The organism is Campylobacter concisus (assembly GCF_902460545.1).
Taxonomy (GTDB): Bacteria; Campylobacterota; Campylobacteria; order Campylobacterales; family Campylobacteraceae; genus Campylobacter_A; species Campylobacter_A concisus_AE.
In genome coordinates, this window is the sequence record NZ_CABPUE010000001.1 from 180,798 (window position 1) to 227,397 (window position 46,600).

At 38.1% G+C, this 46,600-nt stretch carries 46 protein-coding genes and 1 pseudogene; 18 read left to right on the plus strand and 29 right to left on the minus strand.

Annotated elements, in window-relative coordinates:
• Positions 1–9: 9 nt before the first annotated feature.
• From FZ949_RS00865 to FZ949_RS00895, 7 genes are all read left to right on the plus strand, one after another.
• Complete coding sequence (locus tag FZ949_RS00865) at positions 10–915, plus strand: AEC family transporter (RefSeq protein WP_021090876.1); 906 nt, start codon at positions 10–12, stop codon at positions 913–915.
• Between the two features lie 62 nt (positions 916–977).
• Positions 978–1,232: a hypothetical protein gene (locus FZ949_RS00870; protein ID WP_021090687.1), complete on the plus strand. Its 255-nt coding sequence runs from the start codon at positions 978–980 to the stop codon at positions 1,230–1,232.
• 9 nt (positions 1,233–1,241) lie between these two features.
• Positions 1,242–1,904 (plus strand): response regulator transcription factor, encoded by a 663-nt coding sequence (locus FZ949_RS00875; RefSeq protein ID WP_148790007.1) that lies wholly within the window; start codon positions 1,242–1,244, stop codon positions 1,902–1,904.
• Complete coding sequence (locus tag FZ949_RS00880) at positions 1,897–3,066, plus strand: sensor histidine kinase (protein ID WP_148790008.1); 1,170 nt, start codon at positions 1,897–1,899, stop codon at positions 3,064–3,066. The genes FZ949_RS00875 and FZ949_RS00880 overlap by 8 nt, the downstream gene beginning before the upstream one ends.
• 125 nt (positions 3,067–3,191) lie before the next feature.
• The gene (locus tag FZ949_RS00885; RefSeq protein WP_148790009.1) at positions 3,192–4,667 is read left to right on the plus strand and encodes an aldehyde dehydrogenase family protein; all 1,476 of its coding nucleotides are present in this window, start codon (positions 3,192–3,194) and stop codon (positions 4,665–4,667) included.
• 178 nt (positions 4,668–4,845) lie between these two features.
• Positions 4,846–5,547 carry a metallophosphoesterase gene (locus tag FZ949_RS00890; RefSeq protein WP_103579622.1) on the plus strand — a complete coding sequence of 234 codons (702 nt, stop codon included), beginning with the start codon at positions 4,846–4,848 and terminating at the stop codon, positions 5,545–5,547.
• 3 nt (positions 5,548–5,550) lie between these two features.
• Entirely contained in the window at positions 5,551–6,576 is a 1,026-nt protein-coding gene (locus FZ949_RS00895) for a hypothetical protein (protein ID WP_148790010.1), read from the plus strand.
• A 61-nt stretch (positions 6,577–6,637) separates the two neighbouring features.
• On the opposite strand, the gene FZ949_RS00900 is transcribed toward FZ949_RS00895, so the two are convergent.
• Both FZ949_RS00900 and FZ949_RS00905 read right to left on the minus strand, forming a co-directional pair.
• Positions 6,638–7,459, minus strand: a complete 822-nt coding sequence (locus tag FZ949_RS00900) for a YihY family inner membrane protein (protein ID WP_148790011.1) — start codon at positions 7,457–7,459, stop codon at positions 6,638–6,640.
• Positions 7,460–7,462: 3 nt separating this feature from the next.
• A complete protein-coding gene (locus tag FZ949_RS00905) occupies positions 7,463–8,185 on the minus strand; it encodes a plasminogen-binding N-terminal domain-containing protein (RefSeq protein ID WP_054196506.1) in 723 nt (240 codons plus the stop codon).
• A 113-nt stretch (positions 8,186–8,298) separates the two neighbouring features.
• Here FZ949_RS00905 and FZ949_RS00910 point away from each other — a divergent pair, with 113 nt between their 5' ends.
• The 4 genes and pseudogenes from FZ949_RS00910 to FZ949_RS00925 form a co-directional block, all read left to right on the plus strand.
• The gene (locus FZ949_RS00910; RefSeq protein ID WP_103579618.1) at positions 8,299–9,468 is read left to right on the plus strand and encodes a peptidoglycan DD-metalloendopeptidase family protein; all 1,170 of its coding nucleotides are present in this window, start codon (positions 8,299–8,301) and stop codon (positions 9,466–9,468) included.
• Between the two features lie 9 nt (positions 9,469–9,477).
• Positions 9,478–10,845: a magnesium transporter gene (gene mgtE / locus FZ949_RS00915; protein ID WP_148790012.1), complete on the plus strand. Its 1,368-nt coding sequence runs from the start codon at positions 9,478–9,480 to the stop codon at positions 10,843–10,845.
• On the plus strand, positions 10,830–11,414 hold the full coding sequence (locus FZ949_RS00920) for an NUDIX domain-containing protein (RefSeq protein ID WP_148790013.1): 585 nt from the start codon (positions 10,830–10,832) through the stop codon (positions 11,412–11,414). Before mgtE ends, FZ949_RS00920 begins: the two co-directional genes overlap by 16 nt.
• A 178-nt stretch (positions 11,415–11,592) precedes the next feature.
• Positions 11,593–13,698: pseudogene (locus FZ949_RS00925) on the plus strand (RNA degradosome polyphosphate kinase); the annotation flags it as partial.
• A gap of 145 nt (positions 13,699–13,843) precedes the next feature.
• Here FZ949_RS00925 and FZ949_RS00930 read toward each other — a convergent pair.
• The 11 genes from FZ949_RS00930 to FZ949_RS00980 all read right to left on the minus strand — a co-directional run bounded on the left by FZ949_RS00930 (position 13,844) and on the right by FZ949_RS00980 (position 23,270).
• A complete protein-coding gene (locus FZ949_RS00930; RefSeq protein WP_148790014.1) occupies positions 13,844–15,652 on the minus strand; it encodes a menaquinone biosynthesis decarboxylase in 1,809 nt (602 codons plus the stop codon).
• A gap of 326 nt (positions 15,653–15,978) precedes the next feature.
• Positions 15,979–16,344 carry an Imm10 family immunity protein gene (locus tag FZ949_RS00935; protein WP_107952499.1) on the minus strand — a complete coding sequence of 122 codons (366 nt, stop codon included), beginning with the start codon at positions 16,342–16,344 and terminating at the stop codon, positions 15,979–15,981.
• Positions 16,345–16,347: 3 nt separating this feature from the next.
• Positions 16,348–17,277, minus strand: a complete 930-nt coding sequence (gene hemC / locus FZ949_RS00940) for a hydroxymethylbilane synthase (protein WP_107952501.1) — start codon at positions 17,275–17,277, stop codon at positions 16,348–16,350.
• 8 nt (positions 17,278–17,285) lie between these two features.
• Positions 17,286–17,717 (minus strand): FxsA family protein, encoded by a 432-nt coding sequence (locus tag FZ949_RS00945; protein ID WP_107952503.1) that lies wholly within the window; start codon positions 17,715–17,717, stop codon positions 17,286–17,288.
• A complete protein-coding gene (locus tag FZ949_RS00950) occupies positions 17,714–19,414 on the minus strand; it encodes a proline--tRNA ligase (protein WP_107952505.1) in 1,701 nt (566 codons plus the stop codon). The genes FZ949_RS00945 and FZ949_RS00950 overlap by 4 nt, the downstream gene beginning before the upstream one ends.
• A complete protein-coding gene (gene hemA / locus FZ949_RS00955; RefSeq protein WP_103579611.1) occupies positions 19,404–20,687 on the minus strand; it encodes a glutamyl-tRNA reductase in 1,284 nt (427 codons plus the stop codon). The genes FZ949_RS00950 and hemA overlap by 11 nt, the downstream gene beginning before the upstream one ends.
• Positions 20,687–21,580, minus strand: coding sequence for a polyprenyl synthetase family protein (locus FZ949_RS00960; RefSeq protein WP_103579610.1), 894 nt, complete (start codon positions 21,578–21,580; stop codon positions 20,687–20,689). Before FZ949_RS00960 ends, hemA begins: the two co-directional genes overlap by 1 nt.
• A gap of 10 nt (positions 21,581–21,590) precedes the next feature.
• Positions 21,591–22,022: a hypothetical protein gene (locus FZ949_RS00965; protein ID WP_084041454.1), complete on the minus strand. Its 432-nt coding sequence runs from the start codon at positions 22,020–22,022 to the stop codon at positions 21,591–21,593.
• Positions 22,015–22,269, minus strand: coding sequence for a DUF2018 family protein (locus FZ949_RS00970; protein ID WP_103559057.1), 255 nt, complete (start codon positions 22,267–22,269; stop codon positions 22,015–22,017). The genes FZ949_RS00965 and FZ949_RS00970 overlap by 8 nt, the downstream gene beginning before the upstream one ends.
• A 48-nt stretch (positions 22,270–22,317) precedes the next feature.
• Positions 22,318–22,941: an HAD family hydrolase gene (locus FZ949_RS00975; RefSeq protein ID WP_103579609.1), complete on the minus strand. Its 624-nt coding sequence runs from the start codon at positions 22,939–22,941 to the stop codon at positions 22,318–22,320.
• Positions 22,938–23,270 (minus strand): hypothetical protein, encoded by a 333-nt coding sequence (locus FZ949_RS00980; protein ID WP_009293722.1) that lies wholly within the window; start codon positions 23,268–23,270, stop codon positions 22,938–22,940. The genes FZ949_RS00975 and FZ949_RS00980 overlap by 4 nt, the downstream gene beginning before the upstream one ends.
• Positions 23,271–23,376: 106 nt before the next feature.
• Between FZ949_RS00980 and FZ949_RS00985 the strand changes: the two genes are divergently transcribed.
• Positions 23,377–24,648 carry an O-acetylhomoserine aminocarboxypropyltransferase/cysteine synthase family protein gene (locus FZ949_RS00985; protein WP_148790015.1) on the plus strand — a complete coding sequence of 424 codons (1,272 nt, stop codon included), beginning with the start codon at positions 23,377–23,379 and terminating at the stop codon, positions 24,646–24,648.
• Between the two features lie 39 nt (positions 24,649–24,687).
• Here the strand turns inward: FZ949_RS00985 and FZ949_RS00990 are convergent, their stop codons facing one another.
• From FZ949_RS00990 to FZ949_RS01015, 6 genes are all read right to left on the minus strand, one after another.
• Positions 24,688–24,867, minus strand: coding sequence for a transformation system protein (locus FZ949_RS00990; protein ID WP_103579606.1), 180 nt, complete (start codon positions 24,865–24,867; stop codon positions 24,688–24,690).
• Between the two features lie 589 nt (positions 24,868–25,456).
• On the minus strand, positions 25,457–26,899 hold the full coding sequence (locus FZ949_RS00995; protein ID WP_148790016.1) for a potassium/proton antiporter: 1,443 nt from the start codon (positions 26,897–26,899) through the stop codon (positions 25,457–25,459).
• A gap of 20 nt (positions 26,900–26,919) precedes the next feature.
• Positions 26,920–27,357: a pyridoxal-5'-phosphate-dependent protein gene (locus FZ949_RS01000; RefSeq protein WP_103579604.1), complete on the minus strand. Its 438-nt coding sequence runs from the start codon at positions 27,355–27,357 to the stop codon at positions 26,920–26,922.
• Positions 27,358–27,388: 31 nt separating this feature from the next.
• Positions 27,389–28,630: an ArsS family sensor histidine kinase gene (locus tag FZ949_RS01005; protein WP_103579603.1), complete on the minus strand. Its 1,242-nt coding sequence runs from the start codon at positions 28,628–28,630 to the stop codon at positions 27,389–27,391.
• Positions 28,630–29,307 (minus strand): response regulator transcription factor, encoded by a 678-nt coding sequence (locus FZ949_RS01010; protein WP_103579602.1) that lies wholly within the window; start codon positions 29,305–29,307, stop codon positions 28,630–28,632. Before FZ949_RS01010 ends, FZ949_RS01005 begins: the two co-directional genes overlap by 1 nt.
• A 97-nt stretch (positions 29,308–29,404) precedes the next feature.
• A complete protein-coding gene (locus tag FZ949_RS01015) occupies positions 29,405–30,808 on the minus strand; it encodes a Do family serine endopeptidase (protein WP_103579601.1) in 1,404 nt (467 codons plus the stop codon).
• A 155-nt stretch (positions 30,809–30,963) separates the two neighbouring features.
• Between FZ949_RS01015 and FZ949_RS01020 the strand changes: the two genes are divergently transcribed.
• The 3 genes from FZ949_RS01020 to FZ949_RS01030 are packed head-to-tail and all read left to right on the plus strand — an operon-like array spanning position 30,964 to position 33,867.
• The gene (locus FZ949_RS01020) at positions 30,964–31,860 is read left to right on the plus strand and encodes a DnaJ C-terminal domain-containing protein (RefSeq protein WP_103579669.1); all 897 of its coding nucleotides are present in this window, start codon (positions 30,964–30,966) and stop codon (positions 31,858–31,860) included.
• A gap of 3 nt (positions 31,861–31,863) precedes the next feature.
• A complete protein-coding gene (locus FZ949_RS01025) occupies positions 31,864–32,238 on the plus strand; it encodes a heat shock protein transcriptional repressor HspR (protein ID WP_072594938.1) in 375 nt (124 codons plus the stop codon).
• A 3-nt stretch (positions 32,239–32,241) separates the two neighbouring features.
• Positions 32,242–33,867 carry a cation:proton antiporter gene (locus tag FZ949_RS01030; protein WP_103579670.1) on the plus strand — a complete coding sequence of 542 codons (1,626 nt, stop codon included), beginning with the start codon at positions 32,242–32,244 and terminating at the stop codon, positions 33,865–33,867.
• 104 nt (positions 33,868–33,971) lie between these two features.
• On the opposite strand, the gene FZ949_RS01035 is transcribed toward FZ949_RS01030, so the two are convergent.
• Together FZ949_RS01035 and secA are read right to left on the minus strand one after the other, a co-directional pair.
• Positions 33,972–35,171: an ABC transporter permease gene (locus FZ949_RS01035; RefSeq protein WP_103579671.1), complete on the minus strand. Its 1,200-nt coding sequence runs from the start codon at positions 35,169–35,171 to the stop codon at positions 33,972–33,974.
• 51 nt (positions 35,172–35,222) lie between these two features.
• Positions 35,223–37,829 (minus strand): preprotein translocase subunit SecA, encoded by a 2,607-nt coding sequence (gene secA, locus FZ949_RS01040; protein WP_103579672.1) that lies wholly within the window; start codon positions 37,827–37,829, stop codon positions 35,223–35,225.
• A 97-nt stretch (positions 37,830–37,926) separates the two neighbouring features.
• Here secA and lolA point away from each other — a divergent pair, with 97 nt between their 5' ends.
• Positions 37,927–38,439: a LolA-like outer membrane lipoprotein chaperone gene (gene lolA / locus FZ949_RS01045; RefSeq protein WP_103579673.1), complete on the plus strand. Its 513-nt coding sequence runs from the start codon at positions 37,927–37,929 to the stop codon at positions 38,437–38,439.
• 26 nt (positions 38,440–38,465) lie between these two features.
• On the opposite strand, the gene FZ949_RS01050 is transcribed toward lolA, so the two are convergent.
• The 6 genes from FZ949_RS01050 to FZ949_RS01075 are packed head-to-tail and all read right to left on the minus strand — an operon-like array spanning position 38,466 to position 44,124.
• Positions 38,466–39,005, minus strand: coding sequence for a hypothetical protein (locus FZ949_RS01050; RefSeq protein WP_103579674.1), 540 nt, complete (start codon positions 39,003–39,005; stop codon positions 38,466–38,468).
• Positions 39,002–40,321, minus strand: coding sequence for an ATP-dependent DNA helicase (locus FZ949_RS01055; RefSeq protein ID WP_103579675.1), 1,320 nt, complete (start codon positions 40,319–40,321; stop codon positions 39,002–39,004). The genes FZ949_RS01050 and FZ949_RS01055 overlap by 4 nt, the downstream gene beginning before the upstream one ends.
• Positions 40,322–42,331, minus strand: a complete 2,010-nt coding sequence (locus FZ949_RS01060) for a bifunctional C40 family peptidase/M15 family metallopeptidase (protein ID WP_148790017.1) — start codon at positions 42,329–42,331, stop codon at positions 40,322–40,324.
• Positions 42,328–42,822, minus strand: coding sequence for a chemotaxis protein (locus FZ949_RS01065; RefSeq protein WP_148790018.1), 495 nt, complete (start codon positions 42,820–42,822; stop codon positions 42,328–42,330). Before FZ949_RS01065 ends, FZ949_RS01060 begins: the two co-directional genes overlap by 4 nt.
• A complete protein-coding gene (locus FZ949_RS01070; protein WP_148790019.1) occupies positions 42,815–43,261 on the minus strand; it encodes a 2-thiouracil desulfurase family protein in 447 nt (148 codons plus the stop codon). The genes FZ949_RS01065 and FZ949_RS01070 overlap by 8 nt, the downstream gene beginning before the upstream one ends.
• Positions 43,258–44,124, minus strand: coding sequence for a D-amino acid aminotransferase (locus tag FZ949_RS01075; protein WP_148790020.1), 867 nt, complete (start codon positions 44,122–44,124; stop codon positions 43,258–43,260). The genes FZ949_RS01070 and FZ949_RS01075 overlap by 4 nt, the downstream gene beginning before the upstream one ends.
• Positions 44,125–44,227: 103 nt before the next feature.
• On the opposite strand from FZ949_RS01075, the gene FZ949_RS01080 reads away from it, so the two are divergent.
• Positions 44,228–44,731, plus strand: a complete 504-nt coding sequence (locus tag FZ949_RS01080; RefSeq protein ID WP_148790021.1) for a hypothetical protein — start codon at positions 44,228–44,230, stop codon at positions 44,729–44,731.
• Between the two features lie 125 nt (positions 44,732–44,856).
• Here FZ949_RS01080 and FZ949_RS01085 read toward each other — a convergent pair whose 3' ends face one another.
• Together FZ949_RS01085 and rsmH are read right to left on the minus strand one after the other, a co-directional pair.
• The gene (locus FZ949_RS01085; RefSeq protein ID WP_021090986.1) at positions 44,857–45,150 is read right to left on the minus strand and encodes a hypothetical protein; all 294 of its coding nucleotides are present in this window, start codon (positions 45,148–45,150) and stop codon (positions 44,857–44,859) included.
• Between the two features lie 2 nt (positions 45,151–45,152).
• A complete protein-coding gene (rsmH, locus tag FZ949_RS01090) occupies positions 45,153–46,076 on the minus strand; it encodes a 16S rRNA (cytosine(1402)-N(4))-methyltransferase RsmH (protein WP_148790022.1) in 924 nt (307 codons plus the stop codon).
• A gap of 127 nt (positions 46,077–46,203) precedes the next feature.
• Here rsmH and FZ949_RS01095 point away from each other — a divergent pair.
• Positions 46,204–46,600 (plus strand): class II aldolase/adducin family protein (locus FZ949_RS01095; protein ID WP_148790048.1); only part of this gene is annotated, 397 nt, incomplete at its 3' end.

A 46,600-nucleotide genomic window follows, 5' to 3' on the forward strand; every position in this document is an offset into this window, starting at 1 on the left:
GAGAATGCTATGAACTTTACTCCACTTTTTGCAATATTTTTTATAATCGCAACTGGTTTTTTTGCTAAAAAAGTCGGCATTGTTGAGCAAAAACATTCTATCCCATTTGTGGATTTTGTCCTTTGTTTTGCAATGCCTGCGCTAATCTTTGACAAAATTTACCACGTAAATGTCGATGCCTCGCTTATAAACACGATCCTTATCGGCTTTGCTTCAACCGCCATTAGCGCCGCTTTGGCATTTGTCATAGGCAGGGTTTTTAAATTTACCAAAATAACAACCGTCAGTATGGTCATGCTAAGCCTTTTTGGTAACACCCTATTTGTCGGTATGCCTGTCATTCAGGGCTTCTTTGGCGATGCGATGGTAAATGAAGTCATCTTTTACGATCAAATAGCCACTGGTATCCCACTTTCGATCCTTGGGCCACTTATCCTCTCTTTTGCTGCACCAGAGAAGGTTTCACTATTTCAAAATACGATGAAAATTTTAAAATTTCCACCATTTATAGCGCTTATCATGGGTCTTATCTTAAAAGAAGTCCCGCTTCCAGATTTTATCTTTGCGCCACTTAGGATGTTTGAAGGCAGCGTCACTCCAGTAGCACTTTTTGCGATCGGTGTTGGCCTTAACTTTAGTAGCATCACAAGCTCATATAAAGGCGTTAGCGTCGTGCTTTTGTGCAAGATGATCTTACCAGCTATCGTATTTTTCATCATATTGAAAGTCTCAGGTATCCAGATGAGCAAAACTTGGGTCGTTGGTCTCTTTCAATGTGCGATGCCGACATCAGCCCTTGCAAGTGCGATGGTCATAAAAGCTGGACTTGATAGCTCGCTAGCCATCTCATCAGTGGCCATAGGCGTGCTATTTTCATTTATCACGCTTCCAGTTATATATTTTGTATTTGCGTAAATTCACGCTCACTTAACACTAAAGAGATAGTATTTCATCATATTTCATTTAAAGGAGACGTTATGAAGAAATTACTACTAGTTGCACTTGGTGCTATGTTTATGCTTGGTGGTCTTGCAAATGCTACTGAAATGATGAAAAAAGATGACATGGGCAAAGACGAGATGATGAAGAAAGAGCAGATGATGAAAGATGACATGGGCAAAAAACCCATGGTAAAAAAAGATGAGATGAAAAAAGACGACATGGGCATGAAAGACGAAATGAAAAAAGACGACATGGGTATGAAAAAAGACGAAATGAAAAAAGGCATGTAAAGGTGCTTAATGGTTAGAATTTTGCTCGTTGAAGATGATGAAATTTTACTTGATCTCATCAGTGAGTATCTAGTTGAAAATGGCTATGAGGTCACTACTTCAGATAACGCCAAAGAAGCGCTTGATCTCGCCTACGAGCAAAATTTCGACCTGCTTATACTTGACGTCAAACTCCCACAAGGAGATGGCTTTTCACTTCTTTCTTCCTTAAGAGAGCTAGGTGTTAGCGCACCTAGCATCTTTACCACGTCACTAAATACCATTGATGATCTTGAAAAAGGCTACAAAAGTGGTTGCGACGACTATCTAAAAAAGCCATTTGAGCTAAAAGAGCTACTTATCCGCATACAAGCGCTTCTAAAGAGAAATTTCTCACATCACAGTGGCGATGTGATCAAAATTTCAGATGAGCTTAGCTTTCATACGCAGAGCAAGACACTAAGCAAAGATGGTAAAAATGTAAATATCTCGAGTAAAGAGAGCGACCTACTCGCCCTATTTTTACAAAACAAAGGCAAAATTTTAACCAAAGATGAAATTTTTAATAAAATTTGGAAATTTGACGAGGAGCCAAGCGAACTTAGCCTTCGTGTCTATATCAAAAATTTACGCCAAATTTTAGGCAAAGATGCCATTTTAAATAGGCGTGGAGACGGCTACGTCTATGTCTGAAAAAACGCAAATTTTATTTAAAATTTTATCCCTTTATCTTGTTAGCTCCGTGCTATTTTTAGGATATTTTTTCATCAATGACTACAAAAATAAAAAAGAAGCGCTCATTTTAAACGAGGTTAAGAGCCTAAAAGAGATAAAAATGGGCATTTACATGAAAGCTAGAATGAATGGACTTGACTCAATTTCAAGTCTAACAAAAGAAAAAGGCGTGCATGCTTGCATCGTGCTAAACAATGGCGAGAAAATTTATAAAGACTTTGACTGCCAAAAGATCGACAAAAGCAAAAATGTAAATTTGATCGGCGGCAAGGTCGCGATATTTGAAAAGATCCAGTACATGGACGACAACACCACAGACGAGCTCTCACACGCAGATATTTTTCTAGTTGGCAAAGATATCAAGGCTGAAATTTTATCTTTACAAATTTCAACCACGCTAAAGGCACTCTTTTTCTTTTTTGCACTGCTCTTTGTCGCCTTTTACCTAGCAAAACTAAGCCTAAGACCGCTTTATGAAAAGATAGATACGCTAAACCGCTTTATAAAAGACTCAACACACGAGATAAACACACCTCTAAGCGTCATCTCGATGAGCATAGAAACGGCCGATCTTGACAACCTAAATGAGCGAAATTTAAAGCGTTTTAACAACATTAGCCTTGCCGCAAAGAGCCTAAATAACATCTATGACGCACTCGTTAATCTAAGCTTTAACCTAGATAAGCCTGGCAAAAAAGAGCTCATAGACCTAAATTTACTAACCAAACAAAGGCTAAACTACTTCTCGCCATTTTTTGCCAAACGTGGACTTAAGATAGATGCCAGCCTAAAGCCCAGCTTCATAAACGCAGACCTTGAGGATATGAGCAAAATTTTAGATAATCTCCTAAGTAATGCCGCAAAATACGCAGCGCAAAATTCAGAAGTACGCATCGTTTTAGAGCCAAATTTCTTTAGCATAAGTAACCTTGGGCATGGTATCAGCAAAGAGCAGCAACTTCAAATTTTTGATCGCTACACGAGATTTAACAACGATCAGGGTGGCTTTGGCATAGGACTAAGTCTAGTAAAAAGCTGCTGCATAAAAAATGGTATCAAAGTAAAGTGCCAAAGCGAACTTGGCAAAGAAACTACTTTTTCACTTTCTTGGAAAGACTAAATCCAAAATTTCTCATATTAGATAATAAATTTTATTAAAAAAGATAATTTATAGCAAAAATTTATTTTTGATAAATTTTATTAATATTATAATCCTTTTACAAAATCTTAATCGAGGAGAAAAGTATGAAGTTACTAGAAAAATATGGGCTTTTCATAAATGGTGAGTGGCGCGACGCAAAAGACGGCGCTACCCTTGATGCTAAAAATCCAGCAAACGGCGAGCACCTTGCAAAGATCGCAGATGCGACTGAAGAAGATGTAAATGACGCTGTACGTGCTGCACGTGAGGCTTTTAAGAAATTTAAACACACTACAATTAGCGAGCGAGCAAAGCTGCTAAACAAGATCGCTGACATCATTGATGAGCACAAAGAGCACCTCGCAAAAGTTGAGAGCATGGACAACGGCAAGCCGATCCGTGAGACGCTAAATGTCGATATTCCTTTTGCAGCCGAGCATTTTAGGTACTTTGCTGGCGTTATCATGGGCGAAGAAGGCAGCGCAAATGTGCTTGACGAGAAGCAACTCTCTATCGTTTTACGCGAACCAATAGGCGTTGTAGGTCAGATCGTGCCTTGGAATTTTCCATTTTTAATGGCAGCTTGGAAGCTAGCTCCAGTGATCGCAGCAGGAGATGCTAGCGTATTTAAGCCTTCAAGCGAGACAAGTCTAAGTGTGCTTGAGTTATTTAGACTGATAGATAAAATTTTGCCAAAAGGTTTAATAAACATAGTAACCGGCAGAGGCAGCAAGAGTGGCGAGTGGATCAAAAACCACCCAGGACTTGACAAGCTAGCATTTACTGGCTCAACCGAGATCGGCCGCGATATCGCCATAGCTGCGGCTCGTCGTATCATCCCAGCCACACTTGAGCTTGGCGGAAAGAGCGCAAATATCTTCTTTAGCGACGCAAATTTAGACAAGGCACTTGACGGCCTTCAGCTTGGAATACTATTTAACCAAGGTCAAGTTTGCTGCGCGGGATCGAGAATTTTCGTAGAAGAGAGCTTTTATGACAAATTTATAGAGGCTGCGGCTAAGAAATTTAGCACCATAAAAGTTGGCGATCCGCTAGATCCTAGCACTCAAATGGGCTCTCAGATCAATAAAAAACAAGCCGAGCAAATCTTAAACTACGTCGAGATCGGCAAAAAAGAAGGTGCAAAAGTAGCAGTCGGTGGCAAAGCCTACACAGCAAATGGTTGCGACAAGGGCGCATTTGTCGAGCCAACACTGCTAGTTGATGTGACAAATGATATGAGAGTGGCTCAAGAAGAAATTTTTGGTCCAGTTGGCGTTGTCATCAAATTTAAAGATGAAGCCGAACTTATCAAAATGGTAAATGACAGCGAATACGGCCTTGGTGGCGGAATTTTCACGCAAGACATCACAAAAGCACTTCGCGTGGCAAGGTCTATGGAGACTGGCAGAGTCTGGATCAACACCTATAACCAAATCCCAGCAGGCAGCCCATTTGGCGGATATAAAAACTCAGGTATCGGCCGCGAAACTCACAAAATCATCCTTGAGCACTACACTCAAATGAAAAACATCATGATTGATCTAACCGGCAAGGTTAGCGGCTTTTACGCACAATGATTTTAGGGAGCTTAGGCTCCCTTCTGCTTTAAATTCCTTAAATTTTAAATATTTTTTACTAGGTTTTAACTTTATATATCGCTAGCATTACGCCAATATAGTACAGCTATACAAAAGTGTTTTCTTAACACTACATTTTTAAGTTTAATAGACTAAAATTTGGCACAAAGGAGAAAAATTGAGCAAGCAAATTTATATCATAGGCGATGTGCACGGCTGTTTTAATACACTTTTAGAGCTTATCAAGCAGTTTCCAGACAAAGAAAAATCACAAATTTGCTTTGTCGGAGATGTGATAGATCGGGGGCTTTTTAGTTGCGATGTAGTCGAGCTTATCATACAAAATAACTATAAAATGGTAATGGGAAATCACGAAAGAAGGTTATTAAGCAATAAATATGAATTTTTAAACAACCAAGCACCATTTGACACGAGTTGGTTTTTCAACAATGGTGGTGTGGCGACATATGGATCATACCTTGGCCAAAGTGTGGGGTTCAAGCAAAGGCATATTGATTTTTTAGATCAAAGGCCAGTTTATCTGGAGTTTAAAGAGTGTAAAAACCAAAATGGCGAGCATTTGGTCGTTTCCCACTCGGCCGTTGGTAAATTTTGGGGCTTAAGAGATGATGATAGCTCAAGAGATGAGTTTAGAAGGCATGTACTATCAGACAGAGGCGATATGGCGCAAGTTGAAGGCATATTTAACGTCTACGGACACACCCCAGTGCGTGAGGCTAAGCTCTATACAAATAGCGCAAATATCGATACGGGATGTGTTTTTGACAAAGAAGGATATGATAAGCTAAGCGCCTTAGAATTTCCATCGATGAAAATTTATACGCAAAAAAATGTTGAAAAATTTAATAAACAAGGATAAAAAATGTGGTTTTCTAAAAAGAGCTCTAGCTTTGTAAGCAGAGTTGATAAATTTTGGAGCGAGTTTGGCAAAAATTTAGATGCCATCAAACAAAATTTAGAAGATAAAAATTTTGAAGCTGCAAGCAAAATGACCGAAGAAGCGCTAAATTTATGTTTAGTTGATCCAACTTTTATGATAGGCCTTATTGATGGAAAGATCGATCTAGTACTCACTCCAGAAGGACTTAAACATAGGCTTTTCTGGCTTAAATTTATAAAATCTCGCATGCCAAAAGAACTAGAAGCCAAGCTTACATGCACACTTGGTAAGCCACGTGCACCACGCAATGTCGCTACTATACAGATGTATGGCGTAAGTGTTGATGCAAACGACGTCATGGTCTATGCAAATTTTAACGACAAAAGTGTAGATATGTGTCTCTACAACGAAACTCTAAGCAAGCTTAAAAGCGAAGATGAAAATAAGGCTTATACATTATCGCTCATACTTTGTGACAACGTAGTTGGTGAGATGATCATGATAAATATGCTTGGAGAGTTTGAGATAATAGACGAACCAAGAGAAAAAGGCGTGCCACTGATCGACTTTGCCGATCTTATAGATGAAAAATTTGGTAAAGAAGCCTCAAACGAGCCGCTTAAGAATTTTATGGTCTATGAGCTAGAGCCTCGCTCAAACAAGCTACGTGACGACATCTTTACAGGATTTACATCTCTTAGCGAGTTACTAAATGAGTACTACGACGGCGCAAGCGATACTTATAACGAAGCTTTTGAGCTTGGTATAAATTTTTGCTTTTTAGCCATATCTCACGGTGGCGACATACAGTTTGGCGTTGATAGCAAAAACAAAATTTCAGATGCGCTAAAAGAGAGTGAAATTTGTGAGATCATAGGTGAAGCAAATGGCGAGATGCGATCTTACATAGATCTTATCTGCTTTGACAAAGACGAGCTAGAGAAAAAGGCTAAAGAATTTAGCAAAGAACTTGGCGTAAAGATAGAAATTTGCGAGTTTAAACGCTGATTTTACATAAGATTTTACATAAAATAATATAAATCACGCTAGCTGGTGTGAACTATTAAATTTATCTTTTAAATTTTGAGCTGTTTGAGAGATAAGCGCAAAGCTTTAGCCCATATAAAAAGATGATCCACGAGATGTAGATCCAGACAAAGAAGAAAAGCACTGCTGAAAACGAGCCATAAACGCTTAGATAGGTTTTATTATAAAGGACATAATAGACAAAGGCCGACTTGCCAATATACCAAACGAGCGAAGCGGCAAATGAGCTAAAAAATGCACTTTTAAACTTTATCTCGTCATTTACTGAGATGAGATATGTGATGCAAAATATCACCCAAATGATGAGATATGGGAATATGCTCAAAAAATTTATCGAGTTTGTGATCACGTTTGAGTTTAGCATCTCTTGAATGAGGCTTGAAAGATAAAAACTACCAGCAAGACCAAGTGGCGCGAGCGTGATAAGAGTCCAATACGAGCTAAGTGCTGACCAAAATCCTCTAGCCTTACTTGCACGTGTCACTTTTAAAACTACATATTCATAGTCGCTAAAAAACATGGCTGATGTAAATATCATCGCTACAAAGCCAACTAAGCCTAAATTTCCGCTATTTTTTAAGAAATTTTGCAAATAGTTTGAGATGATCTCTTGGTTACTTGGCAAAAGAGCCGAAAATATAAAGTCCTGAATTTTGGAGTAATAATCCTCAAAACTAGGCAGTTTTGTAAAGATAGAAAACGATATAAGAAGTATCGGAATGATCGATAAAATCGTATGAAAACTAAGGCTTGAAGCGTAGTGAAAGAGCTCTTTGTCCTTAAGCGTTGGGAGCAAATTTAAAAACTCCTTTAAATTTTGCTTACTTAAGGACAAACGGCTCATTTATCAGTTATCTTCTTCAAAAAGTTTTTCGTAGTGAGCGTCGTAGTTGTTGATGTGCTCACTATTTAGCTTCCAAAACACAGTGTCTATATCGCTAACTCTTGTATAAAATGGTAGCTGATAGTACTCAACCTCGCCACTTTTAAATTCTTTTAGCACTTTAAAGCTTTGGCAATCAGCAAAAACGCTCCTGCCATCCATTGCTATGAAAATTAAACCAGCTGCACTTTGAGCACACATCTTTCTAAAGTCATCTCTGCTTGGATTTGGCTTGTACTCGTAGCTTAGATATGCTCCAATAAGATCTGGATGGATAAATATCATATTTGGAAACGCAGATGTGATCTCTTCGTAAATTTCTTTATTTGGCACGATGATTAATGAGCGGTTATAAAGATAGTTTAGCACGACCATATCGCCATTTGCAGGTGCAATGCCTGGAAGCGGGAGCGCCTTTTGCTCAAGTAGATCAAACACCTCAAATCTAATCTTAGCAAAGCCAGAATTTTTTGAGATAACGCTAACTCTTGCGATGATAGAGCTATCAGTGTCAAATTTATGAAGCACAACACCACTTGAGCCGATTAAAATTTCTGGACTATCAACTATCGTCGCTGTGCCATCACTATCGACGCTAATTATAGGAGTTCTATACTCATTTAAAGAAAAATCAGCCCCAAAAGCAAAGCCAAAAACTAGCGATAAAATCACAAATATACGTTTCAAAAATATCTCCTAAGTTTAAATTTTTAGAGCGATTATAGCCTAAAATGCTTTATCTTTTGCAAAATTAAAGCAAGTTTTAGTTAAAATCCCACCAGCTTTTTAAAAGGACATTAATGCCTCGTATTTTTATAATTTTTGCAATATTATCTATAAATTTATACGCTATAAAGCCAAGTGTCGACGAGCTTAGCTGGCCAAATGGAAGTAACTTCTTAAATTTCTTAGAGACAAACAAAATCCCACTTTCACTTTACTATAACTTAGCAACCGAAGATCAAGAACTAACAGAAGAGATCATCGCTGGCACAAAGTATCAAATTTATAAAGACGACAACGGCAATACCAAACAAGTACTAATCCCTGTTAGTGACGAGCTTCAAATGCATATTTTTAGAGATGACAATGATAAATTTAAGCTCGAATTTCTTCCTATCTCTTATCAAAGTGAAGATAAATTTTTAGCTTTAAAGGTCGATAAATCGGTCTCCGAAGATATTTTTGACTATACTGGCTCTGGCACGTTAGCTCTTGGCTTTAAAGAAATTTTTAAAGGAAGTGGCATTGATTTTAAAAAGATAAACAAAGGCGATACGATCGCTATCGTTTATAATCAAAAAATACGCATGGGCCGCTCTTTTGGTACTCCAGAAATTTATGCTGCGATGATAGAAACAAAAAATAAACGATACATTATGTATAAATTTGAAGATAAATTTTATGATAAAAACGGCAAGAAAAATGATAAATTTTTACTAGTCCGCCCTCTTGCAAACGCTAGAATCACATCAGCTTTTACCCTAAAAAGATGGCACCCTATTCTTCAAAGATATAGAGCACACCTTGGCGTTGACTACGGTGCTCCAAAAGGAACACCAATCAAAGCTGCAGGCGATGGCACGGTTAAATTTGTCGGACAAAAAAGCGGATATGGCAGAACCGTCATCATCTCTCACGCTGGTGGCTACGAGACGCTTTATGCTCATCTAAATGGCTTTGCTAAAGGCATAAAAGGCGGTCTAAAAGTCAAGCAAGGCACGCTTATAGCCTACGTTGGCACAAGCGGTATGAGCACAGGACCACATCTACATTTTGGTCTTTATAGAGACAATAAGCCTATCAATCCAGAAAGTGCAATAAAGGTCGTTAAAAGCCTAGAGGATAAGAAAGAATCAGCTAAATTTAAAGCAGTTGTTAGCAAAAATGACGAGCTAATAAAAAATGCTTTAAGTAATGAAAAAGGGTACCACAAAGTGGAATTTTTCCCTAACGTAATAGAATTTTAAAGGCAAATTTTGAATCAAGAACTAGATGAAGCAAAAGAGCTGATAGATCAGCATTTAAATGAAAATTTAGAAGACAATGAACTCTCGCCTTACGAGCTAGCCCAGCACCTAAAAACACTTAAAAAGCACGACGAAGAGCTTTTTGCTCACTATCTTGAAAAGCTAGATCCTGAAATTTTAGGCGACGTTGCTATCGAATTACCTGATCACATGCTAAAAGATGTGATCGAACAACTACCAGCTGAAAAAATCGTAGAAGCACTTGAAGAGCTAGAGAGCGATGATGCGACTGATTTGCTTCAATACATCGAGGATATCGACGAAGATAAAGCTAGAGAGCTCTTTAACGAACTTGATAGAGAAAACCAAAATGAAATTTTAAGACTTAGAAGCTACGAAGAAGATAGAGCCGGTGCGCACATGCAAACAGAGCTTTTTTCGGCTCACCTTGAAGAAAAGCTTGGCAATGCAGTAGCAAGACTTAGACGAGAAAAGCAAGAAGGCAAGCTAGAAAATATCTCTCAGCTTTTTATCATCGATAAAAATGGCGTTTTACAATACGCTATCCCACTTGAAGATCTTATACTTTTTGATTTTACAAAGACGCTAAAGCAAAATATCGAGTCAGCACAGATCGATCATTACAAGCCACATGTTGCAAATGATATGGACCTTATGCAAAATGTTGCCGATATGTTTCAAGAGTACGATCTAAACGTTATTGCAGTTACAAGTAGCACTGGAATTTTACTTGGTCGTATCACGTCTGATGACATCCACGACTACATTCAAGAGAGTGCAACTGAGCAAATTTATAACCTGGCCGGCGTTGATGACGAGTCAGAAGAGGACGATACACTTTTTAAGGCTGGTCGTGGTCGTGCGGTTTGGCTTGGCGTAAATTTACTAACAGCTCTTTTTAGCTCATCCATAATCGGACTTTTCGATGAGACAATCGCAGCCTACGTCGCTCTTGCTGTTTTAATGCCAATAGTTGCGTCAATGGGTGGAAATACCGGCACACAAGCGCTTGCCGTTACGGTTCGTCGATTGGCACTTGGCGAGATAGAGTTTAAAGATGCCAAAAATGTATTAAAACGTGAGGTTAGTATTTCACTCATAAATGGACTAATCTTTGGTGTGGTAATGGGCATAATCGCCTCTGTTTGGTTTGACAAAGGTATGCTTGGCGTTGTTATTGGGCTTAGCATGGTTACGAATTTATTCTTTGCTGGCTTTTTTGGCACGATCATACCTTTGACGCTAAGGCGCTTTAACATAGATCCTGCAGTCGGCTCAGCCGTCATTCTTACTACTTTTACTGATGCGATAGGATTTTTTAGCTTTTTAGGACTTGCAAAATGGGTACTACTATAACTAATTTAGATATTCTGCCTCTTGATGAGTCAAAATACCTAAAGCCATTTAAGATGAAATTTATGCAAAATGGTGTTCAAAGAGATTGGGACTGCGTAAAAGTGATGAATAGCGTTAGTATTTTTTTATATCACGAGCAAAAAGATGCCTTTTTGTTTGTAAAGCAGTTTCGCCCGGCTGTTTGGTACTCGCAAGAGAAAGAAGGCATCAAAACAAATGAGCAAGGCTTTACTTATGAGCTTTGCGCAGGCCTTATGGATAAAGGACTTAGCGAAGAGCAAACAGCCAGAGAAGAAGCGATCGAAGAAGTGGGCTATGAGCTAAAAGAGATAGAGCGTATCACGATGACATACGGTGCTTTTGGCTTTGGAGGCAATATGCAAACGATGTTTTACGCAAAGATCGATGAGAGCATGAAGGTAAATTCTGGCGGTGGCGTCGATGGCGAAGATATCGAGCTTGTTTTCATAAAACGAGAAGATATGATGAAATTTGCCTTTGACGAGAGCAAAGTCAAGGGCTTTGGGCTCATCTTTGCTTATTTGTGGTGGGAGAAATTTAAAAGCTAAAACGATATCTTTTTAATAAGCGCAAAAACAACGACTGCCACTAAAAAGATACCAACCAATATCACATAATCAGACATAACAAGCCTTTAAATTTAAGTTTTGGCTTATTGTAACCAAAAATTTAAATAAAGTAAGAACTTTATAACCGCACATATCATAAAATAACTCAAAAACGCACAAGGAGAAGATGATGAGCGAAAATGGAACTCTTTTTATAAACCGAGAATTAAGCTGGCTACGCTTTAATTCAAGGGTACTCGCTCAGTGTGAAAAGGAAATTCCTTTACTTGAAAAGCTAAAATTTATAGCCATTTACATGACAAATCTAGACGAGTTTTATATGATCAGAGTCGCTGGCTTAAAGCAGCTTTTCGCAGCTGGAGCTACCACAAGCAGTGGCGATGGCATGAGCCCACTTGATCAGCTAAGAGAGATTAGAAAATATTTACAAAATGAGCAAAATTTAGTAGAAGATCACTATAAAAAAACAGTAAATGCTCTTAGTAAAGAGGGGCTTTTTATAAAAAATTATGACGAGCTTGATGATAGTTTGAAACAAAAGTGCGACGAATACTTTTTCTCAAATATCTTGCCAGTCATCGTTCCTATCGCTGTCGATGCAACTCATCCATTTCCGCACCTAAACAACCTTAGCTTCTCGCTTGCAGTTAAGCTTGCCGATATCGAACATCCAGAAATTTTAAAATATGGCATGATAAGAATTTCAAGAGTCCTGCCACGTTTTACACAGCCAAGTAGCAATGTTTTTGTGCCGATTGAAACGATCGTACATCGCCACGCAGAAGAAATTTTTCCAGGGTATAAGCTACTTAGCTCGGCTGCTTTTAGAGTGACGAGAAACGCTGATATCGTCATAGAAGAAGAAGAGGCAGATGATTTTATGATGATACTTGAGCAAGGGCTAAAGCTTCGCAGAAAAGGGGCTTTTGTTCGTATGCAAATCGATAAAAACGTAGACGCTGATATCTTGGACTTCTTAAATTTTCATATGAAAATTTTTCATAAAGATGTCTATTTTTCAAGCATTCCGCTCACTCTTAGCTCACTTTGGGAGATAGCTGGAAGTAAAAATTTTACCCACCTAGCAAATGCGCCTTACGTTCCAAAAACGCTACCACCATTTGGCAATGGCATATCTGTGTTTGACGCCATAGATAAAGAAGATGTACTCTTAGTGCATCCATTTGAGAGCTTTGATCCAGTCGTTAGCTTTATAAAAGAGGCCAGCAAAGATCCAAAAGTAATATCTATTCGAATGACACTTTATAGAGTCGATAAAAGTTCACCAATAATTCAAAGTCTAATAGACGCCGCAAGTGACGGTAAACAAGTAACTGTGATGGTTGAGCTAAAAGCAAGGTTTGATGAGGAAAATAACCTACACTGGGCAAAGGCACTTGAAGACGCAGGCGCGCATGTGATATATGGCATCACAGGCTTTAAGGTGCATGCAAAAGTTAGCCAGGTCATCCGCCAAATCGGCGATAAGCTTAAATTTTATATGCACTTTGGCACAGGTAACTACAACGGCAGTTCGGCTAAAATTTATACTGACGTTAGTCTATTTACGAGCAAAGAAGAATTTAGCCAGGATACGACTTCATTTTTCCACATCCTCTCAGGATATAATAAAAATCGCCGTCTAAACGCTCTTAGCATGTCGCCTTTTCAGATAAAAGAGCGCATTATAGAAAAGATAAGAGTGGAAGCTAGCAAAGGCAGCGAGGGCAGGATCATTGCCAAAATGAATGCGCTAATCGATGAAGATGTGATAAATGAGCTTAGCCGCGCATCAAACGCGGGCGTGAAGATCGATCTCATAGTTCGTGGTGTGTGCGGACTAAGGCCTGGCATAAAAAACAAAAGTGAAAATATAAAAGTTCGCTCTATCATCGGTAAATACTTAGAGCATGCTAGAATTTTATACTTTAAACATGCTCAGCCAAAAATTTATATCTCAAGTGCTGACTGGATGCCGAGAAATTTAGAGCGTCGCTTAGAGCTTATGACACCTATCTTTGAGCCAAGACTTCAAGAGAGACTACTTGAAATTTTAGAGCTTCAGCTAAGCGATAACGATCTAGCATTTGAGCTACAAAATAGCGGTGAATACGTAAAAGTAGCAAGAAGTGAAAATGAAAAAGTAATATCTTGCCACGAAGTTTTGGAAAATTATATATCTAAAATTTACAAATCCGTAAAAAAAGATACAGATAAAGCAAAAGCCGATATGCTCGCAAGCAAGCTCTTAAAAGAGAGCTAAAAATAAATTAAGCTTTTAGACCTAGTCTAAAAGCTATTTTTTAATCAGCATAAAAAGCACTAGCATTTGATTAAGTAAATATTATTAAAAATTTTAAATCCACAACAAAAAGCAAAATTCATAAACTTACTTGAGCACCTCAAAGCTAGCCAAATATTTCAAATTTTTTAAATAACTCTGGCTCATCTTTTACTATGCCGCGTTTAATTAGATCAGCAACTACTTCGCGGTCACAATCCGTTTGCAACGGCCAGCCACGCGTATATCCCTCTAGCTCGTCCTTGCTCGTCGCATCTACGCAGAAATTTTCACCATCTATGAAAATATCACGTAAAGCATCAATATTATTTGTCACACGCCAAAGTAGCATATATGGGTTTTCAAGGTGATTTTGCATATCCACAACGATAAGGAGTTTGAAAAAATCTCTAAATGTCAAAAGCTTAGAAAATAGCTCTTTTACCACACAATCTTTTTCAAATTTCACCACGCAAATAGGCGTTTTGGTATCCGTTTTAAACTGCTTAAGCTCTTTTACGTTTGGCGTAACGCTTTGAAATTTAGCCAAAAGCTCACTGTCACTTAAAACCACAGGGCTAAATTTACAAAAGTCTTGCGTCGCATCTACACCGAGTTTGCCACCAAAACACGAATTTGGACTAGCATGATCAAGCTGATCGCACACACCTTGGCTTATTAGCACACTCTGACTACCAAAACGATTTAGAACAAAGCTAGTAAATTCATCATAATCTTTAAGCTCAGGCGCATCGGCTCTAACAAAAATGGCATGTTTTACAAAGCTCATCTGCCCAACGCCCCAAAATGCGTGCATGGCCTGCTTTGCATGAGCTGGATAGAGCGTATTTATCTTAGCTAAGATTAGGTTGTGAAAAACGCCATTTTCAGGCATATTGTAGTCCAGTAGTTCAGGCACGGTCGTTCGCAAAAGCGGCAAAAAAACTCGCTCAGTCGCCCAGCCCATATATTTATCCTCAAGTGGCGGCTTTCCAACCACAGTTGCGTGAAATACTGGCTCATGCTTGCTAGTTATCGCCGTTACATCCATCACCGGAAAAGGCTCGATAGGCGTATAAAAGCCAGTATGATCGCCAAATGGGCCTTCAAGCTCACACTTAGCCGTATCCACAAAGCCCTCTATTACGTAGTCTGCATCGTGCGGGATATAAATTTCATTTGTTAAGGATTTTACAAGTTTGGCTGGCTCTTTGCGGATAAAACCATAAAGCAAAAGTTCAAAAATTCCCTTTGGAAGCGGCGCTTGGCCGCACCAAATATAAAGTGGATCACCACCAATGGCTACAGAGACTGGCATTTTTTTGCCTGCACGCTTGTACTCGTGAAAGAAATTTGCACCGTCTTTGTGTATCTGCCAGTGCATGCCAAGGCGGCTTTTGTCATAAATTTGTAGTCTATACATACCTAAATTTTGCAAAGCGCCGTCCAAGCTTTGCGTATAAACCTGCCCCATCGTAATAAAAGCGCCACCATCATGTGTCCATGTTTTTAGTGCTGGAAGCGATAGCAAATCAGCATCTTCGCCTATAAATTTCACCTGCTGGCACTCACCCTCGCCTTTTAATCTCTTAGTGAAAATTTTTCTCATATTAAAAAGATAGGCTAAAAAATCAAGCTTTTCTTTGAAATTACGAGGTTTTCTGGGCTTTAAAAGCTTTTCTATCTCGGCTGCAATCTCATCAGGATTTAGCCCAAATATAAGCTCAAGTGCGCGTTTTGAGCCATAGATATTTGTAAGCACTGGGGCAAATTTACGCCCAGTTTTTTTGCAAACTGGGTTTTTAAAAAGTAACGCTTGCGAGCCCTCACGCTTGACCTCGATATAGCTTGCGTGTGCAATCTCAAGATCAATATATGTTGGCTCATCGATAACACGAAGTAGATTATTTTCTTTTAAAAGCTTGATGTAGTCCATATTTCGCCTTTTTGATTTTTGGGCGATTTTAGCCAAAAATAGCTGAAAAAGGCGAAGCAAAGCGGGTATTTATTATTTGCCGCACGCACCGATAGCTATCAGAGTATCGATCGCTGTTTCGGAAGCAGTCTTTGCGGTATTGCCTCGCCGTTTAAATAGACACAAGCACTAAATTTATACTCCATTGTCATAACGTCCGCAAACTAGCGCTCAACGCACAGCCACACATGGCCGGCATACTTACGTCTTTTCCAAAGTGATTCATTACAATTTTTTTAAACGCTAGATGGCATCGCAGTTTTAAAAACGGCAGTAAATTTTATTAATTACTTCGATATGCTACATTTTAGCAGTTTGCCAAATATCTCTTTGCTATATTTCATAAAGCGCTCGTTAAGTTGAACACCCTCTATATCAACGCTAATAACGCTATCTTGCACCTCAAAAATGATGCTCTTATCAGTGATCTTCACTCGCTTACAAGCGTTGTAGCAAACGTCGCCATTGCACTCAGCATATAGGCCGTTTATGTCGGCGTTTTCGTCGTCGCCCTTTTTTAGTTTGATCGGTCTTTGAAAGATTATGTAGTTTTTGTAGTCGTATTTGTCGTCTGCAAGACCGATCATATAGTAGTTGTCTTTGCTATTTTTAGTAGCGGTTAGGGCTTTTGCTTTAAATTTTAGCTCAAACACACTCTAAGCCATCTCTTCAGCGCGTTTTAAAAGCTCTTTTGCCCCTTTTTCTATAAATTTATGCGCTAGCTCCTTGCCGACACTTTGAAATTTATCTTTGCTAGTCTTTAAGCTATCTTTTATAAACTCACTTCCATCAGGCAGACCAACGATCGCATCGATAGAAATTTCATCGCCTTTTAGTCTTGCACTTATGCCTATTGGCACTTGGCAGCCACCCTCTAAAACGCTTACAAAATCACGCTCGATAGTCGTTTCTATAACCGCATTTTCATCGTTTAAAAAATCAATCTGCTCTAAAATTTGCTTCTCATCTCTAGCTTCTATTCCAAGAGCACCCTGCCCCATCGCAGGTATCATCTCGTCAAAGCCAAATGTGTAGATATGTGCCACTTCAGCCTTCAAATTTAGGCGGTTTATGCCAGCCATAGCCAAAATGATCGCGTCAAACTCACCCTCTTTTAGTTTTCTAAGTCTAGTTTGCACATTTCCACGAAGCGAGATAATCTCAAGATCAGGCCTCATGATAAGTAGCTGCATCTTGCGGCGTAGGCTCGTTGTGCCAACTTTCGCGCCATGTGGCAAGTCGCTAAATTTAGCAAATTTCTCACTTATCATCGCATCTCTGGTATCCTCACGTGAGCAAATGGCAGCTAGTTTAAGCCCTTCTGGAAAGACTACTGGCACGTCTTTTAGGCTATGCACTGCGATGTCAGTCTCGCCTTTTAGCATGCTATCTTCAAGCTCTTTTGTAAAAAGTCCCTTGCCACCGATCTTTGCAAGTGGCGTGTCAAGGATCACGTCGCCCTTTGTCTTCATGCCCTCAAGCACGACCTTCACGCCCTTGTGCTGCGCCTCGATCCTAGCCTTGATATGCTCGCTTTGCCAAAGTGCTAAGATGCTCTTTCTAGTTGCTATTTTTATCTCTTTCATCATCTCTCCTAATTTACTCTTTTTGGCTCTTCTATGACCTCAACGTCGATGATCTCGCCATCATCTTTTTTAGTGCCATGCTCGCTAAAATTTTGGAATTTAAACTCCTGATAACTCTCGTTTTTGGCTGCATTTTTCTTAAACACTAAAGAAAAAACGACTACGGCTATGCCAAAAATATCTGTTAAAATTCCTGGCAGAAACAAAAGCATTCCGCCAAAGCTAAGCCCTAACTGACTAAATAAATTTCCGCCAAGAAAGCTTTTAAACGCCACTTGAGGCGAATTTAAGCTAGAAAATCCAGCATTTAAAAGAAGTGCGATACCCACAAATCCAGAGACTAGCACCTCGAGAAAATAGTTTAAAAAGCCAAATTTATCAACAAAAAGATAGATAAATATTGCTTCTATCAAAAAAAACAAAAATGCAAAAAATCTCATAAGCTTTCTTTTATCTTTTTAAAGGCTTCATTTGCGCCGATCGTTTCTTTGCTTAAACCATCTCTTGTTATAAACTCAACCTTGCCATTTGCAAATTCTTTACCCACAAGCAGCGCATAAGGAAAGCCGATAAGTTCAAAGTCATTCATCTTAACGCCAAATCTCTCGTTTCTATCATCGATGATGACGCTAACGCCAGCTTTTTTAAGGCTCTCATAAAGCTCAAATGCAAATTTTACGCCCTCTTCATCTTTTAAATTTGAAATGATGATCTCGACATCAAACGGCGCACACTCTTTTTTCCAGATGCAGCCCTTCTCATCGTGGCTAGCCTCTATCATCACAGCGATAAGCCTGCTTATGCCAATGCCGTAGCAGCCCATCAAAAATGGCTTTGCCTTACCGTTTTCATCAAGATACGTCGCGTTCATCGCAGCTGAATATTTATCGCCTAGCTGAAAGATATGACCGACTTCTATGCCCTTACTAAGTTTTAAATTTCCACCACACTCTGGGCATTTATCGCCCTCTTTTACCTTTACAAGGTCTTTAAATCTCTCTTCGTTAAATCCGCTAACACTAACGCCAACAAAGTGATAGTCTTTTTCGTTAGCGCCACATATCATGTTGTTTGCGCCCTTTAGCTCGTTATCTATGAAAAATTTAACATCCTTTAGCCCAACAGGCCCACAAAATCCAGCCACAAGCCCAGCCTTTGCCACGTCAGCCTCGCTAGCATCGACAAGTTCTAGCGCCTTGCAAGCATTTTGCGCCTTTGTCTCTTGAAGCTCGTCATCGCCCCTTACGAAAAAGACCACGACCTCTTCTTTATCCTCATAAATCGCCTTTTTCATAACAGCTTTTATGCAGTAAAACTCGCTAACTTTAAAAAACTCCGCCACATCTTTTATAGTTTTTGCATTTGGCGTTAGAAATTTAGCCGCGTCCGCCTCTGGCGCCTCAGCCTCGCTAACTCTTGGCTCGCGTCTTGCAGCCTCAACGTTTGCAGCGTATCTGCAAGCCTCACAGCAAAGTATGTCGTCCTCGCCATTACTTGCAAGCACCATAAATTCTTTACTGCCACTACCGCCAATGGCTCCACTATCAGCCTCAACAGCTCTAAAATTTAACCCCAAGCGGGTAAAAATCTTACTATAAGTTGCCTCCATAAGGTCAAACTCACGCTTTAGATCCTCTTTGCTCGAGTGAAAGCTATAACCATCTTTCATCGTAAATTCACGCCCTCTTAGCAAGCCAAAGCGCGGTCTTGCCTCGTCACGAAATTTGGTGTTTATCTGGTATAAATTTAGTGGTAGCTGCTTGTAGCTGGTCACCTTGCCACGCACCAAAGCAACGGCTGCCTCTTCGTTTGTCGGGCTTATGACAAAGTCATTATCTTTTCTATCTTTAAAACGCAAAAGCTCCTTGCCAAAGACGTTGTAGCGGCCACTTTGCTTCCAAAGCTCACCTGAAGTGACTACGCTAAAGCTCACCTCTAGCGCCCCAGCCTCATCCATCTCCTCTCGCGCGATGCGAGAAATTTTCTCATGCATGATCTTTCCAAGCGGTAGATAGTTATAAAGACCAGAGCCTATCTGCTCGACAAATCCACCTCTTATTAAAAATTTATGACTTGGTAAAGAGGCGTCTTTTGGTGCTTCTTTGGTCGTTGGTGCATAAAATTTACTAAATCTCATCTATATCTCCCACTTGAAAATTTTGCTCTTCTTTTATATCAAATAAAAATCTAACTCCATTTGAAAGCTCACTAGATCCCTCCTCGTCCGCAAGGCTTTTTAGCTTCATCGTTGGCTGGTGCAAGAAGGCTTTAAAAACTTGATGAATGAGCTTTTGTGCCTCCTCATAATCACTATGCTTTAAATAGCCTTTTTTTATCGCTTTTTCTAGCTCGTTTTTAGCACAAATTTCAGCTTGTTTGCGGATCGATTTTATGAGTGGCACGCTCATATCTTCTTTTAAAATTTTTAAAAATTCGCTTGTACCTTGACCTACGATCGAATAAGCCTTTTGTGCTTGCTCCTCTCTTAGGGCTAAATTTTTCCTTACTATCTCCTCTAAACTATCGACCGTATAGACACTAATAAATTCTGTATTTATAAGGTCAATATCCCTTGGCACGGCAATATCAAAAAAGTATCTATGAAATTCTCTTGGTTCGATTATGGCGTTTGTGATGATCGCATGTGGAGCTGCGGTGCTTGAGAATATCAGATCATAATTATTTACATACTCTTTTAATTTCAAAATGCTATCCCAGCTCGCGTTATCACCCAGGCTATCAACCAGCTGCTCGACACGCTCGGAGCTTCTGTTTATAATGATCACCTCTGCGCCGCTTGATATGAGGTGCTTTGCTGCTAGCTCACCCATCTCGCCAGCGCCAACTACGATAGCTGTTTTGCCTTCAAGCGTGCCAAAAATTTCTTTTGCCTTTGCCACAGCAACGCTTGAAACGGAGATCGGGTTTTTAGAAATTTGAGTTTCGTTTCTAACTTTAGCAGCGCATTTACATGCATAATGGATGATTTTACTGATTTGTTCGCCACAAGCTGAGCTATCGTAAGCAAATTTAAAGGCATTTTTTAACTGACCAACGATCTGAGTTTCGCCGACGACTAGGCTATCAAGCGAGCTTGCCACGGCAAAGAGGTGGTGCACAGCTCCGCTATCTTCATAAATATCAGCCCTCTCATAAAGCTCATCTTCAAAAACACCTGAAAATACAGACATGCACCTAAACGCATGCGTCGTTGCACTTTCTAGATCACTAACGCTTGCAATTATCTCGACGCGGTTGCATGTGTTTAAAACCATGCATTCGTTTATGCTTTTGTTTGATCTTAGTAGTTTTAAAATTTGCTCTTTTTTCTCATCGCTATCAAATGCAAGCTTCTCTCTGACCGAAATATCAGTATTTTTATATGTAAAACTTATGTCTAAATAGTGCATCAAAATTCCCTATCTATCATGCTTTTTATGATCCCTTCAAGCTCGGCGTTTTTATACTCTTTTATCGATTCTATCGCTTCAGTCCCAAGCCTTTTTGCTTCATTTACCGCTTTTTGAAGAGAATTTGTCTTAATAAATTCCTCTTTTAGCCATGAAATTTCGCCAGCGTTTAGCTTCTTTGCCCAAAGCGATCTAAGCTTTGCTTTGCCAGCTTCGTCTAAGCTCTTATAAAGATAAATGTAAGGAAGTGTAGTTTTGCCTTCAACGAAGTCATTGAGTGCTGGCTTGCCAAGCGTTTTCTCATCTTGAGTTATGTCTAATATGTCATCCACGATCTGAAAAGCAAGGCCTAAATTTTTGCCATAAATTCCAAATTTCTCGCTATCTTTGCCAGCTAGCTTTGCTCCGCAAATAGCCGTGGCTTCTATCAAAACAGCTGTTTTATAGTAGATCATTTTTAAATATTCTTGCTCGTTTTCATTAAAATTTTCAGCCATTTTCACATCCATCATCTCGCCGATACTTAGCTTGCTGACTGCATCTGAGATGATAGCTGCGATGCTTGAATCAAATTTTGTAAGCTCAAAATAAGCCTTTGAGTAGAGGATGTCGCCCAACATAACCGAGTTTTTACTACCAAAAAGCGCGTTTATGCTTGGCTTGCCGCGTCTTATATTTGCCTCGTCTATGACGTCGTCGTGCAGTAAGCTTGCAAGGTGGATAAGCTCGATGATAGCGCAAAGCTTAAGAGAATTTTCGCTCTCTCCTGCGATCTTTAAAAGAAGTTTTGAGCGCAGCTTCTTGCCTGAGCTTATCTTTACAAACATCTCAAACGCCTCTTTATAGCCAAGCTCGCTTATAAATTTACCCATTATTTCATCGATTTTATCCATTTTTATCCTTCTATTTAGCCTCATCTGGATCTCTAAAACCCACATCCACACGCTTGCTCTCATCTAGCAAAGCCACCCTAAAGTGCGCCTTTTTATCCTTAAAATCAATAAATGATATATAAAGGCTCACGCTCTCATTTGGCGGCATCGTAAAATCAGGCAAAACTCGCTGCATGTAGGTGTTTTGTCCTTGCCTTAGCGAAAAGACCATCTGCCTTGGATAGCGCCTAAAAAAGCTTTGCACGGTGATGTTTGTGCTATCAAACAGTGTCCAGCGAAAGTCAAACGTTTCAACCCTTTGAGTTCGCTTTTCAGTTATAAAGACCCTAGCCCACTCATCTTTTTTAAGCTCAAATGTATGCACCGAACTTGGGTCAAAATTTGGCTCTTTTGCAAAGACAAGAGCGACCAGCAAAGCAATGAGTGCAAAAATCTTACTCATTTTGGCTTAAAATTTCTCCGCTAAGCTCGATATATAGGTCATTTACTCCGTTATAAACTTTATCTTGCTCTGAGGCTATAAAATTTCTGATCTCGTCCTCGCTAACGCCATACTTTTCGCAAAGCTCGCTCATAGCCACAAATTTCTCAAAAATTTTATCTATTTCATTTTTAACCAAAACGGCATTTGCGTTAAACAAAATGTCATAAAATTTATCCCTCGCGCTGCCCTCAAATATATCTATCATCGCTGTTTCTTTGAAAATTTCTTAAGATTATAGCCAATTAAAACTAAGTTAAAAATTTAATATTATCTCCCAAGCCTCGCTAACGTTTTTAGCATTATAGGTCGCTGTTTTGCTCTCCTCGCCAAATCCCCAGCAAACTTGCACATAGGGCATGTTTGCATTTTTGGCAGCTAGCTCGTCTTTTAGACTATCTCCAACAAAGATCGCCTTGCTGGCTCCAGTTTTATTAACAGCTAGGTGAAGCATTGCAGGATCTGGCTTTTGTGGTATCTCTTTGCTAGCGCCGATGACCTCGTCAAATAGCTCATAAATTTCATTTTTCTTTAAAATTTTCTCTAGTGTATCGTGCGGTGCGTTGCTTGCCAAAACGACCTTATAGTGATCCTCTCTGCACTTTTTCAAAAGCTCTTTTATACCCTCATATGTAGTCGCATACTCATCGTAAAACTTCTTAAATTTCTCTTCAAAGCCCTCTTTTAAACTCTTGCTTGGCGTGTCGATGCCGTAAAACTCAAGGGCCAAATTTCTACCTGGCTCATTGATCGCTTTTATGATAAATTCTTTTTCAAGTGGCGCTAAATTTAGCTCATCTCTTACTTCATTTACCGTTTTATATATCGCCTCACCGCTATCGATCACTGTGCCATCCATATCAAAAATAACTACTTTCAATCCTCATCCTTAAATTTATTTTTATGCTTCTCTTTTTTATACGTCTTTTGATTTTTTAGCTTATCAAGTAGATTTGCCGCTTTTAAAAGCTCATCTTTTGGGGCATTTTTGATAAGCAAATTTATAAAATTTTCTAGCGCCTTTGAGTATGGCTGATCAAGATAAACAGCTTCGACTTTTTCGATAACTTTCGCGTTTTTCTCAACTCTTTGGCGAAACTCAGTCTCGTCAAAGTCATCTCTTTTTAGACCATTTATCGCTGATTTTGCAAATTTTTCTAGCGCACGAAGATATTTTACACGCTTAAATTTGTCCGTGACTTGGTTCAAATTTTTCCTTTTTTTGGCAAATTATATCAAAATTTGATTTTATCCCCTAAATTTTGGCTTTGCTAATGTATAATTTACGCCAAAATTACTTAAACAAGGAGCAAAAATGAAGCAAGAAACCGCTGCGATCCACGTAGGCTACGATACAAACGAGGGCTTTGGCACCATGGCTGTGCCTATTTTTCAAAGCACAGCTTATGACTTTGGAAGTGCCGAGGTCGCGGCCGCTAGGTTTGATCTAAAAGATAGTGGCTACATCTACACAAGACTTAGCAACCCAACGACAGATATCTTTGAAAAAAGGGTCGCTGCACTTGAGGGCGGAGCCGCTGCGATAGCGACTGCAAGCGGTCAGTCAGCTTTGTTTTACAGCATTATAAATTTAGCCAAAGCAGGCGATAATATCATCATCGCTAAGAAAATTTATGGTGGCACGACAGTGCTTTTTACGCACACGCTAAAGAGATTTGGCATAGAGGCTAGAGTCTTTGACAGCGACACTGCTGATGATCTAGAGAGTTTGATAGACGATAAAACGAGGGCTATATTTTTTGAAACGCTTTCAAATCCGCAAATTTCTATCCCAAATATCGAAAAAATAGTAGAAACCTCAAACAAATATGGCGTCATTAGCATCACCGATAACACCGTGCCAACGCCTATCATTTTTCAGCCACTTCGCCACGGCGTCGATGTTTGCGTGCATAGTGCGAGCAAATATATGAGTGGTCAGGGTCTTAGTCTAGCAGGCGTGGTCGTCAGCGCAAACCACCTAAACGAAAAGCTAAAAGACAACAAGAGATATGAGCACTTTAACGTGCCAGATGCGAGCTATCACGACATCGTATATGCTGATATGACCGATCGTTTTGACATATACACGCTAAGAATGAGGCTTGCTATCGTGCGCGACATCGGCGCTGTGATCTCTCCGTTTAACTCTTGGCAGCTCATACAAGGGCTTGAAACGCTCGCTGTTAGAGTTGAAAGACACTCACAAAACGCGCTAAAAGTGGCTAAATTTCTAAACTCTCACAAGCATATAAAAAGTGTGGCTTATCCTGGGCTTGCTGACAACGTAGATCACGCAAAGGCGCAAAAATACTTTAAAGATGGTATGGCTAGTGGATTATTTTGCTTTGAGACAGATAGCTTTGAGCGCGCAAAAAAGATGTTAGAGCGCGTAAAACTCTTTAAGATCGTAGTAAATATCGGCGATACAAAGTCGCTCATCACGCATCCAGCCTCAACAACCCACCAGCAACTAAGTGGCGAAGAGCTTCTAAAAGCCGGCATCACAAAAGAACTAATAAGAGTTAGCATAGGCCTTGAAAACGCCGAGGATCTGATAGCTGATCTGGCTCAAGCCTTAGAATAAAGAAATTTCTAGCTCATTTTTGGGCTAGAAATTTAAATTTCACTCAAGCTTGCCACATATCCTCTCGCACTCTTTTGCTTGCCTTATAAATTTTATAACAAAAAAGATGACAAGTAACGGCACGCTTATATACCAAAAAGCAAAAAAGGCAAGCAGAAAAAACATAAATAAGAATGTTGCAAAATATACCAAGACCGCAAGGATGATACTATCAAGCATTTTGCCTCCCATTTTGCTAGTGTTTTAGTGATTTTATAAAAAGCAAAATAAAATAAGACTGAACAGATTTATTTTCGGCTCTAAAATTTGAGCTAAACGGTAAGCGAAGCTAAATTTTAGTAGGTAATTTTACATATATGAAGCTCAGGCAAATTTTAAAATTTCATGAACGAGTAATTTCGGCTCTGATTTTAGTGGCAAGCTTTGCGAAACCAAAATTTAGTAGTCAATTCTTGCGAGTAAATGAAAGTTTTAAAATTTGCTTTGAGGTGTAAATTTATCAAAAGGGAGACAAGATGACTCAAGTTACGGTCTGCTTGCAGTTGCGAGCTTGCGAAGCAAAGCCGTCCCCTTATCCCCCTTTAATCCCTCAATCACCTCGCACATCAGAGGTAGCACACAAAGGTGCTAACGCACCGCATGCTATTAAAAACTCTGGCAAATTTTAAAATTTATGAGCGAGCATATCACGGCTCTAAATTTAGTGCTAAACGAAGTGTAGCCTAAATTTAGTAGTCTGCTAAGGCGAGTGAGTAAAGTTTTAAAATTTACAAAGAGAAATAAAATGTGGCAATTTTTATCAAAAATTTTAATATGTCAAATACTTAATCGTATCTTGATAAAGCACTTGGTTTTCGCATTGTATCAGTAGCAAGTCATTTTCTTCAAAGATTGTTGAGCCAGTTGGCTTTTGATACTCGTTTTTACGCTTTATTAGGATTATTAAAAACTCAGTTGGAAGCTCAAGCTGAGCCAAATCTTTGCCAATTAGTTTTGAGCCATAGTGGATGGTATGCTGGCGAAGCGTGTAGCTTAAGATCGGCGAGTTTTCTACTGCCTTAACATCCTCTTGCTCACTCTCTTTAACCTTAAATTTATCAGCTGCAAAGCCAAGCGACATGCCCTGTATCAAAATAGAAATCAAAACCATAAAAAATATAATGTTAAAAATCATATCCGCATCACGTATGCCATCTACATAAATATAGGTAGCTAGCACAACTGGCACAACACCTCTTAGTCCAACCCAAGAGATAAAAATTTGCTCATTTATCTTAAATTTTGAAAATGCAAGCGATGCAAAAACACCAAGTGGTCTTGCAAAAAACATAAGCCACAAGGCCAAAACAAGCGCCATTAGTGCCGTTGCTGGAAGCTCGGAAGGATTTACCAAAAGACCAAGCGTCAAAAAGACAACTATTTGCATAGTCCAAGCGATACCATCATGAAAACCGACTAAATTTTTCTTATGAGAAAACTCTTTTTTATTTATAAAAATTCCAGCTATATAGACAGCCAAATAGCCATTGCCACCAACCTTAAAGCAAAGTGTGTATAAAAGCAATATCCAAGCGATAGAAAAAACTGGATAAAGGCCCCAGCTTTTTAGACGAAGTCTATTAAAAATAGCCGGTAAAGCAACGCCAAATAAATAGCCCATAGCGATACCTATACCAAACTGCTTAACTAGTGTAATAGCCCACTCAGATACTGTCGGCATGGTATTTAGTGAGATCATTTGAACGATCGTCATAGTTAGAAATATCGCCATTGGATCGTTTGAGCCAGATTCAAGTTCAAGCAATGGCGCAATGCTATTTTTAAGTGAAATTTTCTTAGCTCTTAGTATGGCAAATACCGCTGCTGCGTCCGTTGAAGAGATGATGGAGCCTAGCAAAAAGGCCTCCGCCCAGGTAAAATCAAGCAGATATTTTGCAACTGGAGCAATAGCTAGTGCGGTTAAGAAAACACCAAGTGTAGCAAGCGCTAAACCTCTACCAAAGATAGGTTTAATCGCTGCAAAATCAGTATCTAGCCCACCAGCATAAAGTATAAATATGAGTGCCAGCATGCCGACATTTTGAGCGATCATTTGATCATCAAAATTTACGCCCAGCAAGCCATCTGAGCCAGCTAGCATGCCAACGCCTAAAAATATTATTAAAGATGGAATTCCAAATTTATCAGAGATCTTACTTAAAAGAATGCTAGTTATAAGCAAAACTGCAAAAAATAGTAGTAAATTCTCCAAATAAACTCCACAAAATTATATTAAATCATGCTTTCAAAAGCTTCAAATTTTTCTTGATTTGAAAGCATTTCAAGCAATATGCCATAATTGTCTTTTATCTCATCTTGAAGCTTAGTAGTAAGCTCTTTAGCATTTCTTCCATCTTTTGGATAGCTCACCATCAAATCAATTGGCTCAGCGTTTAAAAACTCTTGAATACCAGATAATAGCTCACTAGCTCCTCTTTCATTTGTTCCATGAAGCACGACCACATAATGCTCGTTCTCTCTTACAACAACATCAGTTTGTCTTAAAAATTTTTCAAATAGTTCACTATACTCTTTAGTACTTGGCAAAGAAAAATATATCAAAGATAAATTTTTTGCATAATCTTTTACATTTTTATAACGATTTATAAAAGCTATTTCAAGATCTATTATTGATAAGATATCAACTGGTGAGAAAATTTTTGCTGCCATTTTTAGCCCTTTTTTGTTTATTATGTTTTATTTAAGTCACTATTATATCTTGTAAATTTTCAAAAACAAAGACATTCATTCCGTTTTTATATTCGTATCTAAATTTGAGTCCATGAGCATCAAGTATGTTGCTAACTATATATAAACCTAGTCCAAAACTCTTTTGTGTATCCTCTCCTTTGATGAATGGCTGGATATAAAAATCGAGGTCATTTTTTAGCTTCTCACCTTGGGTTATAAATTTCATATGTTCTTTATTAACGATGATATTTACATGTTTATCAGTTGAGTATTTTATGCCATTATCTATCATATTTTTTATAGCGACTGAAAATAGCTTGAAATCAACAAGCACTCTAACCTCATCAAGCTCGCTAATGCCAACATGCTCTTTTTCTACCATTGCTATATCTATGGCTTCATCGATAAGATCTCTCATAAGACAAGGCGTTTTATTGCTAAGTCCTATTTTTGATGTTATCTGCTCGATCGCAGCAAGCTCATTTATTAAATTTTCAAGCTTGTGAAAGACAGAGATTAGCCTCTCTTGATTTTTACTTTTTTCTATCATTTGAGCGGCTATTAGCCCCTTTGTGATAGGAGTTTTTAGCTCGTGCATAATGTTTCTTAAAAAAAGATGCCTTGAGTCATTAAGTGCCTTTATCTGGCAAACCGCCTCATAAAATGCCTCTGAAACTTCAGAAATTTCATCCTTGCCGTTGCCGACATTTTGCACACCTTCAAGCTCACCATTTGCGAATTTTACGATCTGACGCTTTAGCTTTCTAAGCGGCTTTATCTTATATATGACAAAAATGTAAGCACCTAGCAAAATGACCGCAACCACCAGAAAGACAGCCTTTATCACCTCGTATCTGTAAGGCTGAAATTCTTTATCCATTAAAAGCTTTAGCTCGTCTAAATGCTCAATCCTTAAGTAGTGGTGTTTGTCATAAAGCAAGATCGCACTTGAGCCTAGATCACTTGAAATTTCTTCTAAAACGGTCGCTTGTTTTAAAATTTCATCTTTTTTCTTCTCGTCTTTGATCTCTGGCATATCGATATTTGAAAGCTGACGGTCGTACTGAGTTTTATTTATGATGCCACCCATATAAAACAAATTTGTCCTAGCAACGTTTGAGTATTTGTTATTTAGCTCTCTTGTATAGTTTTGCTTATCAAAGCCCATGAGCCACAAAAAAGCTAGAAATATCGAAACGAGCGCAAGGGCAAAGATAAAAGTTATGGTTATAAAAATAGACGATCTTGGCATCAAAGAACCAATTTATAGCCGATACCGCGGATCGCGTGGATGTATTTTGGCTCTTTTGGATTTTCATTTAGTTTTTGGCGAATTCTGCCGATGATGACATCTATGCTTTTGTTTGAGCTATCTTCGTTTATGCTCTCACAGTTATAGATAAGCTCCTCTCTAGTAACCGCTCCGCCCTCTTTTAAAAGTAGATATTTTAAGATATCGTATTCTGCGGCAGTTAAATTTAGTACGTTTCCTTTAAATAAAATTTCACGCTCAAATTCTTTTAAAACCAGGTCTTTATTTAAATTTCTCGCCTCACTTGCTGGGGTGATACTCTGCCTTCTTAGATGACTTTTGATACGAGCCAAAAGCTCTTGTGGGTCATATGGCTTTGGCAAATAATCATCTGCTCCGTTATCAAGAGCATTTACCTTATCTGTTATATCATGTCTTGCACTTGATATGATAATAGGAATATTGTGATTTTTCCTGATCTCTTTACAAACTTCTAATCCGTCCATACCAGGCAGCGTAAGATCTAGTATCACTAGGTCAAATTTACTTGTATTTAGCGTAGATAGTCCGATATATGGCTCTTCGGCAGTCACTACTTCAATATCATAGTTTTCTAGATATTCAGTTAAAATTTCAGCAAGCTCCATATCATCTTCTATCATTAAAATTCTAGTCATGATCTTTCCTGTTGTAAATTTATTTTTAAGGATTATAGCAGATTAAGATTTTAAAAATTTAAAAGGGTTAAGAGCTGAAATTTCAGCTCTTAGATGATTATTTTATAACAAGGCCTTGTATGATACCACCGCGATTTATCCACACTAGTGTCTTTTTGCCTTTTGTATTTTTGATAGTATTTGCAAATGTTTGAAGATCTTTTATACTCTCTTCACCAACTTGCACGATCACGTCGCCTCTTTCAAAGCCGAAGTCTTCAGCTTTTGAGCCTGATTTCACATCAGTTACTAGCACGCCTTGAGTATCTGGGCTGATTTTGTATTTATATCTTATCTCATCACTTAGATTGCTAACGCTAAGTCCTTCGATGATAATGCTTTTTGCTATGTCTTTTGAATTGTGATCAGCGTTTGCAAGCTTGATTTTTGCATTCATTATTTTATTTGATCGCTCGTAAGTTATATCAACGCTGCTATTTGGAGTTAGTGAACCGATGAAATTTTTAAGATCATTTGCGTTTTTTATAGCTTTGTCGTTAGCTGATATGACCAAATCACCTCTTTTTAGCCCAGCCTCATCTGCTGGCATGCCTTGCTCTACGCCACTTATTAAAGCACCTTCTTTATTTGTATAAAGCTCTTTTTGCTCATCAGTTAAATTTGCAATCGTAACGCCGATAAAGCCACGCTCGATCTTGCCGTCAGTTATCAGCTTTTTAGCGATATCTTTTACCATATTTGATGGGATTGCAAAGCCAATGCCGTTATTGCCACCACTTTTTGAAAGTATGGCTGAGTTTATTCCGACCAAATAGCCCCTGCTATCAACCAAAGCTCCACCTGAATTTCCTGGGTTTATCGAAGCATCTGTTTGGATGAAATTCTCATATTGATTAAGGCCTATATTATCTTTATTTAGTCCTGAAATAATACCTTGAGTGATACTTTCACCAACGCCAAATGGATTACCTATTGCAAATACGACGTCTGCATCAAGCAGCTTTGACGAGTCTGCAAAAGTTATCGCATTTAGTCCGTTTGCTTCTATCTTTACGACGGCTAGATCGGTTTTTGGATCACTTCCTATTAGTTTGGCTTTAAATTCTTTACCACCATTTGCAAGAGTTACGACTATTTGATCGCTATCTTCTATAACGTGGTTATTTGTAACGATATATCCATCATTTGAGATAATAACGCCAGAGCCAAGCGAAGTAGTTTTTTCTTTTTCTTTTGGTTTTGCAAAGTTAAATCCAAAAAATTCATTGAAGAAAGGGTCGTTAAACATCTGCTCAATGCCAGCGTTATTTACCGTTTTTGTAGTTGAAATATTTACAACTGAAAGCTTTGCCTGAGCGATCGAGTCATAATAAGAAAGTACGCTATTTTTATCGCTAAGTGGCGAGACTCTCGTGATATTAGAGTTAGCTTCATTAAATTTAATATCAGCCCCCACTAAAAAAGAAGCTGCTACTAATGAAATTAGCACAATCTTTTTCATTTTTTTCCTGTAAACTAAAAATTTTTGCAAATTATAAAGATAGTTAAAAAATAAAATCTTAACACTTTTTCTTGTTATTAAACAAAAATAAACTTGACTTGCATAGACTAAAGCTTTGTGATATAATCCGTATCAAAAAAATATAAGGAGAATATATGAGTGAAAGCTTATATGAGACTTTAGGGGTTTCAAAGGGTGCCTCAAGCGACGAGATAAAAAAAGCTTATAGAAAACTTGCTAGAAAATATCACCCAGACATCAATAAAGACCCTGGAGCAGAAGATAAATTTAAAGAGATAAATGCTGCTTATGAAATTTTAAGCGACGATAAAAAACGAGCTCAATACGACCAGTACGGCGATACTATGTTTGGCGGTCAAAATTTCCACGACTTTGCTAGTAGTTCAGCCGATATGGGTGATCTAAATGAAATTTTAAGGAATATCTTCTCAGGTGGCTTTGGCGGCGGTGGAGCTAAATTTAGCAGCGGATTTGGTAGTAATTTTGGAGGCTTTGACGGATTTAGTAGTGGTGGATTTGGATTTGGCGGAGCTGATCTAGACGTAAATGCAAAAATTTCTATACCATTTGATGTAGCTGTAACTGGTGGCGAACATAAGATAAATTTTAATGGCGAAAGCATTAAGATAAAAATTCCAAGTGGCATAGAAGGTGGCGAGAAACTTCGTGTAAAAGGCAAAGGCAAGAGTGCTGGTGGTCAAAAAGGCGACCTCATACTTGCCATTAGCGTTGAGCCAAGCGACGAATATGAAAGAGTCGGAGACGATCTTTATAAGGATATAGAAATTCCACTAAAAACTATGCTTTTTGGCGGAAAAGTCGATGTGCATACTTACAAAAAAGATGTCACGATTAAGATCGCTGAGAACTCAAAAACAGGCACAAAGATCCGTTTAAAAGGGTATGGTGTGCAAAATAGAAAGAGCGGAATTTATGGCGATCTTTACTTAAAAGCCAGGGTAAAACTTCCAAATATTAGTGAGCTTGATGAGGGCTTAGTAAAAGAGTTAAAAGAAAAATTACCGGAGTAAAAAATGCAAAATTATGAAGAACCACTTTTTTTAATAAGCGTTGTTGCAAAGGTTTTAAGCATACATCCACAAACTTTAAGACAATATGAAAGAGAAGGACTTATCGAGCCATCAAGAACAGATGGCAAGATGAGGCTCTACTCACAAAAAGACGTTGATCGCGTAAAAACTATACTAAATTTAACCCGTGAGCTTGGTGTAAATTTAGCCGGCGTTGATGTGATACTTCAGTTGAAAGAAAAAATTGACGATTTAGAATCAACTATTGATGAGCTAAATAAAAAATTGCACGAAGCTACCAGTCAAACTAGCACCAAAAGATCGCTCGTAAAAAGAAAAAATAGCTTTGATCTAGTCTTTTATGAAGGTAAAAAATAATTTATGGAACAAATTTTAGAAGGTTTCTTGCTTGTTGCAGCGATCTCAGTCGCATTAAACGTCATTTTTAAAAAATTTCAGATACCAACCATTATCGGCTACATCGTAACAGGTACGCTTATATCAGAATTTTTCAACCTAAAAAGCAATGATGAAATTTCTCATATCGCGGAATTTGGTATCGCATTTTTGATGTTTACCATTGGGCTTGAGTTTAGCTTTAAACACTTAATGGGAATGAAAAAAGAGGTTTTTTTAAACGGTGGCTTACAGGTTTGTTTAAGTGGCTTTATAATGGGCGTTATGCTTTATTATGCCCTTCACTTAAAAGACGAAACAGCACTTATTGCAGGTCTTGCACTTGCACTATCATCAACTGCGATCGTGCTAAAGACGCTAAATGATAGTGGCGATGTGAGCAAAATTTACGGCAGAAAAGCACTTGGAATTTTACTCTTTCAAGATATTGCAGTCATTCCTATCTTGCTTATGATCGATATGTTTAGCTCGCAAGATGCTTCAATAAATGAGCTTTTGCTAAAGACATTTACAAGTGCGATTATTCTTATTGTTGTGCTATTTTTACTTGGTAAATATGTCATCAACTGGATATTTTATAAAGTTATTCAAACAAATTCGCAAGAGGTTTTTATAGCTACGATTTTATTTATGGTCGTTGGCTCTAGCACTTTGGCTCACTTTTTTGGCTTCTCATACTCTTTGGGTGCATTTTTAGCTGGTATGATGATGGCAGAGACACAGTATAAACACCAAATCGAAGTTGATCTCATACCTTTTAGAGATTTACTCTTAGGGCTATTTTTCATAACCGTTGGTATGCAGATAAATTTTGCTGTCGTCGTCTCAAACATCTGGCTTGTTCTTGGCCTAGTATTTAGTGTCATGGTGATAAAAGCAGTTGTCGTTTTTGCTATCTTAAACATCTACTTAAAGCGAAGAGTTGCTGCAAAAACTGCACTTAGTGTTTGTCAAATAGGCGAATTTGCACTAGCTGTTTTTGGACTAATGACTACTAGAAATTTACTTGATATACAAACTGCTCAAATTTTTATCGCAGCCTCTGTTGTATCGATGTTTGCTACGCCTTTTATACTTAAAAAACTAGACGCGATAGCAGACCTCATAGAACGTGAGATCGTTGTTGAACCGAATGAAACTCTAAAGCCACAAAAAATAAAAAATCACATCGTAGTCTTTGGCTATGAGAGACTTGGACAAGAAGTCGTTTTGAGACTAAAAGAGACAAAGCTTTTATATCTTGTGCTTGATAATGATATTAGTCTAGTTGAGCTTGGTAGGAGCCGCGGGGAAAATGTATTTCTAGGTAACGTTCTTCAAAGCCACACACTTGAAAATGCCTGCCTAAGCGATGCAGCCGCTGTTATTATAACTGTTAATAATGAGCAAAGAGTGGAGCTCATCGCACAAAAGATAAAAGACTACGGCGTAAATACCCAAACTATAATAAAAATAAATGGCGAGGGCAATAAAGATATTTTTGGTGAGTTAGGTAAAAATTTCCACCTAATAAACGAAGAGCGTGTCATGGCAAAAACACTCGTACACGAGGCTCTTCAATGCAAAATCGATCATGATATAAGAGTGTAAAAGTATAAATTTATCCTAGAATTTTTACGAGTTTATGTTCGGTTTTAAAATAATCTTTTAAAAATAACTTTTACAAGCAATGAGTAAGCCTAAATCTCTAGGCTTTACTCATTTCTTAACGTTTGAAGCACATTTACTTCCGTGGCTTTTTTAGCTGGGTAATAAGACGATATAGCCACGATAAATACAGCTCCAACTACAATAAGCACAAGATCGATGGTTGAAAGCTCGAGTGGTAGTTTGCTTGAGCCATAGACGTCAGCTGGCAGGTCTATGATGTTGAAATTTCCAAGTAAAAATAGCCATAAAAAGCCAAGTATCAAGCCAAATATAATGCCACCGCCCCCGATTACTAGTCCTTGATAGAAAAAGCTTCTTTTTATCTCGCCTTTGCTAGCTCCAAGTGCTAGAAGCAAGGCGATCTCCTGCCTGCGGTTCATCACGGTCATTAGTAGTGAGCTTATGATATTTAGCGACGCCACAAGGATAATAAGCATCAAAACGATAAAAAGTGCTCTTTTTTCAAGTGCAAGTGCTGAGAAAAAGTTGCCATTTTGCTCCCACCAGCCAATAGCCACCGTACCTGCTGGAAGCCCCTCGCGCACCCTTTTTATATCATCAAATGGCTTACTTGAAAAGATGTGAATTCCATCATAAACGCCCTTTGGATAGTCCAAAATTTTCCTTAATGCATCAACTGAAGTATATGAAAACGCCTTGTCATAGGCGATTAGCCCAGATGTAAATGAGCCGCCTATGTCAAAGCGCTTCATCTTTGGCGTTAGAGAAAAGCCAGCTGGATCAGCCTTTGTAAAAATAAGCGTTAGTTTTTCATCATCTCTTAGTCTAAACTCACTCGTTATGCCACTTCCCACAAGTACCTCAAAGCCCTCTAGCTCTTTATCTTTTAAAGCTTCATTTACGACCGAGTTTATCTGCTTTTCATCTTTAAAATTTACGCCGTAAATCAGTCCGCCCTCAAGCGCATTTGCCGAGCGGTAAATGACCTGCGTGCTGATATATGGACTAAATTTAAGATCACTAAATTTAGCCTTTAGCTCATCTACAAAGCCATCATCGATCGATCCCTTAAAGGCGCTTTGAACGGTTATAGGGTAGTTCATCGTAAAAAGTTTGCGCTCAAATTCTTTATCAAATCCATTCATAATAGCCATCGCAACTATTAAAACCATAAGTCCTATGCTCACACCAAGAAAGGCGAGCAAGGCGCTTAGAGCGATAAATGGCTGAGTTTTATCAAATCTTAAATATTTAAAAAGTAGGTACTTTGGTAAGCTTGTCATCAAATAGCCTTTAAAAGATTAAGGCGCTTTTGCGCCTTAAAAGTAGAAATTTTAAGCAAATATGCCTTTTTTAGGGCCACTTTTGCCGTGGCAATCTTTATATTTTTTACCGCTTCCGCAAGGGCATGGAGCGTTTCTTGGTATCTTTTTTTCTGCCGTGAAATTTTCATCTTCGCCTTGGTTGTTGTAGCTTAAATTTTCATTTTCAGCATTTTGGCTAGCTTCTAGCATCATCCTAGCTTGCTCTTCTTGCTCCTCACGGCTCTTAAATCTAACGATTTGAAGCGTTTTAACGCTCTCAGTTTTTAGTCTGCCAACTAGCTCCATAAAGAGATTGTAGCTCTCTTTTTTGTATTCAACTAGCGGATCTTTTTGATTATACCCTCTTAGGCCGATGCCAGTTTTTAGGATATCCATCTGATAAAGATGCTCTCTCCATGCATTATCAAGCACTTGAAGATATAAAATTTTCTCTATATCTTTTCTTTGCTCTTCATTTAGCACGCTCATTTTTTCGTTATATCTAACCTCTAAAATTTGCGCTATTTTCTCCACTAGTTCATTATACTCTAGCCCTTTTAGCTCACTCTCGTCGATCTCTTCGCCACAATCTGCAAGGATGATAGAGCATAAATTTTTAATGTCGTAGTCATCTTTCAAGCCGCCATGGAAAATTTCAGCCGTATCAAGTAAATTTGTGGCGTATTCAACCCTATTTTGAGCTATCTTTTCGCTCATATCGTAGTTTTTATCAAGTAGCTCGTCGCGGTATTTGTAGATGGTCTTTCTTTGCTCGTTCGCCACGTCGTCATACTCAAGCAAGTGCTTTCTAGCCTCAAAGTGCAAGCTCTCGACTTTCTTTTGAGCGTTTTCAACAGCCCTTGTCACCATGCGGCTCTCGATGCTTTCGCCCTCGTCGATACCAAGCCTATCCATGATCGCTTTTATGCGGTCGCTACCAAAAATTCTTAAAAGATTGTCCTCTAAGCTTAGGTAAAATCTACTCATACCAGGGTCGCCCTGACGGCCAGCACGGCCACGCAGCTGATTATCTATCCTTCTACTCTCATGCCTTTCGGTACCTATGATATATAGACCGCCAAGGTCTCTCACCTCGTCATTTATCCTGATATCAACACCACGTCCAGCCATATTTGTAGCGATAGTTACAGCGCCTTTTACACCAGCTTGTGCGATGATCTCGGCCTCTTTTTCGTGGTTTTTAGCATTTAGCACAGAGTGTGGGATGCCAGCTTTTTTAAGCATCTCGTGAAGCACCTCACTACGCTCGATACTTGCAGTTCCCACAAGCACTGGCTGACCTTTTTCGTGAGCTTTTTTGACTTCATCGATAACTGCTTTAAATTTCTCATTTTGAGTTTTATAGATAAGGTCGTTTTGATCGATCCTCTTAACTGGCACGTTTGTTGGGATCGAGATAACTTCAAGGTTATAAATTTGAGAAAACTCAGTAGCCTCTGTCTGAGCCGTACCAGTCATACCTGCAAGCTTTTTATACATTCTAAAGTAGTTTTGATATGTTGTATCGGCAAGCGTTTGGCTCTCTTCTTGAATTTTTACGCCCTCTTTTGCCTCAAGTGCCTGATGAAGCCCTTCGCTAAAGCGTCTGCCTTCGCTTAGACGTCCTGTAAATTCATCAACGATGACAACCTCACCATCTTTTACGACGTAATGAACGTCTTTTTCAAAGAGATTGTGAGCTTTTAGAGCTTGATCTAGGTGGTGGCTTAGCACGGCATTTTCAAGGTTGTATAGATTTTCAACCCCAAAGAGCTTTTCAGCCTTGCTTATGCCAGCCTCTGTGATCATTATCGTTCTATTTTTTTCATCTACTATAAAATCCCCTGTTGGCTTTGAGCCTGGCACGTTTGGATCAGCTGGAGTGCCTCTGGTAAGCTGTTTTGCGACTTGATCGGCTCTTATGTAGCCATCAAGCGTGCGGTTTGTTGGACCAGAGATTATAAGTGGTGTTCTAGCCTCATCTATCAAAATACTATCAACCTCGTCCACGATAACGAAGTTATGGCCTCTTTGTACCTTTTGACCAGCTTCAAATTTCATATTGTCACGCAGATAGTCAAAGCCAAATTCTGAGTTTGTGCCGTATGTTATGTCAGCGTTATAGGCAGCTTGCCTTACCTCATCGTCGTATCCGCCACTTAGTATCACATCAACGTTTAAGCCTAAAAAGTTATAAAGTTCGCCCATTTGCGTCGCGTCACGCTTTGCAAGGTAGTCATTTACAGTTACTACATGCACTCCCTTGCCACTCATCGCATTTAAGATAACTGGCAAAGTCGCAACCAAGGTCTTACCCTCGCCTGTCTTCATCTCAGCGATCCTGCCATCGTTTAGCACCATGCCGCCTATTAGTTGCACGTCAAAATGGCGCATCTTAAGCACCCTTTTGCTAGCCTCTCTAACTAACGCAAAGACATCATTTAAAATTTGATCTAAAGTGACTTTTTCTTCTACTACTTGGGCTTTTAGCTCGTTAAATTTGATCTTAAGCTCATCATCACTCATCTTCTCATAAGTTGGTTCTAACGCGTTTATCTGCGCCACACGTTTTATGTATTTTTTGACTTCTCTATCGTTTTTGGTGCCAAAAATCTTTCTAAATACCGATGAAATCATTATTTTACCTTCCTAAATTTTTAAACTTTGGATCTTAGCATAGTTTAACTATTTATTTAATTAAACTGGGCTAGAATACGCCAAAAAAGGATAAAAAATGAGAAAATTTCTAGTTGCATCTCTCGTCGCAGTTTGCTCATTTGGTGCTGGCTTAAATTTCAAAAGCCTGCAAAGTGACTTTACACAAACTGTTTTTAGCGAAGGCAAAAGCATAAATTACAAGGGTAGATTTTACGCAAAAAACGACAATACTGCACTTTGGATATATGAAAGTCCAACGCCAAAGAGAATTTATTTTAACAAAGAGCGTGTGATCGTGATTGAAGACGAGCTTGAGCAAGCCATCATTTCAAAGCTTGATGATACGCCAAATTTGACGCAAATTTTAGCTCACGCAGAGCAAGTTCAACCAACACTTTACAAAGCAATATATGACGGAGTTGAGTATTTTATAACTATTAAAAATAATCTTCCAACGACGATTGACTATAAAGACAAGCTTTCAAATAAGATAAAAATCACTCTAAGCAACCCAGTAAAAGACGCGCTCATACCACAAGAGACGCTAACTCCGGTTATCCCGCAAGGTTACGATATAGTAAATCAATAAATTTGGCTAGCTTTAGCCAAATTTACTCACTTCTCTCCAAAATCTTTTCCAAATTCTTGAACATTATTTAGATCAATAGGCTTTTGGACTACGTCATTTGGATCTGGCGAGATGATAATCTCATTGCCCTTTTTCTTCTTTTCTGGTTTTGTTACAATCTCTTCATTAACGCTTGGATCGGAGCATAAATTTTGGCTTTTTATTGCTTTTATGATCTCACTTAGCTCAAGATTATTTATCACTTTTATATTTAAGATAAGCACATCATCAATATCAAGAGAGTGCTTTTTGGCTGCGTATTTTATGAAAAGCTCTTTAAATTTCTCTTTTCCCATTGAGGTTAAAATATCTTCCACGTAAAAGCTACCAACTATTATGTTTAAAGCATCAAGCACATACGCTTCATTTTCTTCAACATCGCGTCCAACAACTTCAAGGTTCATATTTATCTTTTTTGTTAAATTTTGTCCAGCTTTTGAGTAGATATCTGTTTGAAAATCTCTTACTTTTAGCACGTCTGCAAATGCAAAAATACAAAAAACAAGACTTAAAAATAGCTTTTTCATAAATTCTCCTTAATATGCAAAAATACGTTTTCTTGGTAAAATTTCTTAACTTCGTCGTCAATTTTAACCACTTTTCTTAAATGCTGCCTAAAATCACTTTTTTTATCATAAAAAAGTTTTAAATTTTTAGGACTTACTGCACGAGAAAGTGCGACGTAGAGTTGTCCTTTGGCAAAAATGTGGTTGATATTACAAATGAGCGAGTTTATGCTCATTCCTTGAGATTTGTGGATAGTTAGCGCATAGGCAAGCTTAAATGGAAACTGATAGAGCGATGCCTGTACATTTTCTTCGATCTCGTCTTCGTTTAGATTTAACGAGCTAAATACATAAGCAGCTTTTTCTATCTCACAAATTTCGCCGCTATCTTTTTTCACGATCACACTAGAGATGATGCCATTTTCTTTTAAAATTTGCATGATCTTGCCTTGCTCTCCGTTGTAATATTCGCCCCATTTATTTGACGTAAAGATGATCTTAGCGCCTATCTTTATCTCCAAATTTCGCGAGATATTTAGTGTATTTGCCCATTTTTCAAACTCTTTTTTATCTAAATTTTCATCCAAAATGCTCACATCTGAGTTTGAAATTTCAAGTGGTGTGTCAAGTTCTGAAAGCCTTTTTTGATTTAGCATTTCAGCCTCGGCGTTTCTACCAAAAAGCACACTCGTATCATCATCTGGCTCTATCTTGGTCACTCTTAAACTCTCTATATAGCTCATTATTTCATCATCTAGCTCGCCTACTCGCAGCCTAGAGAGAATCTCATAAAATTTAAGATCATTTGTGCGTTTTGAGATGAGAAGTTCGACATTTGTAAATTTCATATCCTCCCACGCACTGGAGTTAAAAGCGTACAAAAAATTAAAAAGCCTATTTTCGTTTTGCTCTTTTTGCACTGGGGGAAGTTGATAAAAGTCGCCAACTATAAGTACTCTACCTTTAAATTTAGAGGCGAGCAGGCGATATCTTATCATCTCCATTAGATATGAGCTAACCATTGAAATTTCATCAATCACCAAAAGATCGCAAGCATCAAGCATATTTCTTAGCTTGCTTAGTTTATCTTTTTGATGATAGTCAAAGCGCCTTAGCTCCTCGTAGTCCTTGCAGTAGCCAAATTTAAAAAAGCTATGCAAACTAACTCCTCCAAGGCTAACGGCACTTATGCCAGTTGAGCCAAGGATTATGACGTTTTTAAAATTTTCTTTGTAGTGTCTTATGACGGAGGCAGTTAGATAGCTCTTGCCAACACCGCCGCCGCCTGTTAAAAAGACGTTTGAGTGAGATAAAATTTCTAAAATTTGATCTAGCATCTACTCAAACATCTCTGGACGGTACTCAAAATGCATCGTATCAAAGTGCTTCCAGCGTCCGCCCCAGATAAATTTATGTTTTTCAAAAACACGCACTATCTTTTCAGGAATGAGGTTTTGGTAGCCATTGCTCCACTGCCAATAGTGGCTCTTTTTCACATTTATATCGATCGCAATGCCGTAGCTGTGAGCGCTCAAGCGGTTTGTGCCAGCGATGATGCGCCATTTAAATGTCCCGCCTGGATCTTTTAAATACTCAAGCAAACTCATATCATGTTTTACCATCTCATTTAGCTCATTACTTACGTCTTGCAAAGCAGTTGCGGCTCCATTTTTAGAGTTAAATGGTAGTTTTAGCGCAAGGCTATCTTTTAGCCAAACGACATCTACCAAATTTGCTTTTACCTCGCTCTCACTTGAGCCATAAATTTTGCCTAAAAGCTCGTAGTTTCTACATCTGCCAGCATCGCTTAGTGCGGTGCTAAGTGGCGAAAATGCAGCGTAATCAAGCGCATTCATATCCTCTATATCGGCCCCAGTGCTACACTCATCATCTTTTTGTTTAAAGTCATCATAGACAAATATTGTTCCATCACTGAATTTGACCAGATTATCCTCAACCTTAACATCATAAGCCCTTTGTAAAGCTGAAATTTTTCTAGCTTTATCACTTATTACATTTTCAGGCTTTATCACATTTATAGAATCGACCTTTGAAATGAGCAAATTTGAGTTTTGTATATCGCTTCTGTTTTGTCCGATGTTTAGTGTAGTTACTGCCGTAGCACCAATTAACGCTCTGCCGTTATTTTCGGTTTTTAGTCCCCAAGCATCATGCACCACATATATATCATCGCCCTTGTATCCAGCATAAAGCATGATATGCCCTGGCAGATGCACAAGCGTAAGATATGGCACACCCTTTTCTTTTATCTCTTTTGTCTTAGCAGCGTTACTAAGTCCTTTTAGATCAAATTTTTGTCCCATATTTGCTTGGGCCCTTGAGTTTCTGGGCAACCACACGCCAAAACTTGCTAGCAAATCTTTGGTAAAAAGCGAGCAATCCCTTAGCTTATCGACCCCACCCCAACCATAAGGCTGAGCAAGAAGGGAACTAATAAGTGTTTTTAGATTTGAGTCATTAAATTTAAGAGGAAAAAGAGCGCCAACAGACTTTGGCAACACAAATTCTCTCAAGAGATTTCTTACATAAATTTTTCCGTAGTAGTTTTTACTATCCTGCGCCAAAACAGGCAGTATCGCTCCAACTCTTGAATAAAATAAAAAATTTCCAGCCTTGTCATAAACTGGCATTTTATCCGTTTTTATAGTCACAAAACTTGACTTTTGATAGGCATTTGCCTCATCATCGCTTATAAATTTTATATCCTCGACCTTTACCCAGCCCCAAACCGCATCATCGCTAACAAACGCCCATGCCCTATCTTTAGAAAGATGTGACACAAAAAGTGGATGAGCGATGCTTAGGGTTGATTCTTGCAGATAATCAAACGGATAGCCCTCGCCTGGAGTTTGCGGATTTAAAAACATCGGCTCATCGGTTGGAAAATTTCTTAAAGCTGTGTTTGCCGAAGTTAGAGCATAAGCAGAGATGCTTGAAAGAGCTGAAAAATTTGCATTGTCTTTTTGTGCGTCAAACCAGCTTTGTGGGATCTCTCTAAAATTTGAGCCAAAATACTTTCTCTTTTCGCTTAGCTTATATATATTAAATGCCCAAAAGACATCGTTTGGATTAAATTTTACGCCCCTTAATGTAAAAACCTTAAACCTTCTTTTTAAAATTTCTTCTTGATCAAAGCTTGCACTTTGTATATTTTGCGGTAGCGATGAGGCATCTTGCTTCATTTCAAAATCAAGCAAACTAATGCGTTCATTTGGCTTATATACATTTTCATCTGGTAAAGAATTTTGCACACTTGGCTTTGGCTGGGTCTGCGAACATCCCAAAAACAAAGCAACGCTAAATGCTAAAAATATACCCTTTTTCAACTTTTTTCCTTATCCTTAAAAATAGCTTCTACAATCAAAACAAAAATATAAAACATCTTTTCATCGTTATTTTTACAAATTTGCTTCATAGTCTCATTATCGCTTTTTACTTTTATGTCATTTGACCTTAAAATTTCTACAATATCAGAGCCAAATTTCTTTGATAACTCGCCAACCTTTACATCATTTAAAGCGTTTAAAAATCTAGTAGTGTTACAATCCATCTGCACTGGCTTGTGATTTAAAATATTTTTAAACTCAAGGCTTAGTTTCTTTAACTTTTTCTTCTTAACATAACTATGAACAATCGTCAAGACAACCAAACTAAAGCCAAAGAAAATATGTAAATTCAGCGAACTTTCACTCATCTCCCCATTTAAGAAAAGAACGCCGCTCATAAAAAGACCGATCACACAGATAAAAAGCAGCAACAAGATGATATATTTAAAAATCACCTCAAGTATAATGTTGTCTTTTAGCCTATCAAACATCAAGCCCTACTATCTCATCTTCGCTGTAAACTAAAATTTCATTTTCTTTTAGCAGTTTTGCTGTGATGCCATCGCCTAAAATAAGCCTCTTACTAAAGCTTCCATCATAAATTTGCCCACTTCCACAACTTGGACTTTTTGATTTTAAAATAGCCTTTTTACAACCATTTAGTTTGGCTATTCTCAGGCAAATTTCTGCTCCTTTTTTGAAATTTTCACTCACATCTTTGCCTGAAAATTTACAAATAACTGCACCATTTTTCATCTCAGCCGGTTCCCTCGGCGTGCTAAGTCCACCATAAACTTCAGGACAAACAAAAAGCAGATGATATCTCTTTGAAATTTCATCTAAAACATCTTTATTTAAGAGATTATTTTCACCGTTAAATTTACAATTTATGCCGACTAGGCAAGCACTTATTAGGATTTTTTCTTTCAAAGTCCAGCTTCTTTTAAAAGTTCGCCAGCATAAATTTCTCGAAGTTTGCTTGAAATTTCTCCTACTTTTGCGCCATTTATCGCCTTACCATCAGCATAAACGACTGGTAAGAGTATGAGCGTAGCAGCCGAGATAAAGACTTCATCGGCATTATAAACTTCATCCATGCTAAATTTTCGCTCCTCTATCTTAAGGCCGATATCTTTAGCAATCTTTAAAAGTCTCATGCGGCGAATCCCTGGCAAAATTTCATTTGAAAGTGGCTTGGTGATGAGGGTTTTATCCTTGATGATAAAAGCGCTTGAGCTACAGCCCTCTGTGACAAAGCCGTTTTCTATCATAAAGCCCTCGTCTGCGCCCTTTTTGTGAGCCTCGTTTTTGGCGTAGCACTGAGCTAGAAGCGAGATCGATTTTATGTCGCGCCTTTTCCACCTTATGTCCTCGACGCTTACCACTTTTATGCCAGTTTTTGCAGCTGGGTTGTTTAAAATTTCACTCTCGTAGCAAAAGATAAAGACGCTTGGTGTTAAATTTTCTATGAAATAGAAATTTCTAAAGGCCACGCCTCTTGTTACTTGCATGTAAATTCCGCCCTCTTTTAAGGCATTTTTGGAGATTATCTCGTTTAAGATCGCTTCAAATTTTTCCTTTTCGTAGGGCAAGCTTATATCTATTTCATTTAAGCTTCTTTCAAATCTCGCCCAAAATCCATCTTTATCAACCATTTTTGAATTTATCACAGGCACAACCTCATAAATTCCATCGCCAAATATAAATCCTCTATCAAAAGCACTAACTTTTGCTTCATCTTTTTGCAAAAATTCTCCGTTTAAAAAGACGGTTTGCAAAGCTTGATCTGCCATTTTAGCTCCTTAAATTTTGGGCAAATTGTATCTAATTTTGTTTGAATTTATAGATTCTTAGATATAATGAACCAAAATTTCAAAGGTAAAAAGTCTATAAAAAATGCAAGAAACTTTAAAAGATAGAATCATAAAAAACGTTTTTTTTGTTTCAAAACAGCCAGTTTTATTCAGGGATCTACTTGAAGCAAATGCCCTTTTTAACGAAGGTATGCTAATAGACGGAGCAAAGTTAAATTTTAGATTTAACCACATCAAGCTCTATCAGATTTACGCACTTATCTGTTTTGTCATTTTATTTCCATTGTTAATCATCACGCATCATTTTTTAGCAAAAACTGACGCACACATATCTATAATAGCGACTGCTGTCGTTACTTCGGCCGTTTTCATTGGCTTTGATATGTTTAAAGTTTGGGCAAGAAGAGAGATAAGTCACGATCTTATCAAGAAAGCTTGGAGTGTGCATTTTCCTTATTTTAGCTATGAAAAATACTCAAGCAAGGTCGAAGAAATTTATAATACTGCTATAAAAAACGACATATCAAAAAAAGATTTAGAACAATATATATATGAAAAGCTAATCTCTCAAAAAGAGGGTAATTAATTAGTAAGTTAAGCTAGACTTTGTTTATTGAGCTAATTTTATTTTTGTGCAGTTATATACAAAATAGCTATATTATTTGCCAATATAATTGAATCGCCAAAATTTAAAAAACTTTAAATGTTTAGTTATTTCCATTGACGCTCTTGCATATTGTTTAAAATTTGATTTTTATAACGTAAATTTTCGAGCTTTATATTAAGAGCTCTATTTTCCTCTAAAAGCATATCTCGCTTACCGCTGATGTCGGCTATATCCCTACTTATATAATAAATCTGATTTGCTATGTAAATTTTTGGCAAAAATATAGCTAGAGCTATAAAAACAGCTAAATAGACCATCACTAATGTCTTAAAGCTTAAATTTACCTCACGTTTTTGCTCCTCGTCGTGAAGCGTCAATAGCTCTTCTTTTTCTTGCATTTTTATCCTTTTATCTTAAAAACTCTAAGTTTTGCGCTCTTGCTTCGTGAGTTTATCTTTAGCTCATTTTGGCTTGCTGTTAGTGGCTTTTTGGTTAAAATTTCTCCTAGTTCGTGATTGTTTCCGCATTCACATCTATAAACACCAGGTAGGCAGATACAGCTATTCGCCCATCTTTTAAAGCGCTCTTTTACGATCCTATCTTCAAGCGAGTGAAATGTAATAATCGCCACAAGACAATCTTTAAACACACATTTTTCTATACTATCAAGTAAATTTGTTAGCTCATCTAGCTCACCATTTACCTCTATCCTGATCGCTTGAAAGGCAAGTATTGCAGGGCTAACTCCGCGCCCTTTTATCTGGGCTGTACCTATTAAATTTGCAAGCTCTTTTGCACTCGTTATCTTGCCAAAATTTCTAGCATTTATAATCTTGTTCGCAATCCCAGCAGCATTTTTTATCTCGCCATAATCTCTAAAAATTCTAACCAACTCGTCAAAAGAGTAATCATTTACAACGTCAAATGCGCTAAAATTTCGCTCTTTGTCCATACGCATATCAAGCATGCTTGAGCCAAGATTAAAGCCCCTATCATCTTTATCTATCTGAAGCGAGCTAACACCAATGTCAGCCAAAATTCCTCTAACATTTAAAATTTCTTCTTGACTTAGCTTGCTAGTCAATTCAGAGAAGTTACTTTTATAAATTTTAACCCTACTACCAAATGGCTCAAGTTTTTTTAGTGAAAAATTTATAGCTTCATTATCTCTATCACAGGCAATTAAATTTAAATTTTTATTTTGAGACAAAATGGCACTAGAATGCCCTGCATACCCAAGCGTACAATCTATAAAATTTCCATTTAAATTTTTAAAAAAAGATAGAACTTCATCAAGTAAAACACTGATATGTGGACTTTGCAACACTGCCTCTTTATAGTAAATAGTGTGGAAAATTTATCGAAATTTTACTTAAAAAGCTATCATTACACAAAATTTTACATAAATTTTAAGATAGCTTAAATATAATCGCTTAAACGTAGGAGGAAAAATGGAGCTAGAACACTCAATAAATGAGATAAAAACGATATCACTTTCTATGTTTAGAAAGAATTTTTTTGGCGTCTTTCACGGCTCGATTTCGGCAAGAGTCGAAAAAAATCAATTTATAATCAATAAACAAAATGCCATTTTTGATAATTTAAAAGATGATGATTTGACACTTCTTTCATCAAAAAAAGACTATCGTTGGAATGAAGCTAGTCTTGATGCTGATATACACTTAAATATTTATAAAAATATAAATGAGGCAAGATTTGTTTGCTACGCGATGCCACCATACGCAACTGCCTACGCAATGAAACATGAAAAAATTGTACCGAAAGATTATTTTGGGTATATGAGATTTAATGAAATTTTAGTCTATGATCCAAAACAATATGATGACT

Bases quoted from the DNA above. Each gene is read 5' to 3' on its own strand.
- FZ949_RS00865 (WP_021090876.1), top strand. From the start codon at position 10: ATGAACTTTACTCCACTTTTTGCAATATTTTTTATAATCGCAACTGGT.
- FZ949_RS00870 (WP_021090687.1), top strand. From the start codon at position 978: ATGAAGAAATTACTACTAGTTGCACTTGGTGCTATGTTTATGCTTGGT.
- FZ949_RS00875 (WP_148790007.1), top strand. From the start codon at position 1,242: ATGGTTAGAATTTTGCTCGTTGAAGATGATGAAATTTTACTTGATCTC.
- FZ949_RS00880 (WP_148790008.1), top strand. From the start codon at position 1,897: ATGTCTGAAAAAACGCAAATTTTATTTAAAATTTTATCCCTTTATCTT.
- FZ949_RS00885 (WP_148790009.1), top strand. From the start codon at position 3,192: ATGAAGTTACTAGAAAAATATGGGCTTTTCATAAATGGTGAGTGGCGC.
- FZ949_RS00895 (WP_148790010.1), top strand. From the start codon at position 5,551: ATGTGGTTTTCTAAAAAGAGCTCTAGCTTTGTAAGCAGAGTTGATAAA.
- FZ949_RS00900 (WP_148790011.1), bottom strand. From the start codon at position 7,459: ATGAGCCGTTTGTCCTTAAGTAAGCAAAATTTAAAGGAGTTTTTAAAT.
- FZ949_RS00910 (WP_103579618.1), top strand. From the start codon at position 8,299: ATGCCTCGTATTTTTATAATTTTTGCAATATTATCTATAAATTTATAC.
- FZ949_RS00920 (WP_148790013.1), top strand. From the start codon at position 10,830: ATGGGTACTACTATAACTAATTTAGATATTCTGCCTCTTGATGAGTCA.
- FZ949_RS00930 (WP_148790014.1), bottom strand. From the start codon at position 15,652: ATGGACTACATCAAGCTTTTAAAAGAAAATAATCTACTTCGTGTTATC.
- hemC (WP_107952501.1), bottom strand. From the start codon at position 17,277: ATGAAAGAGATAAAAATAGCAACTAGAAAGAGCATCTTAGCACTTTGG.
- FZ949_RS00945 (WP_107952503.1), bottom strand. From the start codon at position 17,717: ATGAGATTTTTTGCATTTTTGTTTTTTTTGATAGAAGCAATATTTATC.
- FZ949_RS00950 (WP_107952505.1), bottom strand. From the start codon at position 19,414: ATGAGATTTAGTAAATTTTATGCACCAACGACCAAAGAAGCACCAAAA.
- hemA (WP_103579611.1), bottom strand. From the start codon at position 20,687: ATGCACTATTTAGACATAAGTTTTACATATAAAAATACTGATATTTCG.
- FZ949_RS00960 (WP_103579610.1), bottom strand. From the start codon at position 21,580: ATGGATAAAATCGATGAAATAATGGGTAAATTTATAAGCGAGCTTGGC.
- FZ949_RS00965 (WP_084041454.1), bottom strand. From the start codon at position 22,022: ATGAGTAAGATTTTTGCACTCATTGCTTTGCTGGTCGCTCTTGTCTTT.
- FZ949_RS00970 (WP_103559057.1), bottom strand. From the start codon at position 22,269: ATGATAGATATATTTGAGGGCAGCGCGAGGGATAAATTTTATGACATT.
- FZ949_RS00985 (WP_148790015.1), top strand. From the start codon at position 23,377: ATGAAGCAAGAAACCGCTGCGATCCACGTAGGCTACGATACAAACGAG.
- FZ949_RS00990 (WP_103579606.1), bottom strand. From the start codon at position 24,867: ATGCTTGATAGTATCATCCTTGCGGTCTTGGTATATTTTGCAACATTC.
- FZ949_RS01000 (WP_103579604.1), bottom strand. From the start codon at position 27,357: ATGGCAGCAAAAATTTTCTCACCAGTTGATATCTTATCAATAATAGAT.
- FZ949_RS01005 (WP_103579603.1), bottom strand. From the start codon at position 28,630: ATGCCAAGATCGTCTATTTTTATAACCATAACTTTTATCTTTGCCCTT.
- FZ949_RS01010 (WP_103579602.1), bottom strand. From the start codon at position 29,307: ATGACTAGAATTTTAATGATAGAAGATGATATGGAGCTTGCTGAAATT.
- FZ949_RS01015 (WP_103579601.1), bottom strand. From the start codon at position 30,808: ATGAAAAAGATTGTGCTAATTTCATTAGTAGCAGCTTCTTTTTTAGTG.
- FZ949_RS01020 (WP_103579669.1), top strand. From the start codon at position 30,964: ATGAGTGAAAGCTTATATGAGACTTTAGGGGTTTCAAAGGGTGCCTCA.
- FZ949_RS01025 (WP_072594938.1), top strand. From the start codon at position 31,864: ATGCAAAATTATGAAGAACCACTTTTTTTAATAAGCGTTGTTGCAAAG.
- FZ949_RS01030 (WP_103579670.1), top strand. From the start codon at position 32,242: ATGGAACAAATTTTAGAAGGTTTCTTGCTTGTTGCAGCGATCTCAGTC.
- FZ949_RS01035 (WP_103579671.1), bottom strand. From the start codon at position 35,171: ATGACAAGCTTACCAAAGTACCTACTTTTTAAATATTTAAGATTTGAT.
- secA (WP_103579672.1), bottom strand. From the start codon at position 37,829: ATGATTTCATCGGTATTTAGAAAGATTTTTGGCACCAAAAACGATAGA.
- lolA (WP_103579673.1), top strand. From the start codon at position 37,927: ATGAGAAAATTTCTAGTTGCATCTCTCGTCGCAGTTTGCTCATTTGGT.
- FZ949_RS01050 (WP_103579674.1), bottom strand. From the start codon at position 39,005: ATGAAAAAGCTATTTTTAAGTCTTGTTTTTTGTATTTTTGCATTTGCA.
- FZ949_RS01055 (WP_103579675.1), bottom strand. From the start codon at position 40,321: ATGCTAGATCAAATTTTAGAAATTTTATCTCACTCAAACGTCTTTTTA.
- FZ949_RS01065 (WP_148790018.1), bottom strand. From the start codon at position 42,822: ATGTTTGATAGGCTAAAAGACAACATTATACTTGAGGTGATTTTTAAA.
- FZ949_RS01075 (WP_148790020.1), bottom strand. From the start codon at position 44,124: ATGGCAGATCAAGCTTTGCAAACCGTCTTTTTAAACGGAGAATTTTTG.
- FZ949_RS01080 (WP_148790021.1), top strand. From the start codon at position 44,228: ATGCAAGAAACTTTAAAAGATAGAATCATAAAAAACGTTTTTTTTGTT.
- FZ949_RS01085 (WP_021090986.1), bottom strand. From the start codon at position 45,150: ATGCAAGAAAAAGAAGAGCTATTGACGCTTCACGACGAGGAGCAAAAA.